Source organism: Roseospira goensis, from assembly GCF_014197795.1.
Taxonomy (GTDB): domain Bacteria; phylum Pseudomonadota; class Alphaproteobacteria; order Rhodospirillales; family Rhodospirillaceae; genus Rhodospira; species Rhodospira goensis.
Map to the genome: position 1 here is coordinate 1 of NZ_JACIGI010000023.1, position 57,283 is coordinate 57,283.

Genomic DNA, 57,283 nt, shown 5'->3' on the forward strand with positions numbered 1-57,283 from the left:
CGGGGCCTCCCTGGCAGTCTGTGTCGTGTCGCAACTACCAGTGTGTCAGACCGTCCCGTTGTCCGCCCCTCCCCGATTTTCCGTCATGAACCAAAGAAGTGGGGCGTGTCTTGCTCCCACGCGGGAGCGTGGGAGCAAGAAAGAAGTGGGGCGTGTCTTGCTCCCACGCGGGAGCGTGGGAGCAAGAAAGAAGTGGGGCGTGTCTTGCTCCCACGCGGGAGCGTGGGAGCAAGAAGGAAAAGACTCTCGCGCCCACGCTCCCGCGTGGGCGCCCGGAGCGGAGGGACCCGGTCCCACGCTCCCGCGTGGACCCCAGACCCAAGACCGGGGACCCGGGTCAGAAGAACCCGAGCTTCTTCGGCGAGTAGCTCACCAGCAGGTTCTTGGTCTGCTGGTAGTGGCCGAGCATCATGGCGTGGGTCTCGCGCCCCACCCCCGACTGCTTGTAGCCGCCGAACGCCGCATGGGCCGGATAGGCGTGGTAGCAGTTGGTCCACACCCGCCCGGCCTGGATGGCGCGGCCCATGCGGTAGCAGGTGTTGGCGTCGCGCGACCACACCCCGGCGCCGAGGCCGTACAGGGTTTCGTTGGCGATCGTGATCGCCTCGTCGGTGTCCCTGAAGGTTGTGACGGCGACCACGGGGCCGAAGATCTCCTCCTGGAACACCCGCATCTTGTTGTGGCCGCGGAACACCGTCGGCTGGATGTAGTACCCGGTCGACAGCGGTCCGGGCAGCTCGGTGTTGCGACCGCCGCCGGCCAGCACCTCGGCCCCTTCCTGGCGGCCGATATCCAGATAGCTGAGGATCTTCTCCATCTGCTCGGTCGACGCCTGGGCACCGATCATGGTGGCCGGATCCAGGGGGTCGCCGGCGGTGATGGCCGCCACGCGGGCCAGGGCGCGCTCCATGAACCGGTCGTAGATGGCCTCGTGGATCAGGGCGCGCGACGGGCAGGTGCAGACCTCGCCCTGATTCAGCGCGAACATGACGAAGCCCTCGACGGCCTTGTCGAAGAAGTCGTCATCGGCGGCACAGACATCCTCGAAGAAGATGTTGGGCGACTTGCCGCCCAGTTCCAGCGTCACCGGGATCAGGTTCTCGCTGGCGTACTGCATGATCAGGCGGCCGGTCGTGGTCTCGCCCGTGAACGCGATCTTGGCGATGCGGTTGGAACTGGCCAGCGGCTTGCCGGCCTCCAGCCCGAAGCCGCTGACCACGTTGAGCACGCCGGGCGGCAGCAGATCGCCGATGATCTCCATCAGCACCATGATCGAGGCCGGGGTCTGCTCGGCCGGCTTCAGCACCACGCAGTTGCCGGCCGCCAGCGCCGGCGCCAGCTTCCACGTCGCCATCAGGAGCGGGAAGTTCCACGGGATGATCTGGCCGACGACGCCCAGCGGCTCGTGGAAGTGATAGGCCACGGTGTCGGCGTCGATCTCGGAAATGCCGCCCTCCTGGGCGCGGATGGCCCCGGCGAAGTAGCGGAAATGGTCGACGGCCAGTGGCAGGTCGGCGGCCATCGATTCGCGGATCGGCTTGCCGTTGTCCCAGGTCTCGGCGGTCGCGAGGCGCTCCAGGTTCTCCTCGATGCGGTCGGCGATGCGGTTCAGGATCAGGGCGCGCTCGGCCACGCTGGTGCGGCCCCAGGCGTCCTTAGCGGCGTGGGCGGCGTCCAGCGCCAGGTCGACGTCGGCGGCGTCGGAGCGGGCCACCTCGCACAGCACCTGGCCGGTGACCGGCGTCGGGTTGTCGAAGTAGCGGCCGTTCACCGGCGGGGTCGGCTTGCCGCCGATGAAGTTGTCGTAGCGGGTCGCGAACGGGGGCTTCACGTCGCGGAAGAACTCGACCTTGTTCATGCTGTGCTCCTCCCTGGGGGGTGGTCCGGCTTGTGTGCGCCGGTATCGGATTTGAGGGCGCAGCCGCGCCGTACCGGGCCGGCCCCATGGCCGACGACCGGCGTGCCGCCGGGGCACCCGGAATCGTCCCCTCACGTCGTTACGATGTCGGGATTGGCGAGACCCTTCAACCCCTGCTTTTGCAGGGGTGCGCGGTCCCTGATATCTGGCGGGTCGCGAGCGGGCGCCCCCGGCATCGCCCGGTCGTGCGGCCGCGACTCGGGCGACTCGGTGCGCGCCGACGCGGGCGCTACAGCCGATTGCGACAAACCCGACTCGCCGCGCGATGTCGGTTTGTCGCGATAATCGGCTGTAAAATCCATAATGTAGAGCCGATTCACGTTCGAAATCGGACCGCATCTGCGGGTCCGATTTCGAACAATCGGCTCTAGTCGCCCTGCTCTTTCTTCTTCTCGAACTTCAGCAGCGTCCCCGACATGGTCAGGTCGAAGGCCAGGATGCCCTCGGCCGCCTGGTTCTGCCGGTTCACCTTGAGCAGCGGGTTGTTCTTGTCGGCGAACTCGTCGAACACCTGAAGGTCGATGTCGATCTTGCCGTAGCCGCCGACCACCAGGCCCGAGATCTTGATCTCCGCCTCCAGGCCATGCATGCGCGGGATGCGGGCCTGCCGCTTGGCGTTGTGCCGGATCGTGAAGTAGTCGGTGGCGACGCTGCCGATGAACAGGGCGCCCGAGCCGGCGTCGATCGGCACACCGATGCCATAGAGATAGGTGTCCTTACCCATCTTGAACTGAAGATACGTGCTGGAGAGCACCGAGACCCCGATGGGCGTATAGGGGATCTTGAGCCCGAGAGAGGTGGAGACGAGCCGCAGTTGGATCGGGGATTCCGTCTGGTCATCGGCCATGCCTCGCCCTCCCTCGCCCGTCGCCCGGTTGATCCGCATCCGTATCGTCAGGCTAGCAGAAGGCCACAACCGGGCGAACGGAGAACTGGGGCGGGCGCTGTTCTCGCGAGGGGCGCCGATGCCGTGTGGCACGATCGGCTCTACAGGCCGAGATACGCCTCCTTGACGCGCGCGTTCTCCAGCAGCGCGGCGCCCGTGTCGGACAGCACCACCCCGCCGGTCTCCAGCACGTAGCCGCGATCGGCGATGCCGAGCGCGGCGTAGGCGTTCTGCTCCACCAGGAACAGGGTGGTGCCCTGCTCCTTGAGCAGTTCGACGGTGTTGAAGATCTCGCCCACCAGCAGCGGCGCCAGCCCCATCGACGGTTCGTCCAGCAGCAGCAGGCGCGGATGCGCCATCAGCGCCCGGCAGATCGCCAGCATCTGCTGCTGCCCGCCGGACAGGGTGCCGGCGGGCTGCTTGCGCTTCTCCTTCAGCACCGGAAAGCGGGTGTACATGCGCTCCAGGTCGTCGGCCACACGCTTGCCGCGGCGGCGGAAGGCGCCCAGCTTCAGGTTATCCTCGACCGACAGCGGGCCGAACACCTGGCGCCCTTCCGGCACCTGGCAGATGCCGAGCGCGACGCGGCTCTGCGGCGCCGCCCGGGTGATATCGCGGCCCTCGAACAGGATGCGGCCGCCGGTGACCGGCTGCACCCCGGAGATGCAGCGCAGCAGGGTGGTCTTGCCGGCCCCGTTGGCGCCCACCAGCGCGACCAGCTCGCCCTCGGCGATGGTCAGGTCGACGCCCTCAAGCGCCTGGATGCGGCCGTAGTGGCTGGTCAGCCCCTGGATTTCGAGCATCAGGCCACCCCTCCCTTACACATTGCCCCTCCCTTACACATTGCCCAGGTAGGCGGCGATCACGGCCGGATTGTTGCGCACCTCCTCCGGGGTGCCCTCGGCCAGCTTGCGGCCGTAGTCCAGCACCAGGATATGGTCGGAAATGCCCATCACCAGCTTCATGTCGTGTTCCACCAGCACCACGGTGACGCCGGCCCGGGCCACCGCCACGATCACCTCGTCGATCTCCTTGGTCTCGCGCGCGTTCAGGCCGGCCGCCGGTTCGTCCAGCAGCAGCAGGGTGGGTTCGGCCGCCAGCGCGCGGGCGATCTCCAGGCGCTTCAGCGCCCCATAGGGCATGGCGCCGGCCTCGGCGTTGATGTAGCCGCCGAGCCCGACCCGCTCCATCAACTCGATGCAGCGCTTGCGCGCCGTCCGGTCGCCGCGCGTGATCGCGGGCAGACGCAGCAGGCAGGCCAGCAGGTTGCGGTTCAGGTGCAGGTGGCGGCCGACCATCACGTTCTCCAGCGCCGTCATGTTCATCATGATCTGGAGGTTCTGGAACGTGCGCGACATGCCCATGCGGGCCAGTTCATTGGGCCGCCGCCCGGTGACCGGCTGGTCGTCGAGGTAGATGGCGCCCGTGGTGGGCCGATAGACCCCGGTGATGAGGTTGAACAGCGTGGTCTTGCCGGCGCCGTTGGGGCCGATGATGGAATGCACGGTGCCGGGGTCGATGGTGAAGTCCAGGTCCTGGATGGCGCGCACGCCGCCGAACTGGATGCTCAGGTTCTCCACGCGCAGCAGGCTCATGACCGCGCCCTCCGGCGCCGCGCCAGCCCGGACAGGGTGGGCACCAGCCCCTTCGGCATGAAGATCATGACCACCATCATGATAAGACCCAGGATCATGTGTTCGTAGGACGCGAAATCGGCCAGAAGCTGTGGCAGCAGGGTCAGGACCGCGGCGCCGACCAGGGCGCCGAAGGTGGAGGCCATGCCGCCGAACACCACCATCGTGACGAACAGGATGGAGTGGAAGAAGCTGGCCTTGTCGGGGGTGACGAACTCGGAGAAGTGCGCCGCCAGGCTGCCCGCGACCGACGCCATCACCGCCGACAGCACGAACACCATGACCTTGTAGCGGGTGGTGTCGACGCCGGCGACCTCGGCCGCCACGCTGGCCCCGTGCAGGGCGCGCAGGGCGCGGCCCGCCGGGCTGTCGATCAGGTTCAGGGACAGCCACACCGCCAGCACCAGGACCGCGGCCACGATCCAGTACCACACCGGGCCGCCGTACAGCTCGAAGCCCCAGACCTCGATGGCGGGGACATACATGCCGTCGGGACCGCCGGTCAGCCAGGCTTCGCGGCTGATGACGATGTTGATGATGAGACCGACGCCCAGGGTCGCCATCGCCAGGTAGTGCCCGGACAGGCGCAGGATGGGGCGCGCGATCACATAGGCCAGCAGCCCGACGCCGAGCGCCCCCAGCGGCAGCGCCAGCGCGCCGTGGAGGCCGTAGCGCGTGGTCAGGATGGCCGAGGCATAGGCGCCGAGGGCGAAGAAGCCGGCATGCCCGAGGCTGATCTGGCCAGCGTAGCCGATCAGCAGGTTGAGGCCGACCACCACGATGGCGTTGATGCCGATGTTGACGACCACGTCGTACTGGTAGTTGTTGGTCAGCAGCAGCGGCAGAACCGCGATCACCACCAGCAGGGTGAGCATGCCGCCGACGCGCTCGGACAGCAGCACCTGGGCCGGCGTCGCCCGGGTGCCCAGGCGGCGGCTGTAGGTCTGCGGCTTGCGGTGCTTGCTGTATCCGGAGGGTCTGATGTCTGCCATGGTCGCCCCGCCTCAGACGCGCTCGGTGCCACGGCGGCCGAACAGGCCGCTCGGCATGAAGAACAGCACGCCCAGGATGACCACGAAGGCCATGGCGTCCTTGTAGTCCGAGGAGATGTAGCCGGCGCCCAGGCTCTCGATCAGGCCGAGCAGCAGGCCGCCGACGATGGCGCCCACGCCGTTGCCCAGACCGCCCAGGATGGCGGCGGCAAAGCCCTTCAGGCCCAGCATGATGCCGACCTCGAAGTGGGTCGCGGTGATGGGCGCGATCAGGATGCCCGCGACCGCCCCCAGCAGGGCCGACAGGCCGAAGCTGAGCAGCAGCACGAAGCTGACGTTGATGCCCACCAGGCGCGCGGCGAGCCGGTTGTGGCTGGTCGCCAGGATGGCCTTGCCCAGCAGCGTGTAATTGAAGAACCCGTGCAGCAGCACCACGATCCCCGCGGTCACCCCCAGGATCCACAGGCTCTGCGGCATGATGGTCGCGCCCAGCAGGCTAAGCGGCTCGTCGCCGGAGAACGACGGCAGCGCGTGCAGGTCCTTGCCCAGCGTCACGCTGGTCAGGCCGCGCAGGAAGATGCCGGCGCCGATGGTGATGATGATGAGGGTGACCACGTCGGCGTTGCGGGCCGGCTCGATGGCCAGCTTCTCCAGCGCCAGCCCGACCACCATGGTCAGCGCCACGGCGCCGGCGATGGCCAGCGGCAGGTCGATCCCCTGGCTCAGGAGCGCCCAGGTGACCATGCCGCCGAGCATGACGAACTCGCCCTGGGCGAAGTTGATGACGTGGCTGGCGTTGTAGATCAGCGCGAAGCCCAGCGCCACGAGCGCGTAGATGGCGCCGCTGGTGATGCCGGAGAAGAGGAACTGGAGAAACTCGACGAGCGGGGCGGGCATGGAGGGATCCGTTCGCAGGCAGGTCCGGACGGGCCGCGCGCGCCGGCCCCGGACGGGCGGGAGGGGCGCGCGCGGCGGGTCGCGATCGGGGCGATCGTCAGTTCACGAGCACCCAGTCGCCGTCCCGGATTTCCAGCATACGGAAGGCGGTCAGGTCCAGGCCCAGATGATCGTCCGCGCTCATGGTGACCTCGCCGGCGGTGCCGATGAAGCCGCGGGTGGCCTCCAGGGCGTCGCGCACGGCGGCCGGATCGGCGCTGCCGGCGGCCTCGACCGCCGCCTTGTAGAGCATCAGGCCGTCATAGGCGTGGCCGCCGAAGGTGGAGACGGAGCCTTCGCCGTGCACGGCCTCGTAGGTGCTCTTGTAGCCCACCACGATGGGCCGCTGCGGGTCGCCGTCGGGCAGCTTCTCAGCCACCAGCAGGGCGGCGGCGGGCAGGCGCACGCCCTCGGCGGCGTCCCCGGCCAGCTCGATGAACTTCTTCGAGGCGACACCGTGCGACTGGTACAGCGGCACCGCCATCCCGATCTGGGCGAAGTTCTTGGTCACGATCGCGGGGCCCTGGCCGAAGCCCGGGTTGACCACGGCCTCGACGCCCTCGGTGTTCTTGATCTTGGTGAGCTGGGCGACCATGTCGGTGTCGGAGGGCGCATAGGTCTCGTCGGCGACGATCTCGATGCCGTAGTCGGGTGCGACCTCCAGGCACTGGCCGCGCATCGACTTGCCGAACCCGCCGGTGCCGGAGATCAGCGCCACCTTGGAGATGCCGCGGCCCTGCATGTCCTCGAAGATCTTGCCGCAGGCCATGCGGTCGGTGTGCGGGGTCTTGAACACCCAGGGCTTGACCGGGTCGATGATCGACACGCCGCCGGCGAACGAGATGAACGGCACCTCGGCGCGCTCGACCAGCGGGATCACCGCCATGGTGGTGCCGGTGGTGGAGCCGCCCAGGATGACGTCCACCTCGTCCGACTCCAGCAGGCGCTTGGCGAAGGTGCGGGCCTTGTTGGCGTCGGCGCCGGTGTCGTAGTGCACCAGCTCCAGCTCGCGGCCCAGCAGACCGCCGGCCTGGTTGATGCGCTCGATGTACATCTCCAGCGTCTTCAGCTCCGGGTCTCCCAGGAACGACGCCGGTCCGGTGACCGCCAGGAACGACCCGATGCGGATCGGGTCCTCCTGCGCCTGGGCCGGGGACGGAGCGGGCGCCGTCAGGCCGAGCGCGACCAGCGCCACCCCGGCCAGCATCAGCCCCTTCGTAAACCGCGTCATCATCGACTGACCTCCCGTGTCGTTGTCTTGCTTTGTGATCTTGGTTGGTGATCTTGATTTGGTTTGGGTGCCTGGCGGCGGGCACGCCGCCGGCGCCGGCCACCGGTGTCGGAACCGTACCCGAAGGCAGTTTCAATTGAAACCATTTCGGCACGGGGCCGGAGCGGGGCCGCCGGCTCAAGACCATAGCCGCTCGGCGGGTATGCCGGAAGGCCCGGACGGAGCCGCGTGACAGGGTTTCGGTCGCACGCCGGAGCGTGGGACCGAGACAGCATAGGGAGTCTCGCGCCCACGCTCCCGCGTGGGCGCCTCGGCGTCGTGCTGTCCCACGCCGGAGCGTGGCACCGAGGAAGCATAGGGGGTCTCGCGCCCACGCTCCTGCGTGGGCGCAGGGCGGCAGGCGCCGGTCCCACGCCGGAGCGTGGCACCGAGAGAAGACAGGGAGTCTCGCGCCCACGCGCCCGCAGGGGCGCGCCCCCTCAACCCTGGCGCAACACCTGCTCCAGGCGTTCGCGGGCGGCGCCGAAGGCTTCCACGCTGTCCTCGTAGGCATCGCGGGCGATCGCGTAGCTCTCCACCGCGTCGGTCTGCACGCCGTCCGAGAAGATGCGCACGTGCCAGCGTTCGCAGGTTTCCAGATTGCGGTCGGCGATCAGCCGGCGCGCCATGTACTCGCGCGCCGCCGCCTGCGCGGCCGCGCCCAGAGCGTCGTAGGCCGGCACGGCGCCACCGCCGGCGGACGCGAAGTCGCCGCGCAGCAGGTCCCACATCTCGGCCCAGTCCTCGCGCAGTTCGCCGTCCTCCAGGTGACGGTAGCCGAACTTCGCGAGCACGCTGCGGCCGCTGGCGAACAGGGTGTTGGGCAGTTCCGGCACCGCGTTGGTGCCGCTTTCGGGTGTCATGGACCGGGTCTCCGATACTGTTCCGGTCGGCCGCGACCGGGATCCGTCCGGGTCACGGCCGATCCCCCTCTGGACTCGCGTCAGGAGACGCCTCAGGAAACGTGGGCGACGGTCTCGCCGGCCTCGTAGCCCATGCGCATGTCGTAGTCGGGCTCGACGTTGCGCGGCATCTCCAGGCCGCAGTCCTTGAGGCGGTCCTCCAGCAGCTCCAGGTATTCGGCCTGAAGCTCTTCCGGGGTGCGGGTCTTGATGCCGTAGTCCAGGTACTTCTGGAACATGGCGGAGGCTTTCGCGCCCTTGCTCGGGCGGCCGTAGAAGCCCAGGCCGATGCGCATGAACTTCTCGACCTTGGACTGGCAGATCTCGCGCGCCTTCTCGCCACCGAACTCGATGTTGCGCTTGGTCGCCCAGACGCCGAACGCGAGGTGGCCGTGCTCCTCCTTGTGAATGCGCACGTTGACCCGCGCCCAGGGCAGGTAGGAGCACTCGCGGTACTGGCCCAGGAAGGCGACGGCGGCCGGGGTAACCACGGTGGAGAACAGGCCGACGTCGTACCAGTCCTCGAACCAGGTGGACCAGTTCTCCTTGCGGAAGCCGTTGATGACGTTGACCTTGGCCGGATCGGGATTGTCCGGGTTCTGGACCAGTTCCTGCACCCGCGCGTCCACGTCCACCCCCAGGTCCTGCATCAGGTTCCAGACGTAGTAGCCGTGGCCCATCTCCTCCATGACCTTCTTGGACAGGCGGTAGGCCTCCTCGGGGCGGGGCGCGAACCGCATGTTCTCCATCACCCGCTGACCGCCGGCGTACTCGGAATCGGCCTGGAACGACATCAGGTTCAGCAGCAGGGTCTTGTAGTCCTCCGGCAGGGTGTCGCCCTTGTCGTAGGTCTTCCACGTCGGCATCGCGCCGTCCTCCCTCGAGTCGTGTGGATCGGGTCGTGTGCGCCGGGGTTGCCGCTCCGGCGGGCGCGGTCTCGCGGCCGGGCGACCCCGCCCAAAGTGACACACAATTGCTTTTCAGAACCGATTTAGTGTAACGCTTCGAGGGTTGTCAATGCTTTTCGGATCCGCAACCAGGGGACATAATGGTGCCGATCGCAGGGGCAGAAACGAGGCTGTTGAACGCGTTATCAAGGGATTGCCGGCGCGCCACGGCGCCCAGGGGAATGCCCCTTTATATTATACGGTTTATCGGCATGACAGTGCGAAAGAGTAACACGTCCGCCAGCACCCGGCCGCCGCCCGGGGCCCGCCCGCGGCCCGGCCGCGCGAGCGCGACGCGGTCTCGGCCCTTTCCGTCCGGAGCCGAACCGCCTACAAGACCGGTTTGCCCCACCGCCGGCCCCCGTCCGTGCGCGTCTGCCCGCGTGCATCCGAGCAGGATTCCTCCCTATGCCCGCCGCCATGCCCACCACGCCCCCGATGCCCCGGTCCCGCCGCCTGGACGACCAGATCACGCGCGTCACCGAGGCCATTCCGCTGCGCGCCAAGTCGCTGATCGTCACCATCTACGGCGACAGCATCCTGCCCCACGGCGGCAGCACATGGCTGGGCAGCCTGATCCGGCTGGTCGAGCCGCTGGGCCTGTCCGAGCGCATGGTGCGCACCGCGGTGTTCCGCCTGACCCGGGACGACTGGCTGGTGGCCGAGCAGATCGGCCGGCGCAGCTACTACGCCCTCACCGCCGAGGGCCGGCGCCGTTTCGAGGCCGCGCACCGGCGCATCTATGCCCTCGACCAGCCGCCCTGGGACGGCGACTGGCTGCTGGTGCTGACCAACGCCGTGCCGCTGGAGCCGGACCAGCGCGAGGCGCTGCGCCGCGACCTGCTGTGGCAGGGCTACGGCACCCTGGCGCCGAGCGTGCTGGCCCATCCGGGCGGCGAGGACGACGGCCTGCGCCAGACCCTGGACAGCCACGGCCTGAGCGACGCGGTGGTGGTGATGCGGGCGCGCGGCCATCCCATGACCGACCCGCTCGCCAGCACCGCCATGGTGCGCGGCTGCTGGGACCTGGACACGCTGGCGGCGGACTATGGCGCCTTCCTGGAGCGCTTCCGCCCGGTGTGGCGGGCGCTGGAGGCGGCCGGCGACGGCTGCGCGCCGGTGCAGGCGTTCCTGGTGCGCACCCTGCTGATCCACGACTACCGCCGGGTGCTGCTGCGCGATCCGCTGCTGCCCCTGGAGGTGCTGCCGCCGGACTGGCCGGGAGCGGCCGCCCGCCTGCTGTGCCGCAACATCTACCGCGCCACCTACCAGGCCGCCGAGCGCCACATCATGGACACCCTGGAGACGGCGGACGGCCCGCTGCCGCGCGCCGCCCGGGTGTTCTACGACCGCTTCGGCGGCCTGTTGGCGGACACCCCGGGCTGACCAAGGGCCGGGCGGGTCTCGCCCCAGACAAACGACCGCAGGGAGGACCCGCATGACCACCCCCAGCCCCGCCACCGTCTGTATCGTGGGCGCCGGTCCCGCCGGCCTGTACGCCGCCGACGCCCTCATCCGCAAGCGCCCCGACGCCCGCATCGACATGCTCGACCGCCTGCCCACGCCGTTCGGGCTGGTGCGGGCCGGCGTGGCCCCCGACCACCAGGGCACCAAGGCCATCGTGCGCCAGTTCGCCCGCACCCTGGGCCGGCCCGGGGTGAGGTTCCTGGGCCATGTGGCCGTCGGCCGGGACGTGACGCTGGCCGAGCTGCGCGACGCCTACGACGCGGTGATCCTGGCCACCGGCGCGCCCGAGGACCGCCGTCTCGGCATCCCCGGCGAGGACCTGGCGGGCGTCTACGGCTCCGGCGCCTTCGTCGGCTGGTACAACGGTCATCCCGACCACGCCGGCCTGGCACCGCGCCTGACGGGGCCGGGGGTTGCGGTGGTCGGCAACGGCAACGTGGCCCTGGACATCGCCCGGGTGCTGGCCAAGACACCGGCGGAGATGACCGGCGCCGACCTGACCGCCGACGCGGCCCGGACGATCGCCGCCGCCCCCCTGACCGACATCCACATCCTGGGCCGGCGCGGCCCGCTGGAGGCCAGCTTCACGCCCGCCGAACTGGCCGAGATGGGCACCCTGACGCGGGCCGTGCCGGTGGTCGACCCGGCCGCGCTGCCCGACGCCGCGGGGGCGTGGGACGATCCCAAGGAGCAGGCGCTCAAGGACAAGACCCTGGAGATCCTGCGCGGGCTTGCCGCCCGTCCGGCGGCGTCGGCGGCGCCGGTGCGGGTGCACTTTCATTTCCGCGTCGCCCCGCTGGCGGTGTTGGGGGCGGACGGCGCCGTCACCGGCCTGCGCCTGGCCCGCACCCGGGTCGAGGACGGCCGCGCCGTCGTCACCGAGGAGACCACCGACCTGCCCGTCGCCACCGTGGTCAGCGCCATCGGCTACCGCTGCGCCGCCCTGGCGGGCGCGCCGCTGGACGACCGCGGCGTGGTCGCCAACACCGACGGAACGGTGGCGCCGGGGCTGTTCGTGGTGGGCTGGTCCAAGCGCGGCCCCAGCGGTGTCATCCCCACCAACCGGGCCGATTCGATGGCCGTGGCCGGGCGCGTGCTGGCCTGGCTGGACGCCCAGGCGGCCGGCAAGCCGGGACCGGACGCCCTGGACCGCCTGCTGGTGGCGCGCGGGGTGCGCGCGGTGTCGCGGGAGGACTGGGACCGCCTCGATGCCGCCGAGGTGGCGCGCGGGGCCGCCGCCGGCCGGCCGCGCGAGAAGTTCACCTCTGTGGCGGCCATGCTGGCGGCGCTGGACGCGGCACCCGGCGCGCCCGACACGGCCGCCACCCAGACCGCCGACGCCTGACCCCGACCCGAGTCCGACCCGAGTCCGAAAGGTCCGCCGATGCCCGACCCAGACACCGCCACCGCCACCGCGTTCGATCCGGCCGATCCGCCGGTGTGGGACGACGCCTTCCGCCGTGACTTCGCCGCCCTGCTGACCTGGCGCCGTGACGTGCGCCGCTTCCGCACCGACCCGATCCCGGAGGACACGGTCACCCGGCTGCTCGGGCTCGCCCACCTGGCGCCGTCGGTCGGATTCTCGCAGCCCTGGCGGTTCGTGCGGGTGCGCGACCCGGGCCGCCGGCGGGCGGTGCTGGAGGACCACCTGGCGGCCAAGGCGGAGGCCGGCGCCGTCTACGATGCCGAGACGGCGCCGCGCTACCAGGCCCTCAAGCTGGCCGGCCTGGACGACGCCCCGGTGCACCTGGCGGTGTGCTGCGACACCGCGACGACCGACGGCCGCGGCCTGGGCCAACAGACCATGCCGGAGACTGCGCCGTATTCGGTGGTCTGCGCCATCCACACCCTGTGGCTGGCGGCGCGGCTGGAGGGCATCGGCCTGGGCTGGATCTCCATCGTGCATCCGGCGCGCCTGCACGCCGTGCTCGACCTGCCCGAAGCCTGGACCCTGGTGGCCTACCTGTGCCTGGGCTACCCCGAGGCGGCGCGGCCCACGCCGGAGCTGATCGCGGCCGGCTGGCAGGCGCGTCTGCCGCTGGAGGCGGTGCTGGCGGAGCGGTAGGCCCCCGGCCGGGGCCCGCGCTCACACGCCCGGGTCCTCCTCCAGCGGCTCGTCCAGGAAGCCCTGGACGACGTGGAACAGGTCGCGCCGGCGCCGGTCCAGCATGGCCCAGTGCCCGGCCCGCCCCAGCACCACCAGCCGCCGCACGGACGCGCCGTGCAGGGCCTCGAACAGGCCCCGCGCCTGGTCCGGCGGGGTCTCGCGATCCCACTCGCCGACCACGACCAGGGTCGGCGCGCGTATCCGCGCGGGATCGTACGGCGCCTCGCCGACACACCAGTACTCCAGCGAATCCTCGATCGTCCCGTTGGGCGCGCGAATGGCCGGCGGGTCGCGGTCGCGCGCGGCCGGGTCGCTGTCCAGCAGCGCGGTCTCCCAGGCATCCAGCCACGCCGGCGGCACCAGGGCGGCGCGTTCGGCCTCCGGCACCCCCCGGAAGCGGCGTGTGCGCAGCGCGGGGAGGCTCGCCAGCCGATAGGCCCCGATGGCCGTGGATCCGGGCGCCAGCCACGTCGGGCTTTCCGGAAACCACTGCGGCCCCCACAGCACCAGGCGGTCGACCCGGTCCGGTTCTTGCGCCGCCAGGGCGGCGCAGATGGTCGTCCCCCAGGACCAACCCAGCAGCGCCACGGTCTCCTGGCCGGTCTCGGCCAGCACCGCGTCGCGGGCGGCCGCGACCGCGGCGACCGCCTCGTCGGTGCGGGTCAGCGGCGGCGACAGGTGCGCCGGCCGGTCCATGGCGAGCGGACGATCCGCCCGGCCGTATCCGGGCAGGTCCACGCACCAGGCCGATCGCCCGCCCGCCGCCAGCACGTCCAGCCAGGACAGGCCGTCGAGGGGCAGATCAAAGGCCACGTGCCCGGGATAGGTCGAGCCGTGCACGCACAGCACGGGCGGCGGCCCGCCCGCCCGTGCGCCGGCCGGCGACCAGAGGCCGCGCAGGTAGACCCGCGGCCCGCCCGAGCCGAGGGCGATCCGCCGTTCCAGCCGCGCCGGCGGCGTCATGAGGGGGGTCCCCGCGTCGCGCGGAGGCGCGGCGGGGTCCCCGCGGGGCGTCGCAGGGGCATGGACAGATCCTCCCGTCGAGCGGACGGTTTGGCCCTCGCGGCGGCGCCCCGGTCCGTCGCGCCCCCGGGACCGGGCGCGATGGCGCGCGGGTCTCTGGATCGACCCCTGCGCGTGCCGGGAAACCGATTCCCTGGCGCGCGAACTTGCTCTAGAGTGCGCCGCCCCATGGGCCATGACGGCCTGCCACGGCAGCGGAGGACTCCATGAGCGAGGACGCACCCCGGGACGGCGACTCCATTGTCGGAGGCATCGCCGCCGATCAGCTCCGCTCGTTCATTGAACGCATCGAAAACCTGGAGGAGGAAAAAAGCAACCTCCAGAATGACATCAAGGACGTCTACGCGGAGGCCAAATCGGCCGGATTCGACACCAAGATCATGCGCCAGATCGTGCGGTTGCGGAAAATGAACCGCGACGACCTGGCGGAGCAGGACGAACTGCTCGACCTGTACCGGCGCGCGGTGAACGTGTAGAACCCGGCCCGCGCCCCCTCGGGTCGGGGAGGCCTTGAGCGAGCATGGCGAGCATGGAAGAGACCAACACCACCTCGAGCCGGACACCGGGGACACGTCCGGACAACGACGGCAGCCGCGGCGGCGGCTGGATCGAGCGGCTGGGCCGGCTGGTCGAGGGGCGCATCTTTCAGCGCGTCATCATCACACTGATCGTGCTGAACGGCATCACGCTCGGGCTGGAGACCAGCGACCGCGCCATGGCGGCGGCCGGGACCGCGCTGCTGGCGTTCGACCGCATCGTGCTGGCCATCTTCGTGTTTGAGATCGGCGGCAAGCTGCTCTACCGGCGCTGGCGGTTCTTCCGCGACGGCTGGAATGTGTTCGACTTCATCATCGTCGGCATCGCGCTGATCCCGGCCTCGGGGCCGCTGGCGGTACTGCGCTCGCTGCGCATCCTGCGCGTGCTGCGCCTGCTGTCGGTGGTGCCGCAGATGCGCCGGGTGGTCGGCGCGCTGCTGGCCGCCATCCCCGGACTGGTCTCGGTCGGCGCCATCATCCTGCTGGTGTTCTACGTCGGGGCCGTGCTCTCCACGAAGCTGTTCGGCGACAGCTTCCCCGAGTGGTTCGGCACCATCGGCGCGTCGATGTACACGCTGTTCCAGGTGATGACCCTGGAAAGCTGGTCGATGGGCATCGTCCGCCCGGTGATGGACGCCTACCCGTATTCGTGGCTGTTCTTCGTCCCGTTCATCGTCGCCACCAGCTTCGCCATCCTCAACCTGTTCATCGGCATCATCGTCGATGCCATGCAGGTCGTGCACCGCCGCGAAGAAGCGGAGGCCGACGCCGCCGCGGGCCTGGTCGCCGAGGCACGGGACTCCCGGGAAGAGACCATATTGGCCGAGTTGAGCGCCCTGCGTGCCGAAATGGCCGCCGTGCGCGCGCACCTCAAGATCCCGCCCCCATCGGACCAGCGGTAAGGGGATCACGGGAAAGGCCGACCCCGCCCACGGCGAGGCCGTCCGATCACGGGCGTGGGACGCCGACCTCCGAGTCCGATCCGCGCCCCCAATCTCCGACCTCGATCTCCGGCCCCAAACTTCGGCCCCCGAGCGGCCCCCGAGCGGGGCCGGTCAGGCCTCGACGGCGAGCGCGCGGGCGAGTTGGCTGAGCGCGTCCTGGTGCCGCTCGTTGCGGATCTGCGCGAAGTTACGGGCCAGTTCCAGGCACATGCGCTGGCGGCCCTGCACCTCGCCGCCGGCCTCCTGCTCCAGGCCCTCGAAGAAGAAGCTGACGGGCACGCCCAGCACCTGGGCGATCTCGAAAAGGCGTCCGGCCGAGATGCGGTTGATGCCGCGCTCGTACTTGTGGGCCTGCTGATAGGTCACACCGATCATCTCGGCCATCTGCTGCTGGCTCAGGCCCAGCATCACCCGGCGCTCGCGGATGCGCTGGCCGACGAAGCGGTCAACATCCCCGGCGCGGTTGGCCGGTCGGGCGGGCAGCATGGTCTCAATCGTGGACAGGCGGTTCATGGCTCGGGTCCCCACTTCCTGACGTGTCCTGACGTGTCCTTCGCGGTGGGGTCTTTCGAAACCCCATGTCCCCGGATGTCGGTCCCTGGGATGCTCCAAGCGGATCGTCCAAGTGGATGCTCCAAGTGGATGCTCCAAGCGGATGCTCCAAGCGGATGCTCCAGGCGGATGCTCCCAGCGGATACTCCGAGCCCGTCCGGGACCCTCGCAACCCGCCCGCCGGCGACGCCCTCTCTACGCACCCACGGCGCGGGTTCCTCTGACTGGGTAACGCCGACCGCGCGAGCCGGCAAGAGATGGACCGCCCGATCGGTCCACTATTCACAACAATTAAAATCTCGCTCCGCTATGGGCGTGTTCGCGACCCTTACGCGCCTTCCGCCGCGGGCCTGCGACCGATGCGGGCCGCCGGTCGGCGACAGGCCCCGCCCCCGAGTCGCGCCACAGGCGACCGCTGCGGCTCGGCCGCGATCAGCACAGGGCCGACAAACCGGACTCGCGCGTCCGCACCCCCACCGTCCCGCAGGGCGCGACCCGCCGTTCGGCACGGTGGGGGTGGTGCACCGACAGGCGGATGGCGGACAGACGTGGGGGATCAGGCGACGGCGTCGAGCAGCGGGGTCCGCGCGGGCGCGGGGGCGCCGATCAGGATCTCGCGGCCATCGGCGGAGACCGCCGGCCCGGCCGCCGCCCCGACCGCGCGGTTGGCGGCCTCGTAAGTCCGCAGGCCGGCCCGGGTCTGGATCACGCTCGGCCCGACGGTCTCGGCCTGGTCCGCGGTGCCCGCGCCCCCCGCGGGCAGCGGCGCCGCGGCCGGTCCGGCGGTGGCGGTCGCTGCCTGGGGCGGCGCGGCGGATTGGCCGACGAGTTGCGCCAGCACGCCCAGCGCCCCGGCCAGCAGCGCGGTCCGGCCCGCGGTCAGGGGCCGCAACAGGCCCTGGGGTTCGGTCTCGCGCGGCGCCTCGCCGGCCGCGCGGGCGACCGCGCTCTCCGTGCCCGCGCCGGCCGGACGATCCTCGGGGCCGGCCTCGGCGGCGGCCGGGCGGCGTTGCCGGAGCGCGCCGGGGGCGTCGTCTTCGGGTCGGCGATCCGGGCGCGGCCGCGTCGGATCGGCGGTCGGCGATCGCGGGTCGACGCCGGGTCCGGCGGAGGTCGCCAGGTCGAAGCGGCGGAACGCGCCGCCCTCGGCCGCCGGCACGCCCGCCGACAGGGTGCGCCGGGCGGCGCCATCGCGCCCGCTCCGCACCACGTCCACGGGCGTCGTTGCACCCATCCACGCCAAAGGAGTCATGGCCCCACCCGCCACCCGGAGGCGGCCCGCGAGCGCGCCGTCGGGTCGTGGCCCGCTCACGCGCCCGGCCGCATCCGCACCGACCGGAGGCGGTCGCCGGCCGCGGTTCCACCCCGCGGCGGACACCCCGCCATTCCGGCAGCATATCGAGCCCTCGCCGCCACCACAAGAGCCCCCGCGCGCGCCGGCGCGAGACCCGGCGGGGTCCTATCCGGCCAGGTCGCGCGAGCGCCGGGCGGCGGCGGCGACGGCCCGCGCCATCAGCGCCGCCAGGCCCTCGCCCTTGCCCTTGCCCTCGCCCTCGCCCTCGTCCTCGGTCATCAGCACGTCCAGGGCGGCGGCCGTGGTGCCGTTGGGGCTGGTGACGTTGGCGCGCAGGGTGGCGGGATCCTCGGCCGCCTGATCCATGAGCGCGGCGGCACCGGTCACCGTCGACCGCGCCAGCCGGTCGGCCAGATCCGCCGGCAGCCCGGCCTGCACCCCGGCCCGGGCCAGGCACTCGGTGAGCAGGAACACATAGGCCGGCCCGCTGCCCGAGACCGCCGTGACGGCGTCGATCAGGGCTTCGTCCTCGACCCAGGCGATGTCGCCCACCGCGCCCAGCAGCGCGTCGCAGGTCGTGCGCCCGGCCGGCGTGACGTGGGGGTTGGCGCAGGCCACGGTCATGCCGCGATGGACCGCGGCGGGGGTGTTGGGAATGCTGCGGACCACCGGCGTGCCCGGCCCGAAGGCGGCCTCGAAGCCGGCGATGACCCGGCCGGCGGCCACCGACAGCACCACCGTGGGGCCGCCGCCGAGGCGGCGGTAGGCCGGCAGCACGGCGTCCATCATCTGCGGCTTGACCGCCAGCACCAGCACGTCCGGTGCCGGCTCAGCCGCCAGCGCGGCGGGATCGGGGACCGTACGCACGCCGGCGGGCACCACACCGGGGGACGGGTCGATCACCGTCACCTGCGCCGGCGCCAGGCCGCGCCCGAGCCAGCCGGCCAGCAGGGCGCCGCCCATCTTGCCGCCGCCCACCAGCCACACCCGCGCGGCGGCCAGGGCCGCGCCGCCAACCGCATCGGAAGCCGCCACCATCGCGTCAGGCCTCGCCCACGGTGTCGAGCATGGCGGCGGCGATGGCCTCGGTCGGCCCCTTGCCGCCCCAGATCACGAACTGGAACGCCGGGTAGAAACGATCGCATTCGGAAACGGCGATCTCCATCAGGTCGCGCACCTCCTCGGCGGCGAGACGGCGATCGGCCAGCAGCACGGTGTGGCGGAACATCGGCGAGCCCTCGTCCGTCCACAGCGCGAAATGGCCCAGCCACAGCCGCTCGTTCAGGTGCGCCAGCAGCTCGTAGACGGCGGCGCGCCGCCCCTCGGGCACGCGCATGTCGAAGGCGCACGACAGATGCAGCGCGCTCAGTTCCTCCGACCATGCCAGGAACAGGCCCAGGGTGCACCACTGGCTCGGCACCTCCACGACCATCTCGTCCTCGCCGCGCCGGTCGAACACCCATTCCTTCACGGACAGGAACTGTTCGATCAGATCGAGGGGGTTGGCGGAGGTGTTGTCGACGCCGATGGCCGAGGTGGTCATAGTGCCCTCCCAAGCTGGACAGGGTCCGGGCGGCCACGCCGCCCCGCCCCGCCGGATCGCGCCCCGGACGCGTCGCCGCGCCCGCGTCGGCGGAGGCCGGACCGCACCATGCTGCCCGCCCGATCCGGCTTGGCCCCATATCCTGTGGATAGATCCAGATATAGGGCTCAATGCGCGCCAGACCACAAACAGCACAGTGCCAAAGCGGACCCGCCCTGGCAAGCGCCGCGCCGGGCGCGCGTGCGGACCACCGGCGGACGCCGGCTTCCGACTCGACAGTCCCGGCGTAGCAGCCCGGCGGGCCGGTGCGCAAGGTTCGTGCGCCTGTCCAGAGGTCGTGGATGGCCGGCGCGGCGTCCTCAGACCGCGCCCGAGACCGCGTCGGAGACCTCATGGGACGCCACCGCCTCGGCCCACGGATGGAAGGGATCGGCCGCCCCCAGCGAGGCCCCGCCGCGCCGCTGCGCCGCCCCGACCACGCCGAACCACGTCGGGTAGGCCAGCGCCGGCCGGATCGTCAGCGGCGCCGCCTCGCGCGCCAGCGCCGCCAGCGTCTCCGGACCCAGGCGGGCGTCGGCGGTCACCCCCTCCGGGTCGCTGACCTCCAGGCGGGGCTGGTGCACCGCCGCCTCCAGGTCCAGGCCGTGGTCGATCAACCCGGACACGAGTTGGGTGACGGCGCCGATGATCTTGCGCCCGCCGGCGGCCCCCAGCGCCAGGCCGCCACCGTGGGTCAGCACCAGGGTGGGCGCGTAGTTGCACAGCGGCCGCTTGCCCGGGCCGAGCGCGTTCGGCCGGCCCGGGCGGGGATCGAACCAGTACACCCCGTTGTTGAGCAGCACGCCGCACTCGGGCACCACCACCCGAGCGCCGAACAGCGACAACAGCGTCTGGGTCAGGCTCACCAGGTTACCCTCGGCATCGGCCACCGAGATGTGCGAGGTGCAGTCCTCCTCCGGGGGCGTCTCCAGGGCCGTCGCCGTGACCGCCGGCTGTACGACCAGCTCGGGCGGCAGCGAGCGACGTCCGCGGGCGTCCCCCATGCGCGCCAATCGGTCGAGCATGGCGTGGCGCAGGGCCTGGGCATAGGCCACGTAGCTGTCGGGGCCGGGTGGCCGGCTGCCGCCGCACATCAGGGTCGACAGCGCCTCCAGCGCCACCAGCACCGACGGACCGCCGTTCAGCTCCGGCGCCACTGCCACCGTGGTGCCGCGATAGTCCAGCGTCAGCGGCGCGCACAGGGTGGCCCGGTAGCGGGCCAGGTCGTCCAGCCGCAGGCTGCCGCCGGTGGCCCGGACGGCGCGCACGATGGCCTCGGCCGGCGCCCCCTCGTAGAGCGCGCGTGGTCCCTCCTCCGCCAGCGTGCGCAGGGTCTCGGCCAGAGCGGCCTGGGGCAGGCGGTGCCCGGCGCGGCTGTCCATGAACGGCCGGCCGCCGGGCAGGAAGGCCGCCACCGAGCCGGCGAAGCGGCCCAGCTCGGGGGCGGCGGCGCCGATCATCAGGGCGGCGTGGGCGTCGATCTCCAGCCCGGCCTCGGCCAGGGCGACCGCCGGCGCCACCAGCTCGGCCCACGGCCGGGTGCCCAGCGCCTCCAGGGCCACCCGGTAGGCGTCGATCAGTCCGGGCACCGCCACCGCCGATCCGCCCAGCACGTTGCGCTCGCCCGCCACCGGCGGCCAGCCGAACAGGTCGCCATCGGCCGCGCCCTCGATCACCGGATAGGTGGCCGGATCCAGACGCATCGGCGCAACCATGCCGCCGTCGATCACCACGGTGCGGTCGGCGCCGGCCATGTGGGCCAGCATCAGGCCGCCGCCGCCCGGGCCGCTCATCCAGGGCTCGACCACGCCCACGCACAGCCCGGCGCACACGGCCGCGTCGACGGCGTTGCCGCCGGCGGCCAGCACGCGCGCCCCGGCCTCGGCGGCCGCCGGGTGATGGGCACAGACGACGCCGCCGGCGGCGCTGCGCACGGCCGGCTTGTGGACGCGCCGGCGCCGGCTGTGCGGACCCCAGGCGGCGCGCTGGGCGGGGGAGAGCGGAGCCATGGAACGCCTCGCGATCGGGGAACGGGCCGCGCCAGCATACGCGAAGCGCCCCGGCGTGCCATCCCGCGCGAGCCGGACGGCGGCCGTTCAACGCCCGCGCGGGCCGCGCCGGGCGCGCCTGGTCACTCCTCCGGACGCCAGGCGTCGCGCAGGTGGCCGGGCGGTCCGTCCGGCGTCACGCTCACCAGGTCGAAGCGCACGCCGGCCCCGGCATGGACGGGATGGGCCGCCAGCCAGCCCTCGGCAGCCAGCGCGAGGCGGCGGCGCTGCGCCGGGGTGACGGCCTCCAGGGCGGCGGCCAGGGTGGGCCGGGCCTTGACCTCGACGAACACCACCACCGGCGCGGCGCCGGTCGCGTCCAACGCCACCAGGTCGATCTCCCCGGCGCCCTCGCCGCGCCGGCCCCGCGCCCGGCGCGCCAGGATGATCCAGCCCTGCGCCGCCAGCCAGGCCGCGGCGGCGTCCTCGGCGGCGCGGCCGGCGCGCTCGGCGCTGCGCCGGGCCGCCGGCCCGCGCGGCGGGGTCACCCGTCGGCCTCCCGGTCCGGGGACCGGCTCAGGGCGAGAGCGCGCTGGTACAACGCCCGGCGCGGCACCCCGGTCTCGGTTGCCACCCGGGCGGCGGCGTCCTTGGTGCCCAGCCCGGCCGCCAGCGCCGCCCGCAGGCGGTCGTCCAGGTCCTGCGGCGTGAGGGCGGCCGCCGCGGCGTCCGCGTCGGGCGGGGCGACCACGATCACCACCTCGCCCTTGGGCGGGCCGGCCTCGGCGTAGTGCGCCGCCAGCGCCGGCAGCGGATCGCGGCGCACCCCTTCGAAACGCTTGGTCAGTTCGCGGCAGACCGCCGCCGGCCGCGCGCCCAGGCCGGCCGCCAGCGCCGCCAGCGTCGCCGGCAGCCGGCGGGCACTTTCGAACAGGATCAGGCTCGCCGGCACCGCCGCGAGGTCGGCGACGAAGGCGGCCCGCGCCGCCTCCTTCGGGGGCGGGAAGCCGGCGAACAGGAACCGGTCGCTGGGCAGCCCGGAGGCCACCAGCGCGGCCAGCGGGGCCGACGGCCCGGGGATCGGGATCACCGCGTGCCCGTCGTCCAGCGCCGCCCGGGTCAGCTTGAAGCCGGGGTCGTTGACCAGGGGCGTGCCCGCGTCCGAGACCAGGGCCACCGCCTCGCCCCGCGCCAGCCGCGCCAGCAGGGCCGGGCGCGCCCGCCCGGCGTTGTGCTCGTGGTAGGGGGTCAGCGGCGTCGCCACCCCCAGGCGCGCCATCAGGCTGCCGGTGGTGCGGGTGTCCTCGCAGGCGATCACGTCTGCCGCATTGAGGACATCGAGGGCCCGCAGCGTGATGTCGCGGGCATTGCCGATCGGCGTCGCCACCACATAGAGCCCGGACGCCAGCGCGGGGCTTGGTTTACTTGACGACTCGGCGTGGCTAGGTTGGGGCGCCATGATGGCGGAAACCCTCGCGACGAGGCCCGCCCGGGGGACAGGCCAGGGGAGAACGAACGGTGACGAAACGGACGATACGGCCGGCGGGACAACGCCGGCGGAGCCTCGGCGGAGTCGGCAGGCTCGGCGCGGTGGCCCTCCTGGGCCTGATGCTGGCCGCCTGCGCCCAGGTTTCGGCGCCCCCGCCGCGTCCGTCAAGCCCCCCCGAGCCGCCGCCACCGCGCGCCCAGCCCAGCCCGCCGGCCGAGCGCGCGCCGCTCGGCCAGGCCCCCGACACGCCGCTGTCGGGCCAGTTCGGCGGCAGCGGCGTGGGGGCCGACGGCATGGTGCGGGTCGGGCTGCTGGTGCCGCTGTCGGGGCCGGCCGCCGGCGCCGGCGAGGCGCTGCTGAACGCCGCCCAGATGGCCGCCTTCGACATGGGCAACGACCGCCTCGTCCTGCAACCCTACGACACCGGCGGCACCCCCGCCGGCGCCGCCCAGGCGGCCGAACGCGCCCTGCGCCAGGGGGCGCGTATCCTGCTGGGGCCGCTGTACGGCAACAGCGCCCGCGCCGTCGGGCCGGTGGCGGCCGGCGCCGGGGTCAACGTGGTCGCCTTCACCACCGATCCCGGCGTGGCCGGCGGCAACGTCTTCGTCATGGGCTTTCTGGTGCGCGAGCAGGTCGACCGCATGGTGCAGTTCGCCCTCGGCGAGGGCCGTACCCGCTTCGGCGCGCTGACCCCCAGCGAGACCTACGGTCAGGTGGCGACCCAGGCGCTGCGCCGTCAGGTGGCGGCACGCGGTGGCCAGATGACGGCGGTGCAGACCTATGCGCCCGACAACCCGGACCTGCGCGGTCCGGCCCGCGCCCTGGCGGGGGCCGACGCCATCCTGATCCCCGACACCGGCGACGGCCTGCGCGCGGCGGTCAACGGCCTGGCCTATGTCGACATCGACTCGCGCACCGCGCGCTACCTCGGCACCATGCTGTGGAACGACCCCGGGCTGTGGCGCGAGAGCGCGCTCGCTGGTGGCGTGTTCCCGGCGCCGCCGCGCGGCAGCGTGCAGGCGTTCGAGCGCAAGTACGCCGACGCCTTCGGCACCGCGCCGCCGGACATCGCCGTGCTGGGCTACGACGCCGCCGCGCTGGCGGCGGTGCTGGCGCGCATGGGCGGCGGGCCGCGCTTCGATCGCGCCACCCTGACCAGCGCCTCGGGCTTCGGCGGCGCCGCCGGCATCTTCCGTTTCCGCAGCGACGGCACCGTGGAACGGGGCCTGGCGGTGATGGAGATCCAGTCGGGCGGCACCGTCCGCGAGGTCGCGCCGGCGCCGCTGTCGTTCGGGAGCGCGGGGTTCTGAGCCGGTCCCGGGGGGGGCGCCCACGCGGGAGCGTGGGCGCGAGACCCCTTCACTTCTCGGTCCCACGCTCCTGCGTGGGACCGCGCGCATACCAGGCGCCCACGCGGGAGCGTGGGCGCGAGACCCCTTCCCTTCTCGGTCCCGCGCTCCTGCGTGGGACCGCGCGCATACCAGGCGCCCACGCGGGAGCGTGGGCGCAAGACCCCTTCACTTCTCGGTCCCACGCTCCTGCGTGGGACCGCGCGCATACCAGGCGCCCACGCGGGAGCGTGGGCGCGAGACCCCTTCACTTCTCGGTCCCGCGCTCCTGCGTGGGACCACGCGCATACCAGGCGCCCACGCGGGAGCGTGGGCGCGAGACCCCTTCACTTCTCGGTCCCGCGCTCCTGCGTGGGACCGCACACATCCCGGGCGCCCACGCGGGAGCCTGGGCGCGAGACCCCTTCACTTCTCGGTCCCACGCTCCTGCGTGGGACCCGGCGCCCTACGCCTTCACCCCCGCGAACGCGCGCTTGGGCGCGTCGGGGTCCAGCGGCCAGCGCGGCCGGGGCTTGAACTCCAACGGATCGGTCAGGCCGAGGCGCAGCCGCTCCAGCCCGGCCCACGCCACCATCGCCGCGTTGTCGGTACACAGGGCCGGCGGCGGCGCCACCAGCCGCCAGCCGCGATCCGCGCACAGCCCCCCCAGGGCGGCGCGCAGGGTGCGGTTGGCCGCCACGCCCCCCGCGACGACCAGAGTCGGTGCCGCGCCCGCGGCGGCGTCGGCCGCCAGCCGGGTCATGGCGCGCCCGGTGCGGTCCACCAGCACGTCGGCGACCGCCCCCTGCACCCCGGCGGCCAGGTCGGCCAGATCCCGGTCCGACAGCGGCCCGGGCGGCAGACCGTCCAGCACCTGGCGGGTGGCCGTCTTCAGACCCGAGAACGAGAAGTCGCAGCCCGGCCGGCCCCGCAGCGGTCGCGGCAGCGCGAAGCGGGCCGGATCGCCCCCCACGGCGGCGCGCTCCAGCGCCGGCCCGCCGGGGTGGCCGAGTCCCATCATCTTGGCAGTCTTGTCGAAGCACTCCCCGGCGGCATCGTCGATGGTGGTGCCGAGCCGGCGGTAGGCCCCGACGCCCCGCACCTCCAGAAGCTGGCAATGCCCGCCCGAGACCAGCAGCAGCAGGTAGGGGAAGGCCACGGCGTCGGTCAGGCGCGCGGTGAGCGCGTGGGCCTCCAGGTGGTTGACCGCCACGAACGGCACGCCGGTGGCCAGCGCCAGCGCCTTGGCGGTCATCACGCCGACGATGACGCCGCCGATCAGGCCGGGGCCGCCGGTGGCCGCCACCCCGTCGAGATCGGCCAGCGCCACCCCCGCCGCCTCCAGCGTCTCCGCCACCAGGCGGTCGAGGTGGTCGAGGTGGGCACGCGCGGCGATCTCCGGCACCACCCCCCCATAGGGGCGGTGCGCGTCGTGCTGCGACAACAGGCGCTGGGCGCGCACATGGCGGGTCTCATCCACCACGGCGGCCGCAGTCTCGTCGCAACTGGTCTCCAGGCCGAGAACGATCATGGGCGCTAGAAATAGGACTTTGCAGAGCGAAGATCACCCCTTACAAACCGGGGCCATGAGCACGACACACGCCAACGCCATGCCCCGCCTGCGGATCGGCACGCGGGGCAGCCCCCTCGCCCTGGCCCAGGCCCACGCCGCCCGCGACGCGCTCGCGGCCGCGCATCCGGAACTGGCCGAGCCCGACGCCATGGAGATCGTGGTCATCAAGACGACCGGCGACTCCGTGCAGGACCGGCCGCTGTCGGAGATCGGCGGCAAGGGCCTGTTCACGCGCGAGATCGACGACGCCCAGACCGCCGGCGACATCGACATTGCCGTGCACAGCATGAAGGACGTCCCCACCGTGCTGGAGGACGGCCTGGTGCTGGAAGCGATCATGCCGCGCGAGGACCCGCGCGACGCCTTCATCTCCACCCGCTACAAGAGCTTCGCCGACCTGCCCGAGGGCGCGGTGATCGGCAGCGCCTCGCTGCGCCGCGCCTCCCAGATCCTGAGCCGCTACCCGCACCTCAAGGTCATCAACTTCCGCGGCAACCTGCAGACCCGCCTGCGCAAGCTCGACGAGGGCGTGGCCGACGCCACCATGCTCGCCATGGCCGGCCTCAACCGCCTCAACATGGCGCACATCGCGACCGCCCCGATGGCGGTGGACGAGATGCTCCCGGCCGTGGCCCAGGGCGCGGTCGGCATCACCTGTCGCGCCGACGACACCCGCGTGCGCGAATGGCTGCGGCCGCTGGACTGCCGCGACTCCCACATCCGTGTCGCCGGCGAACGCGCCTTCCTGGCGCGCCTGGACGGCTCCTGCCGCACCCCCATCGCCGCTTTGGCCGAGTGGACCGGCGTCGGGCAGATGCGCCTGCGCGGGCTGATCGTGCGGCCCGACGGGCGCGACCCGCTGGGCACCGAGCGCACCGGGCCGGTGGCCGACATGGCCGCCGCCATGGCGATGGGCGACGACGCGGCGGCCGAGCTGGTCGCGCGCGCCGGCGACGCCCTGCCGGCCTACCGCGGCGAGGTGGTCCACGGCGGCGGCCTCTAGGGCCGCGCCGAGGGCGACGGAGCCGCACGCAGCACGGACACGGATTCGGGATACGGGCATTAGGTCAGGGAGGGCACGGGCCACCATGCGCGCATTGGTCAGCCGGCCGCGGGAGGACGCCGAACGCATCGCCGCGCCACTGCGCGCGATGGGTGTTGAGGTCGTCAACGAGCCTCTTCTGGTGATCGTGCCCGTCGCCGGGCCGAACGTCGACCTGACGGACGTTCGGGCCGTGCTGCTGACCAGCGCCAACGGCGCCCGGGCGCTGGCGACGGCGGTCGACCGCCGCGACGTGGCAGTCTATGCGGTTGGCGAGCAGACCGCCCGGGCGGCGCGCGATCTGGGCTTCGGCGACGTCGAGAGCGCCGGCGGCGACGTCGAGAGCCTGGCCCGTCTGGTGCGCGCGGCGCTCGCCCCCGCCGACGGACCACTGCTGCATGCCGCCGGCACGTCACTGGCGGGCGACCTGGCCGGGATGCTGCGCGAAGCCGGCTTCGAGGTGCGGGTGGCGCGGCTGTACGAGGCGCGCCCGACCGCCGCGCTGTCCCAGCCGCTCCAGCAGGCGTTGAAGCGCGGCGAGATCGACATCGCCTTCTTCTACTCCCCGCGCACGGCGCGCACGTTCGTCGAGCACGTCCGCAAGGCCGGCCTCCAGGCCGACGTTCACGGCCTGACCGCCTACGCCCTGTCGCCCGCGGTGGCGCGCGAGTTGGAGCCCATCCTGGCCGGCCACATCCGCGTCGCCGAGCAGCCCTCGCAGGACGCCCTGCTGGCCCTGTTCCACTCCGATGTGAAGGAGGTTGCCCTGAAACCGCCGGAAACCAGCGCCACGGGAACGCCCGCCGAGCGGGCCGGTTCGGATCGGACGGCCGCCCCGGAGGACCCGACCGCCCCCGCCGCCACTCCCCCTGAGGCCGCGGCCGAGGACGACCGCCGCGATCCCCCGGACAGCGCCGACGCCCCCGCGACCGCGGCGCCTGGCGGCGACGACACCCCGGCCGCGTCGGTGCGGGACGCCGAGGCGACGGAGGATACGACCGACACCGCGACCGACGACAGGACGAGCGGCAAGACGGACGACAGGACGGACGACAGGACGGACGACAAGGAAGACAGCGGGACGGACGACACGACCCACGCCGCGGCGGACGCCCGTTCGGACGACGCGGGGCACGATCCCAGCCACACGGACCGGCACGCCGACGACGGCGAGGCGGTCTACGCCGGCTCGGCCGGCCGTCCCGCGAAGCAAGACACCGCCACCGCACCAAGCGCGGAGGAACAGGCCGAACACCGTACCCTGCGCTCGCTGGGGCGCTGGCTGCTGGTCCTGATCGTGCTGGGCGCCCTTGCCTTCGGGTCCATGCCGTGGTGGCGCGATCAGGTGCCGGCGCCGTTGCAGGCGTGGCTGCCGGAGTTGCCGGCCGCGCCCGACCCGCCGGCGGTGGTCGCTTTGCGCGCCCAGGTAACCGACCTGACCGGGCGGCTCGACGAGCTCGGCGCCCGGGTGACGACGGCGACCGAGACCGCCGAGGGCGCCATGCAAACCGCCGAGGCCGCGCGCGAGGCCGCGGCGGCGGCGCCGGAGGCCCCCGCCGTGGATGACGCCGCACTGGCGGACCTGCGGGATCGCCTGGCGGCGCTGGAGGATCGCGTCCAGCAGCAGGGGGCGGCGGCCGCCGGCAGCGCGGACGGCGCGGCGCAGGCCACCGCCCTGTCGACCGCGCGCCTGGACGCCCTGGATACGGCCACCAGCACGCTGAGCGAGGCCGTGGCCGCGCTTGAGACACGGGTGGCCGCGGTCGAGACCGCCGTTGCCACCGACGACGAGGCCCGCGCGGTGGGCCTGGTGCTGTCGCTCGGCCTGCTGCGCCAGCGTGTGGATGCCGGCAAGCCCTACACCGAGTCCCTGGACGCGGTGGCAACCATCGGCCCCGGGCCCGACGCCGGCGCGGACATGGCGACGCTGGCCGCCCACGCCGAGACCGGCGTGCCCACGCTGACCGACCTGCGGCGCGCCTACGCCGACGCCTCCAAGCTGGCGGCGCGGCGGGTGATCGTGCCGGAGGGCGACGGCTGGTGGACCGACACCGTCTCCTCGCTGATGTCCGGCGTCACCGTGCGCCGCAACGACGAGGTCGTGGTCGGTGGGCCTCTCTCGGCGCTGTCGACGGCCGAGACCCGCCTGGCCGACGGCGATCTGACAGGGGCCATCGAGGCCCTGTCGACCCTCGAGGGCGACCCCGCCGCGGCGGTCGCCGACTGGTTGGCCGACGCCGAGTCGCGGGCGTCGGTGGATGCTGCTCTCGCCTCGCTGAACGCGGCCGCCCTGGAGCGTGTCGGCGCGGCCCAGACGACGGAGTAACCCGATGTTCCAACTCATTCTCCTCATTGTCCTGGGGGTCCTGGTGGTGGCCGGCGGCCTCTGGCTGGCGTCCAACCCGGGGTCCCTCAGCGTCGCCTGGCTGGGCTGGCAGATCGATACCAACATGATCTTCGGGCTGATCGGCCTGGTGGTCCTCTTCGTGGTGTTCTGGATCGTGCTGCGCCTGCTGGGCATGCTGGCCGGCACGCTCGGCCTGCGCGGCGTCAAGACCGCCGGCAACCTGGAGCGCGCCGCCCGCGGCGTCGGCGAGGGCTATGCCGCCCTGCGCGCCGGCCGCGGTGCCGAGGCCCAGGTGGAGGCCGCCCGTGCCCGCGCCGCCTTCCCGAGCACCGAGAAGAGCCCCGGCGCCCTGCTGGAGGCCGACGGCCTGGCCCTGGCCGGCAAGACCGACGCCGCCCGCGACCTGTACACGGCGCTGCTGGCCAACCCGGACACCGAGGCCGGCGCCCTGCGCGGGCTGCTGGACCTGGCGGTGAAGGCCGGCGACGACGCCGCGATCAAGGAATGGAGCGAGCGCGCCCTGTTCAAGGTCGACAGCCCGGTCTGGGCGGCCCGCCCGGCTCTGGATCTCGCGTTCCGCACCGGCCAGGTGGACGGTGTCGAGCGCCCGTTGCAGGTGCTGGAGCAGTCCGGCGAGGCCGACGTCGCCGAGGTGCGCCGCCTGCGGGCCAACGCCTTCCTGCACCGGGCGCGCGCCGCCAAGGATGCCGGCAAGCTCGGCGACGCGGTCACCCTGTGCCGGCAGGCGCTGGACCTGGATCCGGACGCCCCCGAGGTCGTGGACGCCCTGGCCCGCATCCTCGCCGGCGCCGGCAAGGCCGGCAAGGCCGAGCAGCTCGTCCAGGACACCTGGAAGCGCGCGCCGGACGCCGTGCTGGCCCGCACCTGGCGCGACCTGGCCGGCACCAAGGACGCCATGGCCCTGGCCAACCGCATGCAGACCCTGGCCGGCCTGAACCCGGAGCATCCGGAAAGCCGCCTGGCCGCCGCCGAAGCCGCCATCGAGGCCAAGATGTGGGGCCAGGCCCGGACCCAGCTCGCGCCGCTCGCGGCCGCCGACCAGCCGGGCGTGCGCGCCTGCCTGCTGATGGCCCGCGTCGAGGAGGGCGAGAGCGGCGACAGCGGCAAGGTGATGGACTGGATGCGCCGCGCCGTGGCGGCGGCCGGCGGCCTGGGCGAGTACTCGCCGGCGCGCGCGGCGGCCGACCGCCCGGACGCCGACGCGGCCTGACGGCACGCCCGGCACCAGCCCGCAGGCGGTCGCGGGCTGGATGATGGGGCGTCGGACTCCCATGTCTGTGTCACGTTGGGGGCGACCCGATCCAGTCGGGTCGCCCTTGGCGTATGAGCGAGATGTGCGTGGGCCCCCGGAGCGGCCCGCGTCCGACCGCCGGGGAGACCGCCATGCTGCCACTGCGCGATGACAACCCGACCCGCATCACGCCGGTGGTGACGTGGGGCCTGATCGCGGTCTCCGTGCTGGTGTTCCTCTATCAGGCCGGGCTCGGGTCGATGGCCGAGCGCCACCTGATCGTCGCCCTCGGCGCCATCCCGGCGGTGCTGACCGGCCAGGAGCGGCTGCCCGCGGAACTGGCCCTGGTCCCGGCCCTGGTCACGCCGGTGACCTCGATGTTCCTGCATGGCGGCCTGCTGCACCTGGGCGGCAACATGCTGTACCTGTGGATCTTCGGCAACAACGTCGAGGAGGCCATGGGCTGGCTGCGGTTCCTGGCCTTCTACCTGATCTGCGGCGTCGCCGCCGCCTACCTGCACGCGCTCCAGCAACCCGACAGCATCATGCCCATGGTGGGCGCCAGCGGCGCCATCTCGGGCGTGCTCGGGGCCTATCTGATGCTGTTCCCCTGGGCGCGGGTGTTCGTCTGGTTCGGCTTCATCTTCGTGTTCTGGGTGCCGGCCATTGTCGTCCTGGGCCTGTGGTTCGGGCTCCAGGCGCTCAGCCTGCTGGGCGATCCGACCGGCGCACAGTCCGGGGTGGCGTGGTGGGCGCACGTCGGCGGCTTCCTCGTCGGCATGGCGCTGACGCCGCTGCTGCGCCGGCGCGGCTATCCCCTGTTCAGCCGCCGCCACCGTGTCACCCGGGTGTCGGTGATCCCGCGCGCCGGCGGCCCGTCGCGCCGCCGCGGTCCCTGGGATCCGCCGCGCGGGCCGTGGGGTGCGGGCCGCCCCTGACCCGACCCCGCGCACGCCGGCGGGCTGTGCGGCGCCGCCGTCCGTGATAGCCTCACGCCGGCTCCGGCTTTTCGGGGCGGCGCGTCGGGCGGCCCTTGACCGGGCGCCGCCAGCCTCCCCATGTCTTGCCGGCCCGAGCCCGCCCATGCGTTCGTTCACCCGGAGGACTTCCACCCATGACCCTCGCCCCGGCGCAGGCCGCTGCGTCCGATCCGATCCAATGGCACGGCACCACCATCCTGTCGGTGCGCAAGAACGGCCGCGTCGTCGTCGCTGGCGACGGCCAGGTCTCGTTCGGCCAGACCGTGATGAAGTCCAACGCCCGCAAGGTCCGCACCCTGTCGGGCGGCTCGGTGCTGGCCGGCTTCGCCGGGGCGACCGCTGATGCCTTCGCCCTGTTCGAGCGGCTGGAGGGGCAGCTTGAGAAGCACCCGGGCCAGCTTACCCGCGCGTGCGTGGAGATGGCCAAGGACTGGCGCACCGACCGCTACCTGCGCCGCCTGGAAGCGATGATGGCGGTGGTCGACGCCGAGGTCTCGCTGGTGCTGACCGGCAACGGCGACGTCCTGGAGCCGGAGGACGGCCTCATCGGCATCGGCTCCGGCGGCGCCTACGCGCTCGCCGCAGCGCGCGCCCTGACCGATCAGGACCACATGGACGCCGAGACCATCGCCCGCCGCGCCATGGCGATCGCCGCCGACATCTGCGTCTACACCAACCACTCCGTCGTGCTGGAGAGCCTGGGCGGCGACGGCTGATCGCGCCCGCCCCCAGACTCGGCGTGGTCGGCGCCCCCGCCGCGCCGACCCGTCCCCGCCCGTCCCTGCCCCGACCGTCCGGAACCCGCCATGTCCGCCTTCAGTCCCCGTGAAATCGTCTCCGAACTGGACCGCTACATCATCGGCCAGGACGAGGCCAAACGCGCCGTCGCCATCGCCCTGCGCAACCGCTGGCGCCGCCAGCAGCTTCCCGAGGGCCTGCGCGAGGAGGTGCTGCCCAAGAACATCCTGATGATCGGCCCGACCGGCGTCGGCAAGACGGAGATCGCCCGCCGCCTGGCGCGTCTGGCGCAGGCGCCGTTCCTGAAGGTGGAGGCCACCAAGTTCACCGAGGTGGGCTATGTCGGCCGCGACGTCGAGAGCATCGTCCGCGACCTGGTCGAGGTGGCGATCACCGAGACCCGCGAACGCATGCGTCGGCGTGTCCACTCCAAGGCCGAGGTGGCCGCCGAGGAACGCGTGCTGGACGCGCTGGTCGGCGAGACCGCCAAGGAGAGCACGCGCCAGAACTTCCGCAAGATGCTGCGCGAGGGCCGGCTGGCCGACAAGGAAGTGGACATCGACGTCCGCGACACCGGCGGCGCCGGTATGCCGACCCTGGACATCCCGGGCATGCCGGGCGCGCAGATGGGCATGCTGAACCTGGGTGATATCTTCGGCAAGGCCATGGGCGGGCGCACCAAGCGCAAGCGCATGACGGTCGAGGAGAGCTACGAGGTGCTGGTGCGCGAGGAGGCCGATAAGCTTCTCGACGAGGACCAGGTGGTCAAGGAGGCCATCACATCGGTGGAGGACGACGGCATCGTCTTCATCGACGAGTTGGACAAGATCACCGCCCGCAGCGATGCCCGCGGCAGCGGCGGCGACGTCTCGCGCGAGGGCGTGCAGCGCGACCTTCTGCCCCTGATTGAGGGCACCACGGTGACCACCAAGCACGGCGCGGTGCGCACCGACCACATCCTGTTCATCGCCTCGGGCGCGTTCCACCTCGCCAAGCCGTCGGACCTGCTGCCGGAGCTGCAGGGCCGGCTGCCGATCCGGGTCGAGCTGAACGCGCTCCACCGCGACGACTTCGTGCGCATCCTGACCGAACCGGAGGCCAGCCTGATCAAGCAGTACAAGGCGCTGATGGGTACGGAAGGGGTGACGCTGGCGTTCGATGACGACGCCATCCTGGCGATCGCCGACCAGGCCGCCGAGATCAACACGTCGGTGGAGAACATCGGCGCGCGGCGCCTGCACACCGTGCTGGAGCGGCTGCTGGAGGAGATCTCGTTCACCGCCTCGGACCGCGGCGGCGAGACCATCGTGGTGGACGCCGCCCTGGTGCGCGAGCGCGTCAGCCCGCTGGCGCAATCGGCGGACCTGTCCAAGTTCATCCTGTAGGGGGTTCGGCCGGTCCCACGCGGGAGCGTGGGACCAAGAAAGTGGGGGGTCCCACGCGGGAGCGTGGGACCAAGAAAGTGGGGGGTCCCACGCGGGAGCGTGGGACGGAGAAAACAGCGGTCCCACGCGGGAGCGTGGGACGGAGAAAACACGGGTCCCACACGGGAGCGTGGGATGGAGAAAACGGGGGTCCCACGCGGGAGCGTGGGACGGAGAAAACGGGGGTCCCACGCGGGAGCGTGGGACGGAGAAAGGGTTCGGCCGGTCCCACGCGGGAGCGTGGGACAGAGAAAACAGCGGTCCCACGCGGGAGCGTGGGATGGAGAAAACACGGGTCCCAGGCGGGAGCGTGGGACGGAGAAAACACGGGTCCCACGCGGGAGCGTGGGACGGAGAAAACGGGGGTCCCACGCGGGAGCGTGGGACGGAGAAAACAGGGGTCCCACGCGGGAGCGTGGGACCGAGCGCCCCCCTCTCGCGCCCATGCTCCTGCGTGGGCGCGGCGCTGCCGCCCCTACTCCTGCACCGTCACGTATTTCAGCTCGAAGATGTTGTCGGCCCGCTGGTGCAGGTCGATCGACGCCTTCTTGCCCCACGACAGCGGCTGCTGGTGCAGCGGGATGTAGCCCCAGTCCGCCTGCACCGTGGCGTAGGCCTCGCTGATCATGGCCTGGCGGGCGTCCGGGTCGATCTCGCTCTGGATCGCGTTGGCCAGGTCGTCCACCTTGGGATTGCAGTAGCCGCCCAGGTTGAACTTGCCCATGCCGTCCTCGCGACACATGACCAGATCGCGCAGCGGGTTGTGGGCGTCCAGCGTCGACGGCGTCCACCCCAGCATGTAGAAGCTGGTCTCGTAGGCCAGCACCTTGGCGAAATACTTGCTCTTGGGTTGCGCCAGCAGGTTCACCGAAACACCGATCTTGGCCAGCATGCCGGCCACCGCCTGACAGATCGCCTCGTCGTTGACGTAGCGGTTGTTAGGGCAGTCCATGCCGATCTCGAAGCCGTCCGGGTAGCCGGCCTCGGCCATCAGTGCCTGGGCGCGTTCCAGGTCGAACGCCGGCCGCTCGTTCAGGGCCGGGTCGAAGCCGTTGACCTGCGGACCGATCAGCAGCGCCGCCGGATAGCTGTTGCCGCGCATGATCTTCTGCTTGATCGCCGCGATGTCGATGGCGCGGTAGAACGCCTCGCGGACACGCGCGTCCTGGAGCGGATTGGCGTCGCTGACACTGCCCTCGAACATGGTGTCGCGGGCCTGATCCATGCCCAGGAAGACGGTGCGTACCTCGGGACCGGCCAGCATCTCCACCCCGGGCGCGCGCTCGACCCGCGGCGCGTCCTGCAAGGGCACCGGATAGACCAGGTCCATCTCGCCCGACAGCAGCGCGGCCACGCGGGTGGCATCGCTGGTGACGGGGGTGAAGACCGCCTCGGTGATGTTGTGCGTGGCCTCGTCCCACCAGTCCGGATTGGGCACGAACACGGTGCGGACGTCGGGTTGGCGTTCGGTGACCATGAACGGCCCGGTGCCGTTGGCGTGACGGGTGGCGTAGTTCTCCTCGCCCGCCTTGACGCTCGCCGGCTCCACGGCGTCGTGTTCCTCGGCCCACTCCTTGTCCATGATGTACAGGTCGGTCATGTCGGAGGTCAGGATCGGGTAGGGCGCCTTGGTGACGATCTCGACCGTGTAATCGTCGATCTTGCGCACCTCGTCGATCGCGGCGACCCGGCTGGACATGTCGGAGCCCGGCTTGCCGGCCCGCTCCAGCGAGAACACCACGTCGTCGGCGGTGAACGGGTTGCCGTTGTGGAAGGTCACCCCCTGGCGCAGATTGAAGCGCCAGGTCGTGGGGTCGGTCACCTCCCAGGATTCCGCCAGCGCCGGCTCGATGCTCAGGTCCTTGCCGCGCCGCACCAGACCCTCGAACACGTTGGACAGGGTGCCCAGGGTGTGGGTCTCGTTCAGGACGTAGGGCTCCAGCGCCTGGAAATCGCCCTGGAAGGCCCAGCGGAAGGTCTCCGCCTGGGCCGGGGCGGCGGGGGCGAGGGCGGCCGCCGCCAACCCGGCGGCCAGGATCAGGGAACGCGGGCGCGGGGTGGGCATGGTGAAACCTCCTGGTCTGTCGGGCGAGGGACGGATCCTTGGTGGTCTTGTCCTTGGTGGTCTTGCGGATGGCCCGGGGAGCGGTCCCGGAGTGGCCGCCGGTCCGGGCGTGCGGCGCCGCGCGCCGGGCCTGGATTATCCGACGCCCCCGCTCGGGACGCCACCAAAAGATCGCCGCCCCGGCCCCTCCCTTCGGGCGGGGGACGCACCGCGTTTTTGTGCGGTGCACGTTGACTCCCAGCGCGGCGAAGGGCTAAACACACCTCAGTTCCGGTGACACCGGGTGGCAGCACGGGCGGCCCATCCGGCGGTTCGGGCGTTCCGTTGCGCCGGGCCGCGGGCCTTTCGCCGCCGGCGCGGCTGCCGTCCCTTCCTCGCGACGACCAGCGCCACCATGACGCAGGCCGCCCGGGACCGCCGGGCGGGCCGGGCGCGCATGGCCGCGCGGGTCCGGCACGCGACGATCCACCGCCGCCGCGGCCCCGTAGCTGAGTCCGGACGTGATCCGGCTTGACGACCGTCCCGCGCCCGTTTCCGGCGGCGCGCCCACCGCACGAGGCCCCTGCCATGCCGTCCCATGACCGGCCGCTCTCGCCCCATCTTCAGGTCTACCAGCTCTATCGCAAGATCGCCCCGCTGCTCTCCATCACCCACCGGGTCACCGGGATGCTGCTGTTCGTGCTCGGCACCCTGTTCGTGATCTACTGGCTGGGGGCCGCCGCCTACGGCCCGGAGAGCTTCGCCACCGCGCAGGCCGTGTTCGGCTCGCCGCTGGGGATGCTGGTGCTGTTCGGCTGGACGGTGGTGCTGATGTACCACCTCGCCAATGGGATCCGCCATCTGGTGTGGGACACCGGCCGCGAGGTCTCCAATGAGGGCGTGCGCCGCACCGCGTACGCCATGCTGGCGAGTGTCGTCGGCCTGACCGTGCTGGCCTGGGCGATCGGCCTGGCCGTGGCCCTTTGACGGAGATCGCGCCATGAGCAGCAGCCCCCGCACCCTGCGTTCCGCGCTCGGCCGCGCCCGCGGCCTCGGCTCCGCCAAGACCGACGCCCCCGGCCACTGGTTCGCCGAGCGCATCGGCGCCGTCGCCCTGGTCCCGCTCGGCCTGTGGTTCGTCTTCGGCGCGGTCATCGCCAACATCGGCGCCGATCATGCCGCCTTCCAGGCCTGGCTGGCGCAACCGCTGAACACGACGCTGATGGTCCTGTTCATCGTCACCGCGTTCCACCACGGCGCCCTGGGCGCCATCGTGGTGCAGGAAGACTACATCCACACCCCCTGGGTGAAGCACCTGACCGTGCTGCTGACCAAGCTGTTCGCGCTGGCGGGCGGCCTGTTCAGCGTCGTCTGCGTGCTCACCCTGGCGTTCGGAGGGTAACGGGTCCCATGGCATCCCCCGCGTTCATCGACCACGATTACGACGTTGTCGTCGTCGGCGCCGGCGGCGCCGGCCTGCGCGCGACCTTCGGCGCCGTGGCCGAGGGCCTGAAGACCGCCTGCCTGACCAAGGTCTTTCCCACCCGCTCGCACACCGTGGCCGCCCAGGGCGGGGTGGGGGCGGCGCTCGGCAACATGGCCGAGGACCGCTGGGACTGGCACATGTACGACACCGTCAAGGGCTCCGACTGGCTCGGCGATCAGGACGCCATCGAGTACATGTGCCGCGAGGCCATCCCGGCCGTGTACGAGCTGGAGCACTTCGGCGTGCCGTTCTCGCGCACCGAGGACGGCAAGATCTATCAGCGCCCGTTCGGTGGCCATATGCGCAACTTCGGCGAGGCCCCGGTGCAACGCGCCTGCGCCGCCGCCGACCGCACCGGCCACGCCATCCTGCACACGCTCTACCAGCAGTCGCTGAAGTACAAGGCCAAGTTCTTCGTCGAGTTCTTCACGCTGGATCTGATCATGGAGGACGGCGCCTGCCGCGGCGTCGTGGCCTGGAACCTGGACGACGGCACGCTGCACCGCTTCCGCGCCCATCAGACCATCCTGGCCACCGGCGGCTACGGCCGCGCCTACTTCTCCTGCACCTCCGCGCACACCTGCACCGGCGACGGCAACGCCATGGTGGCGCGCGCCGGCCTGCCGCTGCAGGACATGGAGTTCGTGCAGTTCCACCCCACCGGCATCTACGGCGCCGGCTGCCTGATCACCGAGGGGGCGCGCGGCGAGGGCGGCTATCTTACCAATGCGGAGGGGGAACGCTTCATGGAGCGTTACGCCCCCACCGCGAAGGACCTGGCCAGCCGCGACGTGGTCAGCCGCGCCATGACCATGGAGGTCCGTGAGGGCCGCGGCGTCGGCAAGGACAACGACCACATCTTCCTGCACCTGGAACACCTGGGCGCGGACGTGCTGCACAAGCGCCTGCCCGGCATCACCGAGACGGCGCGCGTCTTCTCCGGCGTCGACGCCACCAGGGACCCGATCCCGGTCTTGCCGACCGTGCACTACAACATGGGCGGCATCCCGACCAACTACATGGGCGAGGTCATCAACCCGACCGCCGACGAACCGGATCGCATCGTGCCGGGCCTGATGGCGGTGGGCGAATGTGCCTCGGTGTCGGTGCACGGCGCCAACCGGCTCGGCACCAACTCGCTGCTCGACCTGGTGGTGTTCGGCCGCGCCGCCGCCAAACGCTGCGCCCAGACCATCACCCCGGACACGCCGCACGCGCCGTTGCCCAAGGACGCCGGCGAGCATTCGGTGGCGATGCTGGAGCGGCTGCGCACCGCCGACGGCACCCGGCCCACGTCGGCCATCCGGCTCGACCTGCAAAAGGCGATGCAGGCGGACGCCGCCGTGTTCCGCACCGCCGAGACGCTGGAGCAGGGCTGCCGGACCGTCGACGCCATCGCCGAAACCGTGGCGGACATCCGCCTCGCCGACCGGTCGATGGTGTTCAACACCGATCTGGTGGAGGCGCTGGAGCTGGAAAACCTGATCGCCAACGCCAAGGCCACCATCCACAGCGCCCGGGCGCGCACCGAGAGCCGCGGCGCCCATGCCCGCGAGGATTACCCGGATCGCGACGATGACCGCTGGATGAAGCATTCGCTGGCCTGGGTCGATGCGGCGGGCGCGGTGACGCTGGGCGACCGGCCGGTGCACACCTACACGCTGACCAAGGACGTGGACTACATCGCGCCGCAGAAGCGGGTGTACTGATACCGAAGGCCGTCCGGGGGCACACGCCGCGCGCGCGCCCCCGCGCCCCGCGCCGCGCGGGAGGGCCACGCCAGGGACCCCCAGGCCCGCGCCCTCTCCGGTCAGGTCATACTGACGCAGAACCAAGGATCGACGTCATGGTGGAGTTCGCGCTTCCTCCCAAGTCCCGGATCAAGCCCGGCAAGACGTGGCCGGCGCCCCAGGGTGCCACCAAGGTCAAGACCTTCCGCATCTACCGCTGGGACCCCGACAAGGGCGGCAACCCCACGCTCGATACATTCCACATCGACCTGGACGACTGCGGGCCGATGGTCCTGGACGCCCTGATCAAGATCAAGAACGAGATCGACCCGACCCTGACCTTCCGCCGCTCGTGCCGCGAAGGCATCTGCGGGTCGTGCGCCATGAACATCGACACCGACAACACCCTCGCCTGCCTGAAGCCGATCGAGGAGGTCAAGGGCACGGTCGATATCTACCCCTTGCCGCACATGAGCGTGGTCAAGGACCTGGTGCCGGACCTCACCCACATCTACGCACAGTACGAGCTGATCGAGCCGTGGATGAAGACCGACACCCCGGCACCGACCAGCGGCGAGCGCCTGCAGAGCCCGGAGGAGCGCGAGAAGCTCGACGGCCTGTGGGAGTGCGTGCTGTGCTTCTGCTGCTCGACCTCGTGCCCCAGCTACTGGTGGAATGCCGACCGCTACCTGGGGCCGGCGATCCTGTTGCAGGCGGCACGCTGGGTGTTCGACAGCCGCGACGAGGCCACCGAGGAGCGCCTCGACATGCTGGACGACCCGTTCCGGCTGTACCGCTGCCACACCATCATGAACTGCACGGCCACCTGTCCGAAGGGCCTCAACCCGGGCAAGGCGATCGCAGACCTGAAGATCGCGATGTTCGAACGCACGGGGTGAGGCGGCGCCCCCCGGGCGCCCACGCGGGAGCGTGGGCGCGAGATATGGTTTTCTCGGTCCCACGCTCCGGCGTGGGACCGCGTGACGTCCAGGCGCCCACGCGGGAGCGTGGGCGCGAGATCCCTTCTTCCTTTTCTCGGTCCCACGCTGCGGCGCGGGGCCGCGTGAGCCCCAGGCGCCCGCGCGGGAGCGTGGGCGCGAGATCCCTTCTTTCTCGGTCCCACGCTCCGGCGTGGCACCGCGTGACGTCCAGACGCCCACGCGGGAGCGTGGGCGCGAGGTCCCTTCTTTCTCGGTCCCACGCTCCGGCGTGGGACCGCACCCGTCATCCCAGCGCCCGCAGGTCCTTGCGCACGATCTTGCCGGTGGTGGTCATCGGCAGCGCGTCCAGGAACGCGATGCGGCGCGGATAGGCGTGCGCCGCGTGATGGGTCTTGGCGAAGTCCTGCAACGCGCGGGTCAGCGCGGCCTCGCCGCCGTGGGTGTCCAGCGCCCCCGGCTTCGGCACCACGAACGCCTTGACGACCTCGGTCCGGTCCGGATCGGGCACCCCCACCACCGCGACCATGGCGACGGCCGGGTGCTTCATCAGGCAGTCCTCGACCTCGCCCGGGCCGATGCGGTAGCCGGCCGAGGTGATGACATCGTCGTCGCGGCCCACGAACCACAGGTACCCGTCCTCGTCCGCCCGCCCGGTGTCGCCGGTCAACAGCCAGTCGCCGACAAACTTGGCCGCCGTGGCGGCCGGGTTGTTCCAGTAGCCCAGGAACATGACCGGGTCGGGCCGGCGCACGGCGATGGAACCGAGCGCGCCCGTGGGCACCGGCGCGCCGCTGTCCGGATCGACCACCGCCACCGTGTGGCCCGGGATCGGCCGCCCCATGGCGCCGGGCCGGACCGGGAAGACCTCAGCGCCGTTGCCGACCACGAGGTTGCATTCGGTCTGGCCGTAGAACTCGTTGATGGTCACCCCCAGGGCCTCCCGGCCCCAGTCCAGCAGCCCGGCCCCCAGGGTCTCGCCACCCGAGCCCACCGAGCGCAGGGCACAGCCGAAGCGGCGCGGGTCCGGGATCTGGCGCAGCATCTTCAGCGCCGTCGGTGGCAGGAACACGTTGCGCACCTCGTGCCGGGCCATGAAGGCGAAGGCGGCCTCGGGGTCGAACTTGGCGGCGCGGTGCGCCACCACCGGCACGCCGTGGTGCAGCGACGGCAACAGCACGTCGATCAGGCCGCCGATCCAGGCCCAGTCGGCCGGGGTCCAGAAGCGGTCGCCCGGCTGCGGGAACAGGTTGTGCGGCAGTTCGACCCCCGGCAGGTGGCCCAGCAGCACCCGATGGGCGTGCAGCGCCCCCTTGGGCTTCCCGGTGGTGCCGGAGGTGTAGATGATGATGGCCGGATCGTCGGCCGCCGTATCGGCCGGCGCATGCGTGTCCGACGCGGCGGCCAGCGCGGCGTCCCAGGCGATCACCCGCTGCGCCGGATCGCCGGCCCGGGCCGAGCCGGCCCCCAGGCACACCACCGTCTCCAGCGCCGGGAGGTCCGGCAGCAGGTCGGCCATGCGCCCGATCTGGGCGGCGTCGGTGATCAGCGCACGGGCGCCGCAGTCGGACAGCCGGTAGGTGAGCGCGTCCAGCCCGAACAGCGTGAACAGCGGCACCGAGATCGCCCCCAGCCGCCACGCCGCCACGTGGGCCACGGCGGTCTCCCACTGCTGGCCCAGCAGCACGCCGACGCGGTCGCCCGGCCCGACACCACGCGCCGCCAAGGCGTTCGCGAGCCGGCTTGAGGCCCGCCGCAGGTCGGCGAAGGACCACACCCGCACGGCGCCGTCCGGCACCTCCTCGATGATGGCGGGGGCGGCGCCGCCGTCGGGGGCGGCACAGTGCTTGTCGCAGACGTCGACGCCGATGTTGTAGCGGTCGGGGACGGCCCAGGCGAACCGGGTATAGAGATCATGGTAGGACGGGGCGGCGTCAGGACGCATGCGAGAGGTCTCCGGGTGGGGTCTGGTCGGTCGCGCGGGCGGGGTCGCGCGCCGGGGTCTGTTTGCGGTCGGGGTCCCTGTCGGAGTCAGGGTCCCTGTCGGAGTCAGGGTCGGGGTCGGGGTCGGCCGCGGCCGTCGCCGCCGCCGCACCGGACTCCGCCGGGGCTAGGGGGCGCAGCGTGACACACAGCCACGGCCCCGGCGCGGCCTCGTCGGGAATGGCCACGGCCCCGAAGAGCACGCGGACGTCGCTGCCGTCGGCCGCACGCAGGGTCACCGACACCGGGGGACGGGCGGCCCCGGGCTGGTCCAGCGCGGCGGCCAGCGGCGCGGCCACGGCGTCTCCGGCCTCCTCCGGCAGCACCGTCCGCAGCGGCCGGCCCAGCAGGTCGGCGGCCGTGCGCCCGAACAGGCGCTCGGCGGCGGGGTTGGCGTCCTCGATGCGGCGGTCGGCATCGAGCAGCAGCAGGCCCTCCGGCACGCCGGCGAAGACCCCGGCGAGGCGGCTGGCCTGCTCGCGGCGGGCCACGGTCAGGCGACGCCGCTCCGCATCCAGGGCGCCCACGGCGCGCGCCAGCACGCCCAGCTCGTCCGGCCACAGGTCGCGCTCGGGCAGGCTGACGGCCGCGTCATCGCGCGCGGCCTGCACCGCCCGGGTCAGGCGCCGGGCGCGCCGCAGCACCGCCAGCCACAGGAACAGCATCGCCGCCACCGCCACCAGCGCCCCGGCCCCGGCCAGGGTCCCCACGCCCGCCTGCCACAGCAGCGTCGTGCGCTCCAGGGTGGCCCCGCGCACGGCCTGGGCCTGCTCCAAGTCGGCGATGATCTGGGCCACGGCAGCGGTCAGGCGGTCCGATGCCTGGCGGCCGCGCGCCAGCACGGCGGGCGTGTTCTGGTCCATGGTCAGGCGCAGCCGGCGGACCCGGAACACGCTGTCGGCGCCGTCCACCCCCTCGGCGATGGCGACCAACTCGGCGTGCACGGCCTCCATCACCGGCTGGGCGGCGCGGTCGGTGCCCCGAATGGCAGCCGCGGCGCGGCGCAGGGACTCCTCGGCCCGCAGACCAAGATACTCCAGGTCCGCCGTCTCGCCCGCGCCCGACGCGGCCAGCATCATGCCCACGGCCACCTGGGCATTGCGGGCCCACGACCGGATCGCATTGGCCGCCGCCGTGCCGCTGGGGCCGGGCGGGAACTCCAGTTCGCTCATGTCGATGACGGCGTCGAGCTGCTCCGGCGCACGACCGCGCAGCAGCGCCCGCTCCAGGTCGGGCAGCACGTCCCCCAGCACGCCCAGCCGGGTGTTCAGCGCCGCGGCGCTGCGGTGCAGGGCCAGCCGGCGCTCGACCAGGGCGTCGAGGGTGTCCAGCGCCTCGGTCATGTCGGCCAGGGCGGCGTGCAGGCGCGCGCGCGTCTCGACCTCCAGGCGCGAGCCGTCCAGCGCCCGGATACGCTCCGTCAGGTCGCGGCGCGCCTCCGCCATGGTCGCCAGCGCCGCGCCCCGGTCCTCCGCGTCGGCGGCCGCCGCCAGCGCGCCGGCGGTTTCGGCCAGGGCATCGCCCAGGCGGCTGACGGCCAGCATGTCGGAGAACCGCGGCAGCGCCGCCTCGACCAGGGCGCGGCGGTCGGCCTCGTACCAGCGTTGCGCCACCAGGAGCGCCCACGCCAGGGCCAGCACGATCAGGGCAAGGGCGCCGTACCCGAGCAACAGGCGCGTGGCGATGCGCGGATGAGGTCTCACAATCGGGGCCGTCCGTCCTGCGATCCCGGGGATCAGGGGGCGCCCACTATGCCACCGATGCCGGCCTTTGGCACCCCGCACGCGCGCCGGCGGGTGGGGGCGCCGGCGCCGCCGGCCTTTGTCGCCGCCGTCCGGGCGGGTAGACTGGCCGGCTTTCGCCGCCCACTGCCCCATCGTCCGCAGGATCCATGACCACGTCCGACGCCGCTCCCGCCGCCGCGCCCTCCTCCCCCGCCGAGGACGCCGGCGCCGTCACCCCGATGATGGCGCAGTACCTGGAGGTCAAGGCGGCGCATCCGGACTGCCTGCTGTTCTACCGCATGGGGGACTTCTACGAACTGTTCTTCGACGACGCCGTGGCCGCCGCGGAGATCCTGAACATCGCCCTGACCAAACGCGGCAAACACCAGGGTGACGACATCCCCATGTGCGGCGTGCCGGTGCACTCGCACGAACAATACCTCGCCAAGCTGATCCGGTCGGGCCGCAAGATCGCCATCTGCGAGCAGATGGAGGACCCGGCCGAAGCCAAGAAGCGCGGCAGCAAGGCGGTGGTGAAGCGCGACGTGATCCGCGTCGTGACCCCGGGCACCATCACCGAGGACGGCCTGCTGGATCCGCGCGGGCACAACTACCTCGCCTGTGTGGCGGAGGCCGGTGGCGCCCTGGCCCTGGCCTGGGTGGAGATCTCGACCGGCGCGTTCGCCGTCCGGCCGGTCGACGCGCGCCGCCTGGGCGCGGCGCTGGCCGAGCTGGCGCCGGGCGAGATCCTGGTTGCGGACCGCCTGCTGGAGCGGCCCGATCTGTTCGACCTGTGGGGCGAGTGGAAACCGGCCCTGTCCCCGCTGCCGGCGGCGCGGGTCTCCTCGACCGCGGGCGAGGCGCGTTTGAAGGCCGCCTTCCGGGTCGAGGCCCTGGATGCCTTCGGCGCCTTCGGCCGCCCCGACCTGGCGGCGGCGGGGGCGCTGGTGGACTACGTCGAGGCGACCCAGAAGGGCCGCCTGCCGCGCCTGGAACCGCCGCGCCGGGTGGCCGACGGCGCCAGCCTGGAGATCGACGCCGCCACCCGGCGCAACCTGGAACTGACCCGCACCCTGTCCGGGGAGCGCCGGGGCTCGCTGCTGGCGGTGATCGACCGCACCGTGACCGGCGCCGGGGCGCGCCTGCTGGAACGGTGGCTGGCCGCCCCGCTGACCGATCCCTCGGCCATCACCGACCGGCTGGACGCGGTGGCCGCGCTGGTGGACGCCCCGGCGGCGCGCGAGGCCCTGCGTGCCCGCCTGCGCCGGGTGCCGGACGTCGAGCGCGCGCTGTCGCGGCTGGTGCTGGGGCGCGGGGGGCCGCGCGACCTGGCCATGCTGCGCGACGCCCTGGCCGAGATCCCGGGCCTGCGCGCCGGTCTCGACGAGGACCTGCGCGGGCTGGTGCCGACCCTGCTGGCGGGCGGCGCGCGCGACCTGGGCGATCACGCCACGCTGGTCGACCGCCTGACCCGGGCGCTGGAGGCCGAACCGCCGCTGCTGGCGCGCGACGGCGGCTTCATCCGGCCGGGCTACCACGCCGGCCTGGACGAGCTGCGCACCCTGCACGACGAAAGCCGGCGCCTGATCGCGGCGCTCCAGGCCCGGCTGGCCGAGGAGACCGGCATCGGGGCGCTCAAGGTGCGGCACAACAACGTCATCGGCTACTATGTCGAGGTGCCGTCGCGCCATGCCGACCGCCTGATGGCACCGGACTCGGGCTTCATCCATCGTCAGACCATGGCCAACGCGGCCCGCTTCACCACGGTCGAGCTGTCGGACCTAGAGAACAAGCTGCGCGGGGCCGGCGACAAGGCGCTGGCGCTGGAACAGAGCCTGTTCGGCGACCTGGTGGCCGAGGTGACCGCGCGCGCCGATCCCATTGCCCTGGCGGCGCGGGCGCTGGCCATGCTGGACGTACTGGCCGGGCTGGCGGAGTTGGCCGAGGCGCGCCGCTATGTGCGGCCCCAGGTGGACGATTCGGCCGCCTTCGCCGTGACCGGCGGGCGTCATCCGGTGGTCGAGGCGGCGCTGGAGGCGGAGCCGGACGGCGCCTTCGTCGGCAACGCCTGCGACCTGGGGCCGGAGACGCGGCTGTGGCTGGTGACCGGCCCCAACATGGCCGGCAAGTCCACCTTCCTGCGCCAGAACGCGCTGATCGCCATCCTGGCCCAGATGGGCGGCTTCGTCCCCGCCGAGGCCGCGCACGTCGGCATCGTCGACCGCCTGTTCAGCCGCGTCGGCGCCGCCGACGACCTGGCCCGCGGCCGCTCCACGTTCATGGTCGAGATGGTCGAGACCGCCGCCATCCTGAACCAGGCCACCGAGCGGTCGCTGGTGATCCTGGACGAGATCGGGCGCGGCACGGCGACCTACGACGGCCTCGCCATCGCCTGGGCGACGCTGGAACACCTCCACGAGGCCAACCGCTGCCGGGCGCTGTTCGCCACCCACTACCACGAACTGACGGCGCTGGCGGAGTCGCTGGCGCGGCTGTCGTGTCACACCATGCGGGTGCGGGAGTGGAACGACGGCATCGTGTTCCTGCACGAGGTGGCGCCGGGGGTGGCGGACCGCTCCTACGGGATCCACGTCGCCCGGCTGGCCGGGCTGCCGCCGGCGGTGTTGACGCGCGCGGAAACGGTGCTCAAGCGGCTGGAGAGCGGCGCCGAGGGCGCGCCGTCGGCCGCCCGTCTGGTGGAGGACCTGCCCCTGTTCGCCGCCGCCCGTCCGGCCGCACCACCGCCCGCCGAGGCACCGGTCCCGGCGGACGACACCCCGCCGGCCGGACCGTCCGCGCTGGAGCAGGCGCTGGCCAACGTCGACCCCGACGACCTGACGCCGCGCCAGGCGCTGGAGGCGCTCTACCGGCTGAAGGCGCTGGAGCGGTCGTAGGGCAGCCTGCGCGCGGCCCGCGTCCTACACCGGCCGACCGGCCAGCCAGCGCCCGGCCCGCACCCCGTACAGCAGACCGAGCAGGGCGATGTAGATCATCGGCTGGGTGATATCCGCCTTGACCATCAGCAGGTAATGCCCCGCCCCCAAAAGGCCGGCCGCATAGACGAGCCGGTGCAGGCGGCGCCAGCGCCGCCCGCCCAGGCGCTTGATCATGCCGGTCGTTGAGGTGGCGGCCAGCGGGATCAGCAGCAGCAGCGCCGCCATCCCCACCATGATGTACGGCCGCTGGGTCAGGTCGTCCACCAGCGTCGGCCCGTGCAGACCGATGTCCAGCACCGTATAGGCGGTCACGTGCAGGACCGCATAGGCGAACGCCCACAGGCCGATCATGCGCCGGTAGCGCACCGGCCGGGTCGAGCCGGTGAGGTGGCGCAGCGGCGTGAGCGCCAGGGTCAGCACCAGCAGACGCAGCGCCCAGTCCCCCAGGTGGCGCACGATGGTCTCGATCGGATTGACGCCCAGATCGCCGGTCGCGGCCCAGCCGCCCAGCGCCGCCAGCGGCAGGGCGCAGCCGACGAACACCGCCCACCACCACAGGCGGTCGCGGCTCGAACGCCGCGCCATGGTGAGACGCGCCATGATCAGAAGTGCGTGGTCAGGTCCATGCCGCTGTACAGCGACGCCACCTGCTCGCCGTAGCCGTTGAACATCAGCGTATCGCGCCGGCCCCATTCGCCGATGCGGCGCTCGCGGGCCTGGCTCCAGCGCGGATGGTCCACGGTCGGGTTGACGTTGGCATAGAAGCCGTACTCGGACGGCTGGGCCATGTTCCAGCTCGTCGGCGGCTGCTCCTCGGTGAAGCGGATCCGCACGATCGACTTGATGGACTTGAAGCCGTACTTCCACGGCACCACCAGGCGCACCGGGGCGCCGTTCTGGTTCGGCAGCACGCGGCCGTACAGCCCGACCGCCAGGATGGTCAGGGGGTGCATGGCCTCGTCCAGGCGCAGCCCCTCGCGGTAGGGCCAGTCCAGCACCCGGCTGCGCTGGCCCGGCATCTGGGTGGGATCCTCCAGGGTCTCGAAGGCGACGTAGCGGGCGCTGCCGGTGGGCTCGAACGGCGTCAGCACCGCCGCCAGCGGGATGCCCACCCACGGGATGACCATCGACCACGCCTCGACACAGCGCAGACGGTAGATGCGCTCTTCAAGCCGGTGGTCGGCGATCAGGGCGGCGGCGTCCAGGGTGCCGGGTTTGGCACAGGCGCCGTCCACGGTGATGGCCCAGGGCGACGTCTCCAGGCGGCCGGCGAAGCGGGCGGGGTCTTCCTTGCCGGTGCCGAACTCATAGAAATTGTTGTAGGTGGTGATCTGGCGGAAGCTGTTGGGGTCCTCGTCGGTGGACAGCGGGCTCTCCACCACGCCCGCAAGCGCCGCGTAGTCGTCCGCGGTCGCGGCCAGGGCACGGCCCGGCGCCAGCCCGACGCTCCCGGCGGCGCCGGTCAGGGCCAGCGCGCCGGCCCCCATCATGAAGCGGCGGCGGTCACGGTAGACCGGCTCCGGCGTGATTTCGGACGGACGCGGATCGCTGGCGGCGCGGACACGGATCAGCATCGGTCTCGGTCCTTCCCTGTGGTGGCGGCGAGGCCCGGTCTGTCGGCGCGGGCGCTGCCGCGTCCCTGATGGGTCGCAGTACGGACTTTGAATGTGTCCATTTTGCGTTTGCCGAGACCGGGTGGATCGCCCTCCCCCCAAAGCAAACGGCCCCAAAAACCAAACGCCCCCAAAAGCAAACGGCCCCACGCCGAAGCATGGGGCCGCGCCCGCCGCACCGCCGGGGTGCACCTCCGGGCGACTCGGTCAGTCGCCGTGATCGTTCCCGTGCGGCTCGTCCTGTTCGGCGCCGTCGTGGTCGTCCTTGCCGGCGCTCGTGCTCTTGCCGCCGCTCTTGCGGCGCGTGCCCTTGGCACCGCCGGTGCCGCTGCCGCCGGCGGCGATCAGCTTGGCGAGCTGGGTCTCCAGTTCCTGCACGCGCGCGGTCAGGTGCTCGTTCTCGGCCCGGGCCTCGGCGGCCATCTCGCGCACCGCCTCGAAGTCGTCGCGGGTCACCAGGTCAAAATCGGTCGCCACACGCTCCACGCGCTGGCGCACCATTTCCTCGATCTCGCTGCGCAAGCCGCCCAGCGCGCCCAGCGCGCCGCCGGCCAGCCGGCTCATATCGTCGAGAATCTTGGGGCCTTCGCTGGCCATCGAGACGTCTCCCTCGTCTGAACGCATGGGGCGGGTGAACGGACGGGGCGGAGCGCCCCGCGCGGGTCGCGGCGCCGGGCGCGGCGCAAGACCCACCGAGAGTATGGGCTCCGGCCGGGCGCTTGACAACCACGGCCCCGGCCGCCCGGTCGGTGTTCTGGCCCTTGACACCGGGGGCGGCCCCGGCGTTTGTGGCGCCATGTATATTGTCACCGGCGGCGCCGGCTTCATCGGATCCAACATCGTCGCGGGCCTGGAAGCGCGCGGCCGCGGCCCGGTCGTGGTCGTCGACCGCCTGCGCGACGGCCAGAAGTGGCGCAACATCGCCAAGCGCGGCCTGCACGACATCGTGCGGCCGGAGGACCTGCCCGCGTACCTGGACCACTCGCGCGGCGCGGTGCACGCCATCATCCACATGGGCGCCATCTCGGCCACCACCGAGACCGACGCCGACCGCATCGTCGCCACCAACGTCCGCCTGTCGCTGGACCTGTGGACCTGGTGCGCGCGCCACCAAACACCGTTTCTGTACGCCAGTTCGGCGGCCACCTACGGCGACGGATCGGCCGGCTTCGACGACGACTTCTCGGCGGCGGGCCTGGCCCGGCTGCGGCCCCTGAACGCCTATGGCTGGTCCAAGCACCTGTTCGACCGCCGGGTGCGGGCCGACCTGGACGCCGGCCGCCACGCCCCTCCGCAGTGGGCCGGTCTGAAGTTCTTTAACGTCTACGGCCCCAACGAGTTCCACAAGGGCGGTCAGTCCAGCGTGGTGGCGCAGATCCACCCCGTGGCCCGGCGCGGCGAGCCGTTCCCGCTGTTCCGCTCGCACCGGCCCGACGTGGCGGACGGCGGCCAGTCGCGCGACTTCGTGTGGGTCGACGACGTGGTGGACGTGGTGCTGTGGCTGCTCGACACCCCGAAGGTCAGCGGGCTGTTCAACCTGGGCACCGGCGAGGCGCGCAGCTTCCTGGACCTGGCGACGGCGGTCTACCGTGCCCTGGGCCGCGAGCCGGCGATCGCGTGGCGCGACACCCCGGCCGCGATCCGCGACAAGTACCAGTACTTCACCCAGGCCGAGATGGGCCGCCTGCGGGCCGCCGGCTACACCCGGCCATTCACGCCGCTGGAGGAGGGGGTGCGCCGCTACGTCCAGGACGTGCTGGAGCACGACGCCGATCCGTTCCGCTGACGCTCCCGGCCGCGCCAAGCCCCTTGCGCGCGCCCCGGTTTCGCGCCAATTCGGGCCTCCGCGCCGCCACATTCCGGCGCTTGCATGACGGGGCGCGGCAGCGCCGGCCGGCCGGCCGGCCCACCGCATGCCCCGATCCGGACGGACGTTGGAGGACTCGCCGCCGTGGCCCACCGCATCGCGCTCGTGGATGACGACCAGAACATCCTGGCTTCGGTCTCTATCACCCTGGAGGCCGAGGGCTTCGAGGTCACCACCTACACCGACGGCGCCGAGGCGCTGCGCGGCCTGCTGGCCGAGCCGGTGGACCTGGCGGTGCTCGACATCAAGATGCCGCGCATGGACGGCATGGAGCTGCTGCAACGCCTGCGCGCCAAGACCAGCCTGCCGGTGATCTTCCTGACCTCGAAGGACGACGAGGTGGACGAGCTGATGGGTCTGCGCATGGGCGCCGACGACTACATCAAGAAGCCGTTCTCCCAGCGCCTGTTGATCGAGCGCATCCGCGCCATCCTGCGCCGCGGCGAGGCCGGCCGCGACGGCGCCCCGGACCTGTCCGACAAGGCGCTGATCCGCGGCGACCTGGTCATGGACCCCGAGCGCCATCTGTGCACCTGGAAGGGCGAGCCGGTGAACCTGACGGTGACCGAGTTCCTGCTGTTGCAGTCGCTGGCCCAGCGCCCGGGCCACGTCAAGAGCCGCGACCAGCTCATCGACGCCGCCTACGGCGAGCACATCTACGTCGACGACCGCACCATCGACAGCCACATCAAGCGGCTGCGCAAGAAGTTCCGCGAGGTGGACGGGACCTTCTCGGACATCGAGACCCTGTACGGCGTCGGCTACCGGTACAAGGATGTGGCGTGACCGGGGGCGTGACCGGGGGCGTGACCGAGGGCGCGCCCGGGGGCTCGGCCGGGTCCGGGCCCAGCGCCGGCACACCCCGGCGGCGGCGGCCGTGGTCGGGGTCGGTGCTGCGCTCACGCCTGACCCGACGCATTTTGGCGGTCAACCTGCTGGCGCCGATCCTGCTGGTCGTCGGCATGTTCTACCTCGACAACTACCGGGAGACGCTGACCGAGGCCCGCCTCCAGGCCCTGCGCATCGAGGCCGACCTGATCGCGGCCGCCGTGGCCGAGGGCTCGCTGACCTTCGAGGTGCACCCCGAGACCCGCAGCCTGGTGCCGGGCCATGTCATCACGCCGGAACTGGCCGAGCAGATCGTGCGCCGGCTGTCCGACCTCGCCGGGGTGCGCGGGCGGCTGTTCGACCTCAACGGCGCGCTGGTCGCCGACAGCCGCTACGACCGCCGCGGGCGGTTCCAGATCTCGCCGCTGCCGCCGCTGCCCGAGCCCGACCCCATGGCCGACTGGCTGGAGCGCCTGTCGGAGGAGCTGTCGGCGGCCCTGGACGCGGTCTCGCGGCGGCTGCTGCCGCAGCGCGAATGGCCCGTCTACCGGGAGCCCGCGCGCCAGAGTGCGGCCGCCTACGACGAGGTCCGGGCGGCCCTGGGCGGCCAGCCCCGCAGCCGCGCCATCCGCCGCGACCCGCGCAGCGGACACCTGATCCTGTCGGTGGCGGTGCCGGTGCAGTACTTCAAGCAGGTGGTCGGCGCCCTGATGGTGTCGGCCGATGATGCCGGCATCGAACGCGACGTCTTCGAGGTGCGGCTGGCGATCCTGGAGATCTTCGCCGCCACCCTGGCGGTCACCATCCTGCTGTCGCTGTACCTGTCGGGAACCCTGGTGCGGCCGCTGACCCGGCTGGCGACGGCGGCCGAGCGGGTGCGCCATTCGCGCGGCGGCCACATCGACATCCCGGACTTCTCGGCCCGGCGCGACGAACTGGGCGAGCTGTCCGCCGCCCTGCGGGAGATGACCACGGCCCTGTCGGCGCGCATGGGCGCCATCGAACGCTTCGCCGCCGATGTGGCGCACGAGATCAAGAACCCGCTCACGTCGCTGCGCAGTGCGGTGGAGACCGTGGCCCGCATCACCGATCCGGAGCAGCAGCGCCGCCTGATGGGCGTGATCCTGGACGACGTGGAGCGGCTCAACCGGCTGATCTCCGACATTTCGGACGCCTCGCGCCTGGATGCCGAGCTGTCGCGGGCCGAGGCCCGGCCGCTGGACCTGGCCCCGCTGCTGGCCGCGCTGGCCGACGTGCACGCCACCGCGGCGGCCGAGGGTGGCGTGACCGTGCGCTACGAGGGGCCGCCGGACGGCGCCCCGCTGACGGTCAGCGGCATCGACAGCCGTCTGGGGCAGGTGTTCCAGAACCTGCTGGCCAACGCGGTGTCGTTCAGTCCCGAGGGCGGCACGGTGACCCTGCGGGCGCGCCGCGACGGCCACTACGTCGTGGCAACGGTGGAGGACGAGGGTCCCGGACTGCCCCCCGGCAAGGAGGCGACGATCTTCGAACGGTTCTACTCGCAGCGACCCAAGGGCGAGAAGTTCGGCACCCACTCGGGGCTCGGCCTCGCCATCTCGAAGCAGATCGTGGAAAGCCACAAGGGCATGATCCGGGCCGAGACCCGCACCGACGATGGCGGCCGGGTATTGGGGGCGCGTTTCGTCGTGGTGCTGCCGGCCCGCTGAGCAACGCGGACGACGCCAGACGCAGCCGGCGCGCGCCGGACCGTCACGGTCGGATGGTCAGTGTGTAGGGGGGAAGATGGGGCGAGTAGTCGGATTTGAACCGACGACCTCTTGGACCACAACCAAGCGCTCTAACCAACTGAGCTATACCCGCCATCGGGCGCGCCGTCATCGTGGATTTTACGGGACTCACGGGCGCCCCTCCGACCGGCATGACCGGCGCGGAGGAAGAGGGTGCATAGACCATCCGCCCGCCGCCGTCAAGACGGGTCTGCCGCCCGTCGTCGGCACGCGCGCCCCGCGGCGGCGGTCGACCGGCCGCGCCCGGACGCCTCACGCCACCGAGGCGCCGGCTTCCAGGCGGGCGCCGGGCGCGGTCCCATCTTGGGTCCCATCTTGGGTCCCATCTTGGGTCCCGTCCCGCGTCCCGTCCTGGGCATCCGATGCCGCGGGTGCGCAGTAGATGTCGTAGAGGGTGCCGAGCACGCTCGCCACCTCCTCGCCCTTCAGCGAGTAGAAGATCGTCTGTGCCACCCGGCGCGTCCGCACCAGATCGTCGCGCCGCAGGCGGGCCAGGTGCTGGGACAGCGCCGACTGGCTGAGCCCCACGACGCGCTCTAGTTCCCCGACCGAGCGTTCCTGGCCCAGAAGCTGGCACAGGATCAGCAGCCGGTACTCGTTGCTCATCGCCTTGAGCAGGGTACTGGCGTTGCGTGCCTTGTCCTGGAGCTTGAGAAGGTCGTCCTGAGTCATCACGGCCCCGTTGATCTTCCCGCGATCACCGCCGCGGCGACCGCACGGGTCTCGCGCGGTCGCCCGTCACCCTTGGCGGTCCCAAAGGCGGCGCTTCGAGCCGCGCGCAAGAATACCACATCCCGAAACGGGAATGCTTGCTCAGATGTCGCGGTGCACACGGCAGTTTTCAAGGCCCGCTCAGTCGCCGTGCGCCGGTACCGGCCGGGTCCCGCGGCCGCCTCGTGCCGCGACCTCGCCGGAGCGCCCGCCGGCCGGGGCGCGGGCGCGCCGCCGGCTGCGGCCGCGGTGGCGCGGCGGCGGCGTGCCGGCCTCCCGGCGGCGCGCCCGGCCGCCTTCGATCAGGCCCATCACAAGGCTCATCAGCGCCGGGATGATGATCAGGGTGAGCAGCGCCGACATCGCCAGCCCGCCCAGCACCACCGTGCCGAGGCCGCGGTACAACTCGGAGCCGGCGCCGGGGAACAGCACCAGCGGCGACATGCCCATGATGCTGGTCAGGGTCGACATGAAGATGGGGCGCACCCGGTTGGCGGTGGCCTGGCGGATGGCGTCCCCGATGCTGACGCCGTCCTGGCGCAGGCCGTACAGGGTCTGGTCCACCAGCAGGATGGCGTTGTTGACCACGATGCCGATCAGGATAACGAAACCCATCATCGTCAGCATGTCCAGCGGCTGGTAGCTAACGGTGTTGAGCAGGCCCAGCGCCAGCACCGCACCGGCGGAGGCCAGCGGCACGGTGATCATGATCACCAGCGGGTAGAAGAAGTTCTCGAACAGCACCGCCATGACCAGGTAGACGATCACCAGCGCCAGCAGAAGCTGCCAGACCATGGCGTCCCAGGCCTCGGTCAGCTTGTCGGCGGTGCCCGACAGCGACAGCGTGACGTCGGGCGGCACGCCCTCGGCCTGCAACGGCGCGATCACCTCGTCCTCGATGATCTCCATGGCCCGCTCCAGCGCCAGGGTCTGGCTCGGCCGGATCTGGAGCGTCACCGTGCGCGCCCGCTCCAGGTGACGGATCTCGGTCGGACCGGCGGTCACCACCACCTCGCCCAGCGCCGCCACCGGCAGGATGGTGCCCGATTCGGTGACCACCGGCAGGCTGCCGATACCCTGGGTGCGGTCGATGGGGTCGGCGTTGCCGGCCAGGGTCAGGTCGATACGCTCGCCGCCGACGGTGATCTCGTCGACCCGCAGACCATCGTTGAAAGCATCCACGGTCTGGCCGAAGGTCAGCACCGAGACGCCGTTGTCGGCCAGCTTCAGCAGGTCGGGGAAGACCCGCACCTCGGGCGCGCCCAGTTCCAGGCCGGGCAGCGGGCGGAGCTGGTTGCCCTGCTCCCGGGGCAGCACCTCGCCCACCTTGCCGGCGGCGCGCAGGGCCACCCCCAGGATGGTCTCCAGGTCGGTCCCGGAGATGTCCAGGTTGACCGCCCGCGCCCCGCCCACCGAACGGCCGAAGGGCGACGGCTGGGAGACGAAGCCGAAGGTGCCGGGCTCGGCGAACACCGGCCCGCGCAACACAGGGACCAGTTCGCCGGCCCGGGTGGGATCGTCGGCCGCGGCGCCGACGAAGGCGCGGGTTTCCAGCGCGACGAAGAAAAAGCTGCTGATCTCCGGCGGCGCGTCAGCCGCGTCACCGCCGCCGAACAGCCCGCCCACGGCCGCGAGCAGGCCCGACAGCGGGCCGCCCCCGCCCTCGTCCCGCTCGGCCGGGTCCTCCAGGCCATGGCGCACCGCACCGTCCTGGGCGGTCCAGTGCGGGCGCACCGCGTCCTCGATGGATTGGCCGATGGCCGTGGTGGTGTCCAGGTTGTAGCCCGGCGGCGGCAGGATGATCCCGAAGACCAGGTTGCGGTTGCCCTCGGGCAGGTATTCCAGCTTGGGCAGGAAGACCCAGGTCACGGCCCCGGCCGCGACCGTGACCCCGACAACCACCGCCAGGCTGAGCGCCCGGCTGCGCACCAGCCGGTCGGTCAGCCCGGTGATCGCCCACATGAAGCCGCGCCCGAACGCGTCGATGCCGGGCAGCCGCACGCGGTGCGCCTCGCCCTGGCGCCGCACCCGCCCGAGCAGGCGCCGCGCCAATGCCGGGATAACCGTGACCGCCACCACCAGGGACAGCATCACCGCGACGGAGATCGCCACCGCGATGTCGCGGAAGAGCTGCCCCACCTCCTGCTCCATGGTCAGGATGGGGATGAACACCATGACCGTGGTCAGGGCCGAGACCAGGATCGCGCCCCACACCTGCTTGGCGCCGTGATAGGCGGCGGCGGCCCGGCTGTAGCCCTGTTCGCGCAGCCGGTAGATGTTCTCCAGCACGACGATGGCGGCGTCCACCACCATGCCGACGGCGAAGGCGATGCCGGCCAGCGAGATCACGTTGAGCGAGCGCCCCATGGCGGCCATGCCGACGAAGGCGCCGATCACCGAGACCGGAATGCCCAGGGTCACCACCAGCGTGGGGCCGAGCGCGCGCAGGAACACCAGCAGCACGACGGCGGCCAGGGCGCCGCCGACGTAGATGTTGGAGATGACCAGGTCGATGGCGGCGTTGATGTAGACCGTCTCGTCGTAGGACTGCGACAGGTACAGCCCGTTCTCGGCCAGCACGCCGGTGTTCAGCCCCGCCACCGCCGCCCGCAGCGCGGCCATGGTCTCGATGACGTTGGCGCCGGTCTCGCGGACCGCGTTCATCGCCAGCGCCGGCTCGCCGCGATAGCGGATGCGCGCGCCCTGTTCCTTGTAGGCGAAGGCGACGTCGGCCACGTCGCCCACAGTCACCCGCGCCAGCCCGCCGGCGGCCATGCCCTCGGCCGAGCGCACCACCACCATCTCGACGTCCTCGGGTTCCAGGAACCGGCCCTCGACGCGCACCACGTAGCGGCGCTTGCCTTCCTCGACGTCGCCGGCCGACAGCGAGACGTTGGCGGCGCGCAGGGCATTGACCACCTGCGGCACGGTCAGGCGGTACTGGGACAGGCTGACCGGATCGACGGTGACCTTCAACTCGCGCTCGCTGCCGCCGTAGATGTTGACGCGCGAGATGCCCTGCACCCGCTCCAGGCGGTCGCGCACCACGTCGTCCATCAGGTCGCCATAGTGATGGATCGGGGTCTCGTTGCCCTCGGCGCGGCGCAGGTTGAACCAAGCGATGGGCTGGTCGTCGGAGCCCGAGGTCTCCAGTGTTGGTTCGTCGGCCTCGTCCGGATAGTCCGAAACCTGGTCAAGGCGGTTGGCCACCAGCAGCAGGGCGCGGTCCATGTTCTGGCCGGTGATGAACTCCAGCGTCACCTCGGCCTCGCCGGTGCGCGCGCTGCTGGTCATCTCCCGCACACCCTCCAGGCCCTTGAGAACCTCCTCCTGGCGGTTGACGATCTCGCGCTCGACCTCGGCCGGGGCCGCCCCGGGCCAGGACGTGTTCACCGTGACGACCGGCTGGCGCACGTCCGGCGTCATCTGGATGGGGATTTCGAACAGGGCGACGATGCCGAACAGCACCACCATGAGCACGGCGGCGATGATGGCGGTGGGGCGCGCGATGGCGAGGCGGATCAGGTCCATGCCGACTCTCCCGCCTCAGCCGTCGGCCGCGCCGGCGGACCCGCCCGCACTGGGCGGCACGGTGGGGCGCACCGGCTGCCCCGGGCGCAGGCGCTCGTTGCCGCGCGTCACCACGGTGTCGCCGTCGGACAGGCCGTCGAGGACCGCGAAGGCATCCCCGACCGCCGGCCCCAGCGTGACCGGGCGTGGCTCGGCCACGCCGTCCACCACCACGAACACCATGTTCCCGGTCGGCTTGTTGATGACCGCGTCCTTGGGCACGGTCAGCACCTGACGCGCCGGCCCCTCGGGCACGAACAGGGTGACGCTCTGACCGGCGGCGGGCGACGTGTTCGCGTCCAGGCCCGCGGGCAGGGTGAAGCGCGCCGGGCGTGTGCGGGTGCGGACGTTCTCCGCCGGCACGATGGCGCGCAGGGCCGCCGTGACCCGGGTGTCGGCATCCAGGCGCACCTCCAGGGTCTCGCCGGCCGCCAGGCCGGCCACGAGATCGAAGGGCAGGTCGGCCTCCACCTCCAGGTCGCGGTGGTTCAGCAGGCTGACCACCGCCGCCCCCTTGGCCAGGAAGGCGCCCACCTCGGTGTGACGCTCGGTCACCACCCCAGGATAGGGGGCGCGGATCTCGGCGTCGCGCAACGTGACCTCGGCCAGCGACAGGCGCGCCTCGGCGATGGTCAGTGCCGCCTGGGCCACCGACACCGCGTGGCTGTAGCCGGTCACCTCCTCGCTCTTGTCGTCGTAGCGCGCCTGGCTGAAGGCGGCGGAGCGGCGCAGGCTGGCCAGGCGCTGCAACTCCTGCTGGGCCAGCGCCAGCCGCGAGCGCGCCTCCTCCAGGGCGGCGGCGCGCTGCTGCACCTCGGCGCTGGCCAGGTCCACCTCCAGGCGCGCGGTCTCGGTGTCGAGCCGGGCCAGCAGATCGCCGGCCGCCACGGCGTCGCCGACATCGACGGCGAACGCCTCCACCGCCCCGGCCAC

General features: G+C 72.3%; 47 protein-coding genes and 1 tRNA gene (1 of these 48 cut by a window edge). 20 read left to right on the forward strand and 28 right to left on the reverse strand.

Annotated elements, in window-relative coordinates; all coding sequences use genetic code 11:
• Positions 1–337: 337 nt before the first annotated feature.
• The 9 genes from adh to GGD88_RS13000 form a co-directional block, all read right to left on the reverse strand.
• Complete coding sequence (gene adh / locus GGD88_RS12960; protein ID WP_184436092.1) at positions 338–1,858, reverse strand: aldehyde dehydrogenase; 1,521 nt, start codon at positions 1,856–1,858, stop codon at positions 338–340.
• Positions 1,859–2,285: 427 nt separating this feature from the next.
• The gene (locus GGD88_RS12965) at positions 2,286–2,765 is read right to left on the reverse strand and encodes a hypothetical protein (RefSeq protein ID WP_184436093.1); all 480 of its coding nucleotides are present in this window, start codon (positions 2,763–2,765) and stop codon (positions 2,286–2,288) included.
• A gap of 140 nt (positions 2,766–2,905) precedes the next feature.
• On the reverse strand, positions 2,906–3,610 hold the full coding sequence (locus tag GGD88_RS12970; RefSeq protein ID WP_184436165.1) for an ABC transporter ATP-binding protein: 705 nt from the start codon (positions 3,608–3,610) through the stop codon (positions 2,906–2,908).
• A 30-nt stretch (positions 3,611–3,640) separates the two neighbouring features.
• A complete protein-coding gene (locus GGD88_RS12975; RefSeq protein ID WP_184436094.1) occupies positions 3,641–4,399 on the reverse strand; it encodes an ABC transporter ATP-binding protein in 759 nt (252 codons plus the stop codon).
• A complete protein-coding gene (locus GGD88_RS12980; protein ID WP_184436096.1) occupies positions 4,396–5,430 on the reverse strand; it encodes an ABC transporter permease subunit in 1,035 nt (344 codons plus the stop codon). Before GGD88_RS12980 ends, GGD88_RS12975 begins: the two co-directional genes overlap by 4 nt.
• Positions 5,431–5,442: 12 nt before the next feature.
• On the reverse strand, positions 5,443–6,327 hold the full coding sequence (locus GGD88_RS12985) for a branched-chain amino acid ABC transporter permease (RefSeq protein ID WP_184436098.1): 885 nt from the start codon (positions 6,325–6,327) through the stop codon (positions 5,443–5,445).
• A 97-nt stretch (positions 6,328–6,424) separates the two neighbouring features.
• On the reverse strand, positions 6,425–7,600 hold the full coding sequence (locus tag GGD88_RS12990) for an ABC transporter substrate-binding protein (RefSeq protein ID WP_246423747.1): 1,176 nt from the start codon (positions 7,598–7,600) through the stop codon (positions 6,425–6,427).
• Between the two features lie 476 nt (positions 7,601–8,076).
• Complete coding sequence (locus GGD88_RS12995) at positions 8,077–8,499, reverse strand: hypothetical protein (RefSeq protein WP_221237140.1); 423 nt, start codon at positions 8,497–8,499, stop codon at positions 8,077–8,079.
• 92 nt (positions 8,500–8,591) lie between these two features.
• Complete coding sequence (locus GGD88_RS13000; protein WP_184436100.1) at positions 8,592–9,404, reverse strand: Phenylacetic acid catabolic protein; 813 nt, start codon at positions 9,402–9,404, stop codon at positions 8,592–8,594.
• A gap of 489 nt (positions 9,405–9,893) precedes the next feature.
• On the opposite strand from GGD88_RS13000, the gene paaX reads away from it, so the two are divergent.
• The 3 genes from paaX to bluB are packed head-to-tail and all read left to right on the forward strand — an operon-like array spanning position 9,894 to position 13,017.
• The gene (gene paaX, locus GGD88_RS13005) at positions 9,894–10,871 is read left to right on the forward strand and encodes a phenylacetic acid degradation operon negative regulatory protein PaaX (protein ID WP_246423748.1); all 978 of its coding nucleotides are present in this window, start codon (positions 9,894–9,896) and stop codon (positions 10,869–10,871) included.
• Positions 10,872–10,923: 52 nt separating this feature from the next.
• Positions 10,924–12,297 carry an FAD-dependent oxidoreductase gene (locus GGD88_RS13010; RefSeq protein ID WP_184436101.1) on the forward strand — a complete coding sequence of 458 codons (1,374 nt, stop codon included), beginning with the start codon at positions 10,924–10,926 and terminating at the stop codon, positions 12,295–12,297.
• A gap of 39 nt (positions 12,298–12,336) precedes the next feature.
• Positions 12,337–13,017 (forward strand): 5,6-dimethylbenzimidazole synthase, encoded by a 681-nt coding sequence (gene bluB, locus GGD88_RS13015; RefSeq protein WP_184436102.1) that lies wholly within the window; start codon positions 12,337–12,339, stop codon positions 13,015–13,017.
• 21 nt (positions 13,018–13,038) lie between these two features.
• On the opposite strand, the gene GGD88_RS13020 is transcribed toward bluB, so the two are convergent.
• Positions 13,039–14,022, reverse strand: a complete 984-nt coding sequence (locus tag GGD88_RS13020) for an alpha/beta fold hydrolase (protein WP_184436103.1) — start codon at positions 14,020–14,022, stop codon at positions 13,039–13,041.
• 266 nt (positions 14,023–14,288) lie between these two features.
• Between GGD88_RS13020 and GGD88_RS13025 the strand changes: the two genes are divergently transcribed.
• Together GGD88_RS13025 and GGD88_RS13030 are read left to right on the forward strand one after the other, a co-directional pair.
• Positions 14,289–14,558, forward strand: coding sequence for a DUF2312 domain-containing protein (locus GGD88_RS13025; RefSeq protein ID WP_184436104.1), 270 nt, complete (start codon positions 14,289–14,291; stop codon positions 14,556–14,558).
• 44 nt (positions 14,559–14,602) lie between these two features.
• Positions 14,603–15,520 (forward strand): ion transporter, encoded by a 918-nt coding sequence (locus GGD88_RS13030; RefSeq protein ID WP_246423749.1) that lies wholly within the window; start codon positions 14,603–14,605, stop codon positions 15,518–15,520.
• Between the two features lie 153 nt (positions 15,521–15,673).
• On the opposite strand, the gene GGD88_RS13035 is transcribed toward GGD88_RS13030, so the two are convergent.
• The 7 genes from GGD88_RS13035 to rsmI all read right to left on the reverse strand — a co-directional run bounded on the left by GGD88_RS13035 (position 15,674) and on the right by rsmI (position 22,437).
• Positions 15,674–16,075: a helix-turn-helix domain-containing protein gene (locus GGD88_RS13035; RefSeq protein WP_246423750.1), complete on the reverse strand. Its 402-nt coding sequence runs from the start codon at positions 16,073–16,075 to the stop codon at positions 15,674–15,676.
• A gap of 595 nt (positions 16,076–16,670) precedes the next feature.
• A complete protein-coding gene (locus GGD88_RS13040; RefSeq protein WP_184436105.1) occupies positions 16,671–17,366 on the reverse strand; it encodes a hypothetical protein in 696 nt (231 codons plus the stop codon).
• A 207-nt stretch (positions 17,367–17,573) separates the two neighbouring features.
• Positions 17,574–18,446 carry a pyrroline-5-carboxylate reductase gene (proC, locus tag GGD88_RS13045; RefSeq protein WP_184436106.1) on the reverse strand — a complete coding sequence of 291 codons (873 nt, stop codon included), beginning with the start codon at positions 18,444–18,446 and terminating at the stop codon, positions 17,574–17,576.
• Positions 18,447–18,450: 4 nt separating this feature from the next.
• Entirely contained in the window at positions 18,451–18,951 is a 501-nt protein-coding gene (locus tag GGD88_RS13050) for a type III secretion system chaperone family protein (protein ID WP_184436121.1), read from the reverse strand.
• Between the two features lie 359 nt (positions 18,952–19,310).
• On the reverse strand, positions 19,311–20,999 hold the full coding sequence (locus tag GGD88_RS13055) for a gamma-glutamyltransferase family protein (RefSeq protein WP_184436122.1): 1,689 nt from the start codon (positions 20,997–20,999) through the stop codon (positions 19,311–19,313).
• 122 nt (positions 21,000–21,121) lie between these two features.
• Entirely contained in the window at positions 21,122–21,526 is a 405-nt protein-coding gene (locus GGD88_RS13060; protein WP_184436124.1) for a YraN family protein, read from the reverse strand.
• Complete coding sequence (gene rsmI, locus GGD88_RS13065) at positions 21,523–22,437, reverse strand: 16S rRNA (cytidine(1402)-2'-O)-methyltransferase (RefSeq protein ID WP_184436126.1); 915 nt, start codon at positions 22,435–22,437, stop codon at positions 21,523–21,525. The genes GGD88_RS13060 and rsmI overlap by 4 nt, the downstream gene beginning before the upstream one ends.
• 131 nt (positions 22,438–22,568) lie before the next feature.
• Between rsmI and GGD88_RS13070 the strand changes: the two genes are divergently transcribed.
• Entirely contained in the window at positions 22,569–23,777 is a 1,209-nt protein-coding gene (locus GGD88_RS13070; RefSeq protein ID WP_343056361.1) for a penicillin-binding protein activator, read from the forward strand.
• Positions 23,778–24,261: 484 nt separating this feature from the next.
• Here GGD88_RS13070 and tsaD read toward each other — a convergent pair whose 3' ends face one another.
• On the reverse strand, positions 24,262–25,326 hold the full coding sequence (gene tsaD / locus GGD88_RS13075; protein WP_184436128.1) for a tRNA (adenosine(37)-N6)-threonylcarbamoyltransferase complex transferase subunit TsaD: 1,065 nt from the start codon (positions 25,324–25,326) through the stop codon (positions 24,262–24,264).
• 55 nt (positions 25,327–25,381) lie between these two features.
• Between tsaD and hemC the strand changes: the two genes are divergently transcribed.
• The 6 genes from hemC (at position 25,382) to hslU (ending at position 33,112) form a co-directional block, all read left to right on the forward strand.
• Complete coding sequence (gene hemC / locus GGD88_RS13080) at positions 25,382–26,371, forward strand: hydroxymethylbilane synthase (RefSeq protein WP_246423751.1); 990 nt, start codon at positions 25,382–25,384, stop codon at positions 26,369–26,371.
• Between the two features lie 85 nt (positions 26,372–26,456).
• Entirely contained in the window at positions 26,457–28,736 is a 2,280-nt protein-coding gene (locus GGD88_RS13085) for a uroporphyrinogen-III synthase (RefSeq protein WP_184436130.1), read from the forward strand.
• A gap of 4 nt (positions 28,737–28,740) precedes the next feature.
• On the forward strand, positions 28,741–29,988 hold the full coding sequence (locus tag GGD88_RS13090) for a heme biosynthesis HemY N-terminal domain-containing protein (RefSeq protein ID WP_184436132.1): 1,248 nt from the start codon (positions 28,741–28,743) through the stop codon (positions 29,986–29,988).
• 173 nt (positions 29,989–30,161) lie between these two features.
• The gene (locus tag GGD88_RS13095; RefSeq protein ID WP_184436135.1) at positions 30,162–30,947 is read left to right on the forward strand and encodes a rhomboid family intramembrane serine protease; all 786 of its coding nucleotides are present in this window, start codon (positions 30,162–30,164) and stop codon (positions 30,945–30,947) included.
• A gap of 176 nt (positions 30,948–31,123) precedes the next feature.
• On the forward strand, positions 31,124–31,705 hold the full coding sequence (hslV, locus tag GGD88_RS13100; protein WP_184436137.1) for an ATP-dependent protease subunit HslV: 582 nt from the start codon (positions 31,124–31,126) through the stop codon (positions 31,703–31,705).
• A gap of 90 nt (positions 31,706–31,795) precedes the next feature.
• Positions 31,796–33,112: an ATP-dependent protease ATPase subunit HslU gene (gene hslU / locus GGD88_RS13105; protein WP_184436139.1), complete on the forward strand. Its 1,317-nt coding sequence runs from the start codon at positions 31,796–31,798 to the stop codon at positions 33,110–33,112.
• A gap of 514 nt (positions 33,113–33,626) precedes the next feature.
• On the opposite strand, the gene GGD88_RS13110 is transcribed toward hslU, so the two are convergent.
• Positions 33,627–35,216, reverse strand: a complete 1,590-nt coding sequence (locus GGD88_RS13110) for an ABC transporter substrate-binding protein (RefSeq protein WP_184436141.1) — start codon at positions 35,214–35,216, stop codon at positions 33,627–33,629.
• Between the two features lie 567 nt (positions 35,217–35,783).
• On the opposite strand from GGD88_RS13110, the gene sdhC reads away from it, so the two are divergent.
• From sdhC to GGD88_RS13130, 4 genes are all read left to right on the forward strand, one after another.
• Positions 35,784–36,182 (forward strand): succinate dehydrogenase, cytochrome b556 subunit, encoded by a 399-nt coding sequence (gene sdhC / locus GGD88_RS13115; protein ID WP_184436143.1) that lies wholly within the window; start codon positions 35,784–35,786, stop codon positions 36,180–36,182.
• A gap of 13 nt (positions 36,183–36,195) precedes the next feature.
• Entirely contained in the window at positions 36,196–36,597 is a 402-nt protein-coding gene (gene sdhD, locus GGD88_RS13120; protein WP_184436145.1) for a succinate dehydrogenase, hydrophobic membrane anchor protein, read from the forward strand.
• A gap of 8 nt (positions 36,598–36,605) precedes the next feature.
• Entirely contained in the window at positions 36,606–38,390 is a 1,785-nt protein-coding gene (gene sdhA / locus GGD88_RS13125) for a succinate dehydrogenase flavoprotein subunit (protein ID WP_184436147.1), read from the forward strand.
• A 137-nt stretch (positions 38,391–38,527) separates the two neighbouring features.
• Positions 38,528–39,310 (forward strand): succinate dehydrogenase iron-sulfur subunit, encoded by a 783-nt coding sequence (locus tag GGD88_RS13130; RefSeq protein WP_184436149.1) that lies wholly within the window; start codon positions 38,528–38,530, stop codon positions 39,308–39,310.
• Positions 39,311–39,635: 325 nt separating this feature from the next.
• Here the strand turns inward: GGD88_RS13130 and GGD88_RS13135 are convergent, their stop codons facing one another.
• Positions 39,636–41,294 (reverse strand): acyl-CoA synthetase, encoded by a 1,659-nt coding sequence (locus tag GGD88_RS13135; protein WP_184436151.1) that lies wholly within the window; start codon positions 41,292–41,294, stop codon positions 39,636–39,638.
• Entirely contained in the window at positions 41,284–43,035 is a 1,752-nt protein-coding gene (locus tag GGD88_RS19320) for a PAS domain-containing protein (RefSeq protein WP_184436153.1), read from the reverse strand. Before GGD88_RS19320 ends, GGD88_RS13135 begins: the two co-directional genes overlap by 11 nt.
• A 188-nt stretch (positions 43,036–43,223) precedes the next feature.
• On the opposite strand from GGD88_RS19320, the gene mutS reads away from it, so the two are divergent.
• On the forward strand, positions 43,224–45,950 hold the full coding sequence (gene mutS, locus GGD88_RS13145) for a DNA mismatch repair protein MutS (protein WP_184436155.1): 2,727 nt from the start codon (positions 43,224–43,226) through the stop codon (positions 45,948–45,950).
• Positions 45,951–45,974: 24 nt separating this feature from the next.
• Here the strand turns inward: mutS and GGD88_RS13150 are convergent, their stop codons facing one another.
• The 3 genes from GGD88_RS13150 to GGD88_RS13160 form a co-directional block, all read right to left on the reverse strand.
• The gene (locus tag GGD88_RS13150) at positions 45,975–46,592 is read right to left on the reverse strand and encodes a protein-methionine-sulfoxide reductase heme-binding subunit MsrQ (protein ID WP_246423752.1); all 618 of its coding nucleotides are present in this window, start codon (positions 46,590–46,592) and stop codon (positions 45,975–45,977) included.
• Between the two features lie 2 nt (positions 46,593–46,594).
• Positions 46,595–47,566, reverse strand: coding sequence for a protein-methionine-sulfoxide reductase catalytic subunit MsrP (gene msrP / locus GGD88_RS13155; protein WP_184436157.1), 972 nt, complete (start codon positions 47,564–47,566; stop codon positions 46,595–46,597).
• 246 nt (positions 47,567–47,812) lie between these two features.
• Entirely contained in the window at positions 47,813–48,202 is a 390-nt protein-coding gene (locus GGD88_RS13160; protein ID WP_184436158.1) for an accessory factor UbiK family protein, read from the reverse strand.
• Between the two features lie 199 nt (positions 48,203–48,401).
• On the opposite strand from GGD88_RS13160, the gene rfaD reads away from it, so the two are divergent.
• The 3 genes from rfaD (at position 48,402) to GGD88_RS13175 (ending at position 51,988) form a co-directional block, all read left to right on the forward strand.
• Positions 48,402–49,391: an ADP-glyceromanno-heptose 6-epimerase gene (rfaD, locus tag GGD88_RS13165; protein ID WP_184436159.1), complete on the forward strand. Its 990-nt coding sequence runs from the start codon at positions 48,402–48,404 to the stop codon at positions 49,389–49,391.
• Positions 49,392–49,556: 165 nt separating this feature from the next.
• Positions 49,557–50,258, forward strand: a complete 702-nt coding sequence (locus tag GGD88_RS13170) for a response regulator (RefSeq protein ID WP_184436160.1) — start codon at positions 49,557–49,559, stop codon at positions 50,256–50,258.
• Positions 50,255–51,988, forward strand: a complete 1,734-nt coding sequence (locus tag GGD88_RS13175) for a stimulus-sensing domain-containing protein (protein WP_343056363.1) — start codon at positions 50,255–50,257, stop codon at positions 51,986–51,988. Before GGD88_RS13170 ends, GGD88_RS13175 begins: the two co-directional genes overlap by 4 nt.
• 77 nt (positions 51,989–52,065) lie before the next feature.
• Here GGD88_RS13175 and GGD88_RS13180 read toward each other — a convergent pair.
• From GGD88_RS13180 to GGD88_RS13195, 4 genes are all read right to left on the reverse strand, one after another.
• Positions 52,066–52,142: transfer RNA gene (locus GGD88_RS13180), tRNA-His, on the reverse strand.
• Positions 52,143–52,321: 179 nt separating this feature from the next.
• Positions 52,322–52,741: an ArsR/SmtB family transcription factor gene (locus GGD88_RS13185; RefSeq protein WP_184436161.1), complete on the reverse strand. Its 420-nt coding sequence runs from the start codon at positions 52,739–52,741 to the stop codon at positions 52,322–52,324.
• A gap of 180 nt (positions 52,742–52,921) precedes the next feature.
• The gene (locus tag GGD88_RS18890) at positions 52,922–56,311 is read right to left on the reverse strand and encodes an efflux RND transporter permease subunit (protein WP_184436162.1); all 3,390 of its coding nucleotides are present in this window, start codon (positions 56,309–56,311) and stop codon (positions 52,922–52,924) included.
• Positions 56,312–56,326: 15 nt separating this feature from the next.
• Positions 56,327–57,283 carry the 3' portion of an efflux RND transporter periplasmic adaptor subunit gene (locus GGD88_RS13195; RefSeq protein WP_184436163.1) on the reverse strand. Its footprint extends 234 nt past the window's final position, so 957 of the gene's 1,191 nt are visible here — the last part of the coding sequence; the start codon falls outside the window, past its right edge; the stop codon is at positions 56,327–56,329.

Excerpts from the sequence above, each read along its gene's own strand:
- adh (WP_184436092.1), bottom strand. The coding sequence starts at position 1,858 with ATGAACAAGGTCGAGTTCTTCCGCGACGTGAAGCCCCCGTTCGCGACC.
- GGD88_RS12965 (WP_184436093.1), bottom strand. The coding sequence starts at position 2,765 with ATGGCCGATGACCAGACGGAATCCCCGATCCAACTGCGGCTCGTCTCC.
- GGD88_RS12975 (WP_184436094.1), bottom strand. The coding sequence starts at position 4,399 with ATGAGCCTGCTGCGCGTGGAGAACCTGAGCATCCAGTTCGGCGGCGTG.
- GGD88_RS12980 (WP_184436096.1), bottom strand. The coding sequence starts at position 5,430 with ATGGCAGACATCAGACCCTCCGGATACAGCAAGCACCGCAAGCCGCAG.
- GGD88_RS12985 (WP_184436098.1), bottom strand. The coding sequence starts at position 6,327 with ATGCCCGCCCCGCTCGTCGAGTTTCTCCAGTTCCTCTTCTCCGGCATC.
- GGD88_RS12990 (WP_246423747.1), bottom strand. The coding sequence starts at position 7,600 with ATGATGACGCGGTTTACGAAGGGGCTGATGCTGGCCGGGGTGGCGCTG.
- GGD88_RS12995 (WP_221237140.1), bottom strand. The coding sequence starts at position 8,499 with ATGACACCCGAAAGCGGCACCAACGCGGTGCCGGAACTGCCCAACACC.
- GGD88_RS13000 (WP_184436100.1), bottom strand. The coding sequence starts at position 9,404 with ATGCCGACGTGGAAGACCTACGACAAGGGCGACACCCTGCCGGAGGAC.
- paaX (WP_246423748.1), top strand. The coding sequence starts at position 9,894 with ATGCCCGCCGCCATGCCCACCACGCCCCCGATGCCCCGGTCCCGCCGC.
- GGD88_RS13010 (WP_184436101.1), top strand. The coding sequence starts at position 10,924 with ATGACCACCCCCAGCCCCGCCACCGTCTGTATCGTGGGCGCCGGTCCC.
- bluB (WP_184436102.1), top strand. The coding sequence starts at position 12,337 with ATGCCCGACCCAGACACCGCCACCGCCACCGCGTTCGATCCGGCCGAT.
- GGD88_RS13020 (WP_184436103.1), bottom strand. The coding sequence starts at position 14,022 with ATGACGCCGCCGGCGCGGCTGGAACGGCGGATCGCCCTCGGCTCGGGC.
- GGD88_RS13025 (WP_184436104.1), top strand. The coding sequence starts at position 14,289 with ATGAGCGAGGACGCACCCCGGGACGGCGACTCCATTGTCGGAGGCATC.
- GGD88_RS13030 (WP_246423749.1), top strand. The coding sequence starts at position 14,603 with ATGGCGAGCATGGAAGAGACCAACACCACCTCGAGCCGGACACCGGGG.
- GGD88_RS13035 (WP_246423750.1), bottom strand. The coding sequence starts at position 16,075 with ATGAACCGCCTGTCCACGATTGAGACCATGCTGCCCGCCCGACCGGCC.
- GGD88_RS13040 (WP_184436105.1), bottom strand. The coding sequence starts at position 17,366 with ATGACTCCTTTGGCGTGGATGGGTGCAACGACGCCCGTGGACGTGGTG.
- proC (WP_184436106.1), bottom strand. The coding sequence starts at position 18,446 with ATGGTGGCGGCTTCCGATGCGGTTGGCGGCGCGGCCCTGGCCGCCGCG.
- GGD88_RS13050 (WP_184436121.1), bottom strand. The coding sequence starts at position 18,951 with ATGACCACCTCGGCCATCGGCGTCGACAACACCTCCGCCAACCCCCTC.
- GGD88_RS13055 (WP_184436122.1), bottom strand. The coding sequence starts at position 20,999 with ATGGCTCCGCTCTCCCCCGCCCAGCGCGCCGCCTGGGGTCCGCACAGC.
- rsmI (WP_184436126.1), bottom strand. The coding sequence starts at position 22,437 with ATGGCGCCCCAACCTAGCCACGCCGAGTCGTCAAGTAAACCAAGCCCC.
- tsaD (WP_184436128.1), bottom strand. The coding sequence starts at position 25,326 with ATGATCGTTCTCGGCCTGGAGACCAGTTGCGACGAGACTGCGGCCGCC.
- hemC (WP_246423751.1), top strand. The coding sequence starts at position 25,382 with ATGAGCACGACACACGCCAACGCCATGCCCCGCCTGCGGATCGGCACG.
- GGD88_RS13085 (WP_184436130.1), top strand. The coding sequence starts at position 26,457 with ATGCGCGCATTGGTCAGCCGGCCGCGGGAGGACGCCGAACGCATCGCC.
- GGD88_RS13090 (WP_184436132.1), top strand. The coding sequence starts at position 28,741 with ATGTTCCAACTCATTCTCCTCATTGTCCTGGGGGTCCTGGTGGTGGCC.
- GGD88_RS13095 (WP_184436135.1), top strand. The coding sequence starts at position 30,162 with ATGCTGCCACTGCGCGATGACAACCCGACCCGCATCACGCCGGTGGTG.
- hslV (WP_184436137.1), top strand. The coding sequence starts at position 31,124 with ATGACCCTCGCCCCGGCGCAGGCCGCTGCGTCCGATCCGATCCAATGG.
- hslU (WP_184436139.1), top strand. The coding sequence starts at position 31,796 with ATGTCCGCCTTCAGTCCCCGTGAAATCGTCTCCGAACTGGACCGCTAC.
- GGD88_RS13110 (WP_184436141.1), bottom strand. The coding sequence starts at position 35,216 with ATGCCCACCCCGCGCCCGCGTTCCCTGATCCTGGCCGCCGGGTTGGCG.
- sdhC (WP_184436143.1), top strand. The coding sequence starts at position 35,784 with ATGCCGTCCCATGACCGGCCGCTCTCGCCCCATCTTCAGGTCTACCAG.
- sdhD (WP_184436145.1), top strand. The coding sequence starts at position 36,196 with ATGAGCAGCAGCCCCCGCACCCTGCGTTCCGCGCTCGGCCGCGCCCGC.
- sdhA (WP_184436147.1), top strand. The coding sequence starts at position 36,606 with ATGGCATCCCCCGCGTTCATCGACCACGATTACGACGTTGTCGTCGTC.
- GGD88_RS13130 (WP_184436149.1), top strand. The coding sequence starts at position 38,528 with ATGGTGGAGTTCGCGCTTCCTCCCAAGTCCCGGATCAAGCCCGGCAAG.
- GGD88_RS13135 (WP_184436151.1), bottom strand. The coding sequence starts at position 41,294 with ATGCGTCCTGACGCCGCCCCGTCCTACCATGATCTCTATACCCGGTTC.
- mutS (WP_184436155.1), top strand. The coding sequence starts at position 43,224 with ATGACCACGTCCGACGCCGCTCCCGCCGCCGCGCCCTCCTCCCCCGCC.
- GGD88_RS13150 (WP_246423752.1), bottom strand. The coding sequence starts at position 46,592 with ATGGCGCGTCTCACCATGGCGCGGCGTTCGAGCCGCGACCGCCTGTGG.
- msrP (WP_184436157.1), bottom strand. The coding sequence starts at position 47,566 with ATGCTGATCCGTGTCCGCGCCGCCAGCGATCCGCGTCCGTCCGAAATC.
- GGD88_RS13160 (WP_184436158.1), bottom strand. The coding sequence starts at position 48,202 with ATGGCCAGCGAAGGCCCCAAGATTCTCGACGATATGAGCCGGCTGGCC.
- rfaD (WP_184436159.1), top strand. The coding sequence starts at position 48,402 with ATGTATATTGTCACCGGCGGCGCCGGCTTCATCGGATCCAACATCGTC.
- GGD88_RS13185 (WP_184436161.1), bottom strand. The coding sequence starts at position 52,741 with ATGACTCAGGACGACCTTCTCAAGCTCCAGGACAAGGCACGCAACGCC.
- GGD88_RS18890 (WP_184436162.1), bottom strand. The coding sequence starts at position 56,311 with ATGGACCTGATCCGCCTCGCCATCGCGCGCCCCACCGCCATCATCGCC.